A 57,671-nucleotide genomic window follows, 5' to 3' on the forward strand; every position below is an offset into this window, starting at 1 on the left:
GCCATCCGATCAGGATGACCGAGGTAGCGTCCAGCGACCGGCAATCAGGCGGCGTGTCGGACCAACGGGGCAAACAAACCCAGGTGCGGCACTAGCAGCCGCTGGGCTCGAAGACGCCCAGGAAATCGGCCGCGGTGGCTTCGGCGTTGTCTACCGGTGTGTCCAGACTGAGCTGGACCGAACGGTCGCGGTGAAGGTCCTCACCGCCGACCTGGAAGCGGAGAACCGGGCACGGTTCTTCCGGGAACAGCAGGCGATGGGCAGGTTGACCGGTCACCCGAACATCGTCCCTGTCCTGCAAGTCGGTGCCACCGCCTCCGGCCGCCCCTACATCGTGATGCCCTATCACCTGCAGGACTCCTTGCAGGTGCGGATCCGTGACCACGGTCCCCTGCCGTTGGGTGAAGTACTGCGGCTCGGAGTGAAGCTGGCTGGCGCGGTGGAGACGGCGCACCGGCTCGGGATCCTGCACCGTGACGTGAAGCCGGCGAACATCCTGCTCACCGACTACGGCGAACCCGCGCTCACCGACTTCGGTATCGCGCACATCTCCGGAGGATTCGAGACGGCCTCCGGGACTGTGACGGGCTCGCCGGCATTCACCGCGCCCGAGGTGCTAGCGGGCGATCCGCCGACCTCCAGTTCGGATATCTACGGCCTCGGGGCGACGCTGTTCTGTGCGCTCACTGGGCACGCCGCGTTCGAACGGCGCAGCGGTGAGCAACTGATTGCCCAGTTCCTGAGGATCACAACACAGCCGGTGCCGGATCTGCGTGAGCAGGGAATCTCCGACGACGTGGCGCGCACGATTGAGCGGGCGATGTCGACGAATCCGCACGAGCGTCCGTCCGCCGTCCAGCTCGGCGACGAACTCCGTGAGATCCAGCTCCACCGGGGATTTGCGGTCGACGGAATGGCCCTGCAGGGCGTTACGGGGTCCGCGCCGCGGAAACTGCCGGACTCTGTCGTGCGGCGCCTGACGATGGCGCGCACCGTCGGGGACGTCAAGACGAATATTCGCCTGGAACTCACCAGTTTCGTCGGCCGACGGAACGAGGTGACAGAACTCAAGAACCTGTTGTCGGTGTCCCGTTTGGTGACGCTTACCGGGATCGGTGGTGTGGGGAAGACGCGTCTGGCGTTGCGGGTCGCGACCATCACGCGCCGCGATTACGCCGACGGGGTGTGGCTCGTGGAGCTGGGCGAGCTGCGTGACGAGTCGTTGCTCGTCGATATGGTCGCCGCCTCTCTGGGATTGGGTGATCACTCGGCCAGGCCGTTGATCGAGGTGCTGGTGGAGTTTCTGGTGCCGCGTGAGCTGCTGCTGGTATTCGACAACTGCGAGCAAGTCGTGGATGGGGTCGCGGGGCTGGCCGAGACGTTGCTGCGGACGTGTCCGGGATTGCGGATCCTCGCCACCAGCCGCGAGCCCCTCGGTATCGGCGGGGAATCAATGTTGCGGGTGCCTCCGCTCACTGTCCCCGACCCCGACCGACCGCCCTCCCTGCAGGGGCTGCCCCGCTACGATGCGGTGACCTTGTTCGCCGAGCGTGCAGCCGCTGCAGTGCCCGGATTCGAGGTCACCGAGGACAACGTTGTCGCGGTGGCCGGGATCTGCCATCGACTGGACGGATTGCCGTTGCCGATCGAGCTGGCGGCGACGCGGTTGCGGGCGATGTCGCCTGAGCAGATCCTTGTGCGGCTGACCGACCGTTACACGCTGCTGACCCGCGGCAGCCGAGGCGCACCCTCTCGTCAGCAGACTCTTCGGCTGTGTATCGATTGGAGCTACGAGCTGTGCACCCCGCAGGAGCAACTGGTGTGGTCTCGGCTGTCGGTGTTCGCCGGTAGCTTCGAACTCGATGCGGTGGAACAGGTCTGCGGTATGGGCCTGGCATCGTCGGATTTGCTCGATGTCGTGGCCTCCCTGGTGGACAAATCGGTCGTGATCCGGGCGGAATCCGGCTCGGCCGTGTGCTTTCGTCTGCTCGAGACGCTGCGCGAGTACGGTCGTGAGAAGCTCCAGGCCACCGGGGAGTATGTCGAACTGCGTCGGCGGCACCGGGACTGGTATCAGCGACTGACCGCCGAGGCTGAGGCCGAGTGGATCAGCTTCCGGCAACTGGACTGGATCGCACGACTCGAGCGTGAACAAGCGAATTTACGGGAGGCGATGGAGTTCTGCGTGTCCGACAGTCCCGACGTCGGACTGTGCATCGCCACGAGCTTGCTTCCCTTCTGGCTCTCCCGGAGCTTGCTCAGCGAGGGGCGGTACTGGCTGGGCCGCGTCCTTGCACACCTGCCAGCGGAGCCGACCCTGGAGCGAATCAAGGCGGTGTATGCCGGCAGCGTCCTGGCCGAATTGCAGGGCGACCTCTCCGCGGGGGCGGCACTGGTGGAGGAGGGCCGCAGGCTGGCCGAGCAGACAACCGACCCGGTGAGCCACGCATACATCGAGTACGCGGACGGCCTTCTCGCCCTTTTCAGGGGTGATCCGACTCGCGCCTGTGCGCGACTGGAAAGCGCCGGCACCGTTTTCGGCACGCGGGAGGACGCTTCACACGTCGGGGTCCTGCACCGGCTGGGGATGGCCTACGAACAACTCGGCGAATCCCAGCGGGCGATTCACTGTTACGAACAGATCGTCGCGATCACACAGGCGCACGGTGAATCGATGTACCAGTCGTTCGCGCTCTGGGCCATGGGTGACGCGGTGTGGCGCCACGGTGATACCGATCGGGCAGTTCGGCTACTCGAACAGTCACTGCAGTTGACCCGGCGGGTGAACACCCCGCGCACCGCCATCGCGTGCCTCGAGACACTGGGCTCGCTCGCCGCCGAAGCGCGCGACGCGCGACGCGCGGTCATCCTGATGGCGGCCGCCGACGAACTCGGGCGCACGGTGGGCAGCCCCACGGTGGGGTTCCCCCATCTGCTCGTCTCCCGTGAGGAGTCCGAGCAGAGGGCCTATCGGGCGCTCGGCAAGAGCTCCGTGGAGACGGCGCGCCGAGAGGGGCGGCGCTTGGGCTTTGACGCCGCCATCGCCTATGCCCTCGGCGAACGGCTTCCGGACGCGTCGCCTAATACGTCGGTGAAACTGACCAAACGTGAACGGCAGGTCGCCGAACTGATCGCCGCCGAGGGCCTGACCAACAGGGCGATCGCCGCCCGACTGGTGATATCGCCCCGCACCGCGCAAGGTCACGTGGAGCACCTACTCACCAAACTCGGCTTCACCTCCCGCGCGCAGATCGCAGCCTGGGTGGTCGAGCAGGCCCAGCAACGATGACACACGGCCTCGTGATCGATAGCGCAGGGACGGCAATCCTCAATTTCACTGCATCGGGTAGATATTGGAGCGGACGGTCCGTTGTCCGGGCCTAGAGAGGAAGGGAGGTCCAGGTCCGCTTCTCTTCACCCCGAACACCGACGACGCCGTGGAGCACGCCTATCGCGTTCGGATGATCTCCGGAATGTGCACCACCCGCCTGTGTTCTCCTCCTCGATGGTGCTGTCACCGTCATTGATCAGCCCATCGAGGGGATGAGCGCTGCTGGGCGACCGGTGATCGGGTCGCCCTGCAGGCGATCAGGTGTCAGGCCGGGCGGTCGCCTCTGAGGGTGACGCGGTGCATGCGCCTGTAGTGCGGGTGGTAGTCGCCGACCGCGTAGTGTTGCGTCGACCGGTTGTCCCAGATCACCAGGGAGTTCGGTTCCCAACGGAATCGGACCTGATACTCCGGGGTCTTGGCGAGGCCCGTGAGCATGTTTCGTAGCGAGTCACTCAGCTGCGGAGGAACCCCCGAGATGCGTGAGGTGAACAACTCGTTGACGTAGACAAGTCTACGACCGGTTTCCGGATGCTTGCGCACGACGGGGTGGGTCATCGGAGGATACTTTCGGCGTGTTTCCTCGTACCGTGCTTCCCCGTCATCTCCCTGGCGGACAACGCCGGTCAGTTCCTTTTCCCAATCGTGCACGGCCTCGAGCCCGTCGATGAGGTTCTTCATCGTCTCCGGCAGCGCGTCATACGCGGCCGTCATGCTCGACCACAGTGTGTCACCGCCGCAGGGCGGGATGTCCTGAGCGTGGAGGCAGGTCGCGGAATTCGGAGTCGCCTGCCAGGTCAGATCGGAGTGCCAGACGTCGGTTCCGGCTGCGCGACCGCGTGATTCGAGCACCTCGATGAACGGGTTCCCCGGAAGGGAGGGAAAGAATGCACTTACTTCCTGGGGGTCGCCGAACACCTTCGCGAATCGGAGCTGATCTTCTGGATCGAGGTGCTGATCGCGGAGAAACAGGACCTCGTGTTCCAGGAAGGCTGTGCGCAGTTCGGTCTGGCACTGCGGTGTGATCTCGTCACGAAGATCCAGGCCGTGGATGAACGCCCCGATGGTTGGTGTTGCGCGTTCCAGGGTGAATGTTTCGTAGCGTGATTCATTGCTGCTCATAGGGTTTCCTTCCGTCAGCGTGTTATCTGTTACTAGATGGGGCGAATTCTGTGCCGCGGCGGGCGGGGCCTGAACCCCTAGAACACAGGACGGTGAGCACCCCTTCTCCGAGAGGTTGTTCTTTCAGGAGCCGTGGGACCCGATCAGAGTTCGCTGTCATTGTGAGTGCTTCCGTGCCCGAGAGGCGACGTCCATGAGGGGTATCACTCCGAGTAGGTGGGAGTGCGGAGCCCGCTCACGTTATCGGTGCCGATTCCGCTGTCGGCTTGCGTGTCTTTTTTCCGGTTCGTCCGTCCGAGCACCAGTACGCAGACGAACGACAGTGCTGCGGTGACGAAGACATACAGGGAAATGGAGATGGACGCATGAGTTGCGCTGAGTAGTGTGCCGGCAATGAGAGGCGCGATAGCGCTGCCCAAGAGGTTGCCGAGGGTGGTGGCCAACGACAGCCCGCTGTAGCGGACTCGTGCGTCGAACGCCTCGGAGAAATATGCCGGCTGCAGCGCCCACGGGATGTATACGGCGATGGTCGCGGCGACGTAGCAGACAGCGATGAAGCCGTACGAGCCCGAGTCGAGCGCCCAGTAGAGGGGGAAGGCGAGAGAACCAATGAGGGCAAGGCCCAGCAGGAAGAGCCGTTGCCGGCCGAACCTGTCGGAGAGCGCACCTGCGATTGGGGTGACCACGAATCCGACCGCCGAGGTGACGATCACCAGAATCAGCATCGAACTTTGACTCAGGCCTCCCGACTCTTGCGTGTAGACGAAGTTGTACACGGTCAGGAGGTAGAAGAAGATGCCCGGCGACAGGCTGGCGCCGGCGACCAGGAGGACCTGCTTCGGATGTGTGCGAAGAACTTCGATGATGGGCAGGCGCACGACCGCGTGCACACCCTTGACCCGGTCGAACTCCGGGCTCTCCGCGACCTGTACCCGGATGATCAGTCCGGTGATCACCAGTACCGCACTGAGCAGGAACGGAACACGCCACCCCCAGGCCATGAAGTGATTATCGGCCATTGCATCGAGGGGTAGGTACACGGTCATCGCCAGGATCAGTCCGACCGCCACACCCGCCTGCGGCCAGCTGCCGAAGAAGCCGCGACGGCTATCGGGAGAATGCTCCGTCGCCATGAGCGCAGCACCGCCCCATTCGCCGCCGAGCGCGAAGCCTTGCGTCAGTCGCAGCAGCACCAGCAGCACCGGAGCGAAGGCGCCAATGGTGGCATAGGTCGGCAACAGGCCGATCAGTACGGTGGCGACGCCCATGATCAAGATGGTGACGACCATCATCGATTTTCGGCCCACCCTGTCCCCGAAGTGACCGAACACGATGGCACCGATCGGGCGGGCGACGAAGCCGGCGGCGAAGGTCGAGAAGGCCAGCAGTGTTCCGATGGCCGGGTCGAAGCTGGGGAAGAAGTGATGGTTGAACACGAGCACCGCTGCGGTGCTGTAGATGAAGAAGTCGTACCACTCGATGGTTGTGCCGATCAGGCTCGCTAGCGCGACCTTCTTCGGCGAGCCTGCGCCCGCTGGTCGTGCGACTGCACCACCCATATTGTGCCTCCCGGCTATTTGACGAACATGCGATCACGCGGCGCGTGAACCGCGTGGCGAATCAGAGCGTTCTAAGGAGCCTCTGTTTCTGAATAACGTGCACAGTTGAAAACCTGCAAATTACTTAAGTGGTCAATATCTTAACGCTGAGGCTAGTTGTGCGCAAGCTCTCATTTCTTAAAGTTTGAGCCCTCAACCTGCTGTTATGCCGAACCGCGAGACCGCAAGATTCGGGCACTGAGTGACAGATGAAATAGAGCGGAAAATGGATTCTCCGGCCCGAAACGCCGCTACACACCTCGGCCGAATCAGCCACGCATGGCTCGCACGAAGAAATAGACCGTGTGCACAGTTAACGATTTCCACTCGTGGGCGGAAAGCAAGAGAAATCCACGTGGGATCAATGTGCGAAACATGGTCAGCGGCAAGATGGCACACCACGAACAGAAATGTCCGCAGAGATGCGGATCCTGACGGGGTTGCCGGCACTCACCCAAGCCGCGCGGGGTGCGATCGTGTGGGACGTCAGCGTGCTCACCAGCATGCGGCGGGCGTGCGCTGGGCTCCCGAGGCGCAGTCCGTGCCGCCCGGGCGAGGTCGAGATCGAGCCCGCCGACCACGCGTTGCGGCGCTCCCGAGATGGGTGGACCACCAGGACGTATCTGGCCTACCTGGCCGCAGCGGTCCCTGATCACCTCGGCCGCGGCGTCAGCGTAGTCGTCCAGGTCGAACCGACGTCCGGGATCCCCGCTGTGCCCGTAACCGGGGGCGTCCCACGCGAGCAGCCTCAGGGAACTGTTGAGCTCACCGAATTGTGGTGCGAAACTGTCGGCGCTACCACCGATTCCGCGCAGCAGGAGAGCGGGACCGGTGCCAGCCCCGACTACGTGCGCCACAACGCCCGCCCGCTGTCTACCCGCCCGTTGGACGGCACCTTCCTCACCCCTGACGGATTGTGTCCACATGCATCGACCTCGACTTCGTGGGCCGGGAGTCCCGGTTGCGCAACTCGCGCTCAACCACTCTGAGTGGCGCACCTCACGAGACCTAGGTTTTGGCCGATTTCCATAATTTTTACGGCCATAATGTCCAATATGACCTCTCAGGCTGCAGCAGAACTGGACCTTGCAATTATCGGCGCGCTGCAGCTCAACCCCCGCGCTGACTGGGCGGACTTGGCGGAGGCACTTCAGTACTCGCCGAAGACACTCGCCCGAAGATGGAAGCTGTTGTCCGAGAGCGGCTCGGCATGGATCGCGGTGGCTCCGGGCCCGACCTTCCTGCAATTCGGATGTGCCGCATGGCTTGCGATCACCTGCAGACCCCAGAGCAAGCATGACGTTGTAGAAGCCCTGATTGCCGAACCAGCAGTCGACACGGTATCGAGCACATCCGGGACGTCGGACTTCCATGTGATCGTGTTCGTGTCCAGCATTGCCGACCTCACCCGTCTGCTCACCGACCGCATCGAGGTGATCGAAGGAATCAGGTCGGTGGCAACGACGGTCGTGCTCACCAACTACACAGAAGGCGCGCGGTGGCGCGTCCAGGCGTTAGACCTGGAACAGGCTCATCTTCTCCAATTACCCCAGGCAGCGCCCACACGAAGGAAAACGATTCCATTCCTGGACGATCTCGATCGTTCTCTGCTCGGAGCTCTGGCGAAAGATGGGCGTCAAGCATGGACCACACTCGGCGAGCAATGCGATGTGACCGGACCGACCGCGCGACGCCGCGTCGAAAGGCTGATCGACGGGGGCCGCGTGGCCCTGCGCTGCGAGGGAGCGAACACACTTGTCGGTCCAGTCGTTGAGACGACGTTCATGATCACGACCGCACCGAGCGAGGTGAACACGGTCGGCAACCTATTGAGCCGAATTCCAAAATGCCGAATTGCAAACGCCACTACCGGAACCTCGACAATCGTCGCCACGATGTGGTTTCAGACGATTAGCGAGATCGCGCCATTCGCGGCTGCACTCACGCGAGAACTTCCGTCCATCACCATTTCGGACCGGTTCATCAGCCTCCACACATTCAAGAGGGCAGGACATGTCCTTGGTCAGGATGGACGAACCACCCGATTGATCCCGCGGGCCATCTTCTAGCGGGAACGAACAACCCGTAACCAGCCGACACCCGGAGCTCTTGGGCGGTGACCGATCATCGATCCGCTTTCGGAAGGGCAGGTCATTGACATCGACAACCCTGTTGGCGCCCTCCTGCTCGGCGCCAACGACGCCAGCCCGAACGCCACCGCCAGCACCAGCCAGTCGCTGAAGATCTCGGGTCGGCGGCGACCCGGCTCTCCACATTGGCAGGCATGACAGGCCGCGACGACCTGCGAGATGCGGGCGTCGCAATGACGAGGTTGGACATTCGGACACTCCCTGTCGAGACGCCGAGAGCTACCTTGCTGCCGGTGCGGGCTGGGAGTGGGTGGACTGGAAGGAGCATCGGGACGAGATGCTTGCCGGTGCCTCTCCGGCGGCCCGTGAGTTGCTGCTCACGCTGCTCGGTGATCCGCCCGGCGGGATCTATGTCGAGGGCCGCGACGATCGGCCCTGGTTGGACCCGATGATGATTTCGGCGGCAATGGAGATGGCGGTCTCGGCTGGTCCGCGGTTGCCGATATCGAGGCCGATCGGGCTCGATAGTGCGGTGAGGTGTTCGGGGCGGAGACCGGCGGCGGTGAGTGCGTGTCGTCGGTTGGCGTCGGCGGTGAGGGACCCCATGGCACCGATATAGGCGAGGGGGTGTGCCCATTTGGCCTCGTCGAGGCATTCGAGGAGGACCGGGATATCGATCTTGGGGTCGTGGGTGAGAACGATGATGACTGTGCGGGAATCGAATCGGCCTTCGTTGCGTTCGCGTGCAATCCAGTCCGACGGCCATTGGCACACGACTTCGTCGGCGTCGGGAAATCGCCCTGGTGTCGTGAACACGGGGCGGGCATCGCAGATGGTGACGCGGTAGCCCATTCGGGTGCCGAGTAGCCCGGTCTCCGCGGCGAAGTCGGTGGAACCCACGATCACCATCCGTGGCCGGGATTCGAAGCGTCGTATCAGTGTTCCGGAGGGGGTCAGGCCGGTGGGGGCGTCGAGTTCGTGTGCGATGCGGTGGGTACCTGCGTCCGGTCCGGTGAGGACGGTCTCGAGGATGACGGTGTCGTCGCGCAGTGTCCGTTCGATGAGGTCGGCGAGTTGCGGCATGGTGTCGCGGTCTACTCGTTCTACGAGCACGGTGAGCGATCCGCCGCAGGTCAGTCCGGGTTCGAGGATGTCGCCGGTCGGGCCGTAGTGCTCGATTCGGGGGTGGCCGGTGGTGAGGACGTCGAGGGCGGTCTCGTAGAGGGCGCCTTCGACGCAGCCGCCGGAGATGCTGCCGACCACGGTTCCGTCCTGGTGGACGGCGAGCATGGCGCCGGGGTCTCGCGGGGATGACCCGTGGGTGGCGATGACGGTGGCGACCGCGACAGCGCGGTGCGCTTCCCATTCGGTGTGGATGTCGCGCAGGACGGTGTTCACGGGTGCCTCGCATTCTGTTCGCGTCACGGTTCCGGCGACCGGGGCTGGGGAGCCGTCGCGGTGGTGGCGAGGATCGTACAATAGTTTTGCGCAAAGATAATTACCTGAAATTGTTGTGAGCCGGTCGCCGGCAGGCGCGACTGATTCGCGGCACCGTGCCCTTGTCGAATCTGGAGTGTGAAGTGGCCGAATCGGATCGGGTGGATGGGGTCGGTGAGATCATCCGGCAGTGGGCCCGGACGCGCCCGGAACTGGACGTGTCGGCGCTCGAGGTTTTCGGACGGCTGCATCGTAGTTTCCTGCTGTACCGGGCTCAGATCAACGAGCTGTTCGAACGGTTCGGAACGAACGAGGCGGGGTTCGATGTTCTCGCCTGCCTTCGGCGTGCGGAGCCGACGTTCCGGCGCACCGCCGGGGAACTGGCGAAGCAGACCTTGATCACCACGGGTGGCCTGACGATGCGGGTGAACCGGCTCGAGGATGCCGGCCTGGTGCTGCGTGAGCGCGATGACATCGACTCACGCGTGGTGTATGTGACGCTCACCGACGCGGGCCGGACACTTGTCGACGCTGTCTCGGATGCGCACTTCGCGGAGCTGGGGCGGATGCAGGGGGGACTCGAGGGTGGTCAGCGCGAGCAGCTCGCCGATCTTCTGTCCGTTCTCGAGGGATCCTTACAGGCTGCCGCATCGGAGAATGCCGCAAAGTCGCTCGGTGCAGCGTCTGCATAGGGCTCGGATCCAATATGGACGTCCTCGGGCGGGCGTTCCGGGTCGCCTGACGTGGCCGCGGGCGTTCTTGGGGTAGTGCAGCGACGCGTCGGTGGCGGCGTTTCGGTACAGCTACGGCTGTGACGTGCATCTCTTCGGTGGGCGGTGCGCCTCGGCTCGGTAAGCCTCGCCTGATCGGTGTGGCGACCGTGGCCGAGCTATTGACCTCGTGAAGCCGACAACGTTAAATTGTCTTATAGCAAAGATACTTTGCGCTGAGTCTTCTTGGACCGGCATCGGTTGTCCTTTCGAATGGAACGAGGCACATGAACAAGAGCGGCCTTGCCACGGTGGCTGCGAAGGGCGGCGGCGGCACAGTGATCGCCCTACCCTCGCGCGGCGCTGCGACCCCCGAGCAGAACCCAGCAGACGGCAGGATCGGCGCGCGTGGCTCCCTTGCCACCGTGCTGTTCCTCCCCGACAGGGCCGCCTACGACTGCGTTGGTAGTGAGGATCCGATCGTCGTTCGCGACCATCTTCGGGGCCGGAATCGGCGTAAGTTCGTCTACACCGGATTCTGTTCGGTAGCCGTCCGCGCCGCACTCGACGTCGCCTTCGCGGCCGTCGAGCGGCGCGCCCTACAAGGGGTGAATCACCACATGCATACCGGCTATGGCAGACCGCGCCGCACACTCGTGCGGGGAGCCCGCTGATGCGCACCCAGGCCCTCGGCGCCGGGTTGGTGGCGCAGACCCAATTCGCGATGGCCCCTTTCCGGCTCCATCGCCCCACCACCATCGAGGACGCCCTCGCGATCGTGTCCGAACATCCGGACGCCGTCATCGCCGCCGGCTGCTCGGATCTGGTCGCCCAGATCCGCGAGGGGTGCGCCCCAAACACGTTGGTGTCGCTGCAGAAGGTCGATGCGCTCCGCGCCACCAGACACGAGGCCGGCGTACTTCATATCGGCCCGATGGTGACCCACCACATGGGTGCGACGGACGAGATCGTCGCCGCCGCGATCCCGAACCTCGCGGCGGCATGGGCGTCGATCGCCACGGTTCGGATCCGCTACACCGCGACCGTCGGCGGAAACCTGATGGCGCGGCGGTACCGCTACGAGATGCCGCTGCTTCTCGGGGCGCTCGACGCGGACCTGGTCTTCGACGCCGGCGCGCTCTCCCGCCCGGTCGCGTCGTTGTGGGCGCACAGCGGAACCGATCAGCGAGGCCTGTTGACCGACATCACCGTACGAACGGACGACCTCGTCTGGTTCGGATATGAGCGTTCGATGCGTCCGACGGCGACAGTGGCCCTCGCGGTGCGCCGCAACCCCCACGGCACCCTGCAGGTGCGCGCGCAATCGGGATCGGAGTACCGCCACGGATTCGCTCTGACGGCCGATACCGGCGCCCGCGAACTCGATCCGCTCGAGGTGAGTGCGCAGCTTGCCCAGCAGCTACCGGACGATTGTGCCGATTACACCGGCTCGGCGGAGTACCGCCGGCACCTGGTGCGTGTGTTGACGCGCCGCCTGCTCACCGCGGCGTGTGCGCAGCTGAAGGGAACGACAACGAGATGACCGAGTACTCCGATCGCGAGACCGACCGATCCGCTGCCCCCGACGGTGAACTCGACACCTGCATCGAGTTCGCCCTGAACGGCGTCAAGCAGACCGTGCGCGTCGCCGCCAACGCCATCCTGCTCGACGTCCTGCGCAACAACCACGGCTGTAACGGCGTTCGCGGTTCCTGCGAGCGCGGGGTCTGTGGAGCGTGCACCGTGCTCGTGGACGACCTGCCCGTCGCCTCCTGTTCGACCTTCGCGTTCAGCATCGACGGCGCCTCGGTCGAGACAGTGGAAGGGTTGGCCGCGCCCGACGGCACGCTGTCCCCGCAGCAACGTGCATTCTCCGAGTGCGGGGGTTTCCAGTGCGGCTTCTGCACGTCCGGGATGTTGATGCTCACCACCGGGCTGCTGCGTCAGGACCCACAACCTGATCGCGGCACGATCCGCGAATGGATCAGTTCCAACACCTGTCGCTGTACCGGATACGAGATGATCCTCGAATCGGTCGAGCGCGCTGCCGAACTGACCGGTGAGACGCACGGGGAATCCGCGTGACGACGACAGCCGAGTCCTTCACTCACGACGTCCACTCCGACGCCGCGAGCGGCGGATACACCGTGTATTCGCTGCCGACCGCCTCTCCGGACAAGCGGGTCACCGGACGCGATCTGCCGCGCGCGGACGCCGCGGTCAAGGTGACCGGCAAAGCGGTCTACAACACCGACATCGTGCGACCGGGCATGCTGCACGCGAAGGTGCTGCGTAGTCCGCACGCGCACGCTCGTATCGTGTCCATCGACGCGAGCGCCGCCGAGGCACTGGACGGCGTCACCGCGGTACTGACCCGCAACGAAACCGACGGCCTGGCGTGTTACGGCACCATGGTCAAGGACCAGCCGGTCGTCGCGACGGACGCGGTCCGCTATGTCGGCGACATCGTCGCCGCCGTCGCTGCGGTAGATGAGCGCACGGCCCTGGCGGCACTGGACCTCATTCAGGTCGAATACGAGATCCTGCCCGCGGTATTCGACGTTAACGAGGCCCTCGATCCGTCGACGCCGACCATCCATCCGCTCGAGCCGCGCGGCGGGTTGCCCCCGTACCGGAACGGCGCGTCGGCGTCGCTGCGCAGCGACCACAATGTCAGCTACGAATTCCGGTACAGCACTGGATCACCGGACGTGTGGGAGGAGTGCGACCACATCTTCGAGGACACCTTCCTTTTCTCCCGGATGAACCACATGCATCTCGAACCGTTCGTCACGGTCGCGGAGGCAACCGACGAACAGATCGAGGTCTGGACGGCGACACAGAGCCCGTTCAACCTCCGCCAGGAACTCGGGCACGTATTCAACCTCCCCGAAAACCGGATCCGGGTGCACGTCGCCCTGCTCGGCGGCGCGTTCGGCGCGAAGAACGGCCCGAAGGCCGACCCGGTCGCCATCCGCCTGTCCCAGCTCAGCGGCGGCCGGCCGGTGCGGTTCTGCATGAGCACGGAAGAGGGCTTCCTCACCGTGTCGCAGCACGCGGCGAAGCTGATCGTCAAGGCCGGCGTCAAGGCGGACGGCACCTTTGTCGCCCGCAAATCGACGGTGCTCCTCGACAGCGGGGCCTACGCCGAGCACAGTCCGGCGGTGGCGGAGAAGGCCGGTTATCGGATGCCGGGCGCGTACCGCTGGCAGCACATCGACACCGTCTGCAAGGCGGTCACCACGAACACTGTGCCCGCCGGCGCCATGCGCGGCTTCGGGGCCACCCAGACCACGTGGGCCGGCGAACGTCAGATCGACCTCATCGCGCAGCGACTCGGCATCGATCCCTACGCACTGCGGCTGAAGAACCTCAAGAAACTCGGCGAAGAATTCGTGCCGGGGGATGCGGGGATCGACTCCGACCTCGCCGAGGGGATGCGTCTGGTCGCGGACGCTATCGGCTACCACTCCAGGGATCGCCGGCGGAACCGCGGCATGGGGGTGTGCGTCGGCCTCAAGGACAGTGGCGGCGGCAACAAGCCCGCGATGGCGCGGGTCAAGGTGACCGCCAACGGCGACGTCTTCCTGAACTGCGCGCTCACCGAAATGGGCCAGGGCGGGCACTCCGCGATGTCCCAGATCGTCGCCGACGTCCTGCGCACCAGCCGCGACCGCGTCGTGTACACGCGCATCGACACCGACCACACCCCCTTCGATCAGGGCACCAACGCCTCGTCCGGCGTGGTGGTGATGGGACAGGCCGTCCGGAACGCGGCGGAGAACCTGCGTAGACAAGTGCTCGAGTGGGCCGGTGAACAATTCGCCATCGACCCGGCCACCGCGGTGCTCGACGACTGGACGGTGCGCACCCCCACAGGCGAGGTATATCCGCTTTTCGAGCGGATCATGGAGTTCTTCGGCCACACCGGGTTCGAGTTCTCGGCCGACGGCTATTACAAGGTGCGCAATGATGCCAATGCGCCCTTGGCCGCCCGGTGCGTCTTCTACGAGATCGGGTGGGCGGCAGCCGAGGTCGAAGTCGACCCGGAGACCGGCAGGGTCACGGTCCTTCAGCTCGTGGTCAGTGGTGACGCGGGCAAGGTGATCAACAAGATCGGCTGCCGCGGACAGGACGAAGGCGCCGCCATACTGGGACTCGCGCAGGCACTGTTCGAGGAAATGCGCTACGAGAACGGTGAACTTCTCAACGCCGAGGCACTGCTGTACCGCGTCCCACTCGCGGAGGACCTCCCCGAGCGGTTCGTCTCGATCACCCAGGAGCAGGGACACGGCGCCGGTCCCTTCCGCGCCAAAGGCATGGGGGAGGGCGGCATGCTCCCCATCGCCCCGGCAATTGCCCAGGCCATCGCCGACGCGGTCGGTGCCCAGCTTACCGAGTTGCCGATGACACCAGAACGCGTCTTTCGTGCACTCCCACCCGGCGGCGTACCCGGTCTCCCGCCGTTGTCGCACGCCTGAATGCAACCGGATGCCACCGGTCCCAATACCCGACCGGCGGCGGATCCGGCCAAACGAAGTGAACGAGCCATGCGGATACACCCGAGGTCGCGGAACAACGAAAAAGTGCTGCCACAAGATCACCGACGGCACATAGCAAAAGAACCCCACGAGCAGACCCGCACACACCCCCAGCGAAATCCCCGTACCAGTCGCACCGACCGTCCGCCCGCGTTCATGGCTGCGACACCGGCGCTCTCATCTTCGGTGAGCCTGGCTTCGAAGAGACAGGCAAGGGTTCGTCCACTGAACGTCCGTCGGATTGAGAGAACCCGGCAACCCGGAGTCGGTGGGTCACGCCCAAGAGCCGACACCACTCGGTTCAGCCGCCCACAGCCGGCAACTTTGCCGCAGCGTCATGGAAGGCACGCACGATTGCGGCCGAAATCCGACCGCGGAAGGACACTTCACGGCTCTCCCCGATCGCCCACTCTCGAATCTCCTTGGCCGTCTTCTCCGCCGGAGCCGTGCCCGCCGCCGCTCCCTTCACCGGAGTCTCCTTCTCGACAACCTTCTCCACGGCCGTCGACTTCGCCCCAGCCGTCTTCGCCGGAGACTTCCTCGCGGCTGCCTTCTTCGCGGCCGTCTTCGCGGCCGTCTTCGCGGCCGCCTGCTTCACCGGCACCGCTTTTGCCTGAGCCTTCGTCGCCTGAGCGTCATGGAAAGCTTGCTCGATCTCGGCCGAAATCCGGCCGCGGGGAGACACTTCGCGACCCTCTCCGATCGCCCACTCTCGAATATCCTTGGTCGTCGTCTTCGCCGGAGCCTTACTCACCGCCGATACCTTCGTGGCAACAATCTTCTCCGCGGCCGTCGACTTCGCCCCAGCCGTCTTCGCCGGCAACTTCTTCGCAGACGCCTTCTTCGCAGCCGTCTTCTTCGGCCCAGCCGTCTTCTTCGCCGGAGCCTTCTTCGCGACCGTTTTCTTCGCGGGAGCCTTCGCCGCGACTATCTTCTTCGCGGCCGCCTTCTTCGCCGGCACCGCTTTTGCCTGAGCCTTCGATGCCTGAGCGTCATGGAAAGCTTGCTCGATCTCGGCCGAAATCCGGCCGCGGGGAGACATTTCGCGACCCTCTCCGATCGCCCACTCTCGAATATCCTTGGTCGTCGTCTTCGCCGGAGCCGTGCTCACCGCCGGTACCTTCGTGGCGACAATCTTCTCCGCGGCCGTCGACTTCGCCCCTGCCGTCTTCGCCGGAGACTTCCCCGCAGACGCCTTCTTCACAGCCGTCTTCTTCGGCCCTGTCGTCTTCGCCGGAGACTTCTTCGCGGCCGCCTTCTTCGCCGGCACCGCTTTTGCCTGAGCCTTCGTCGCCTGAGCGTCATGAAAAGCTTGCACGATCTCGGCCGAAATCCGACCGCGGGGAGACACTTCGCGACCCTCTCCGATCGCCCACTCTCGGATCTCCTTGGTCGTCGTCTTCGCCGAACCTTCGGAAATCCTCGGTGATACCGCCATCGTGCTCTCCTTCTACGTCAGGCCAATCGTCGAACGCACACAGTAACGGCAGGCTCGCCCCGGAAATGAGGAAGCTCACCGAACCAACAATTCAACGTCTGTAAGACATTGTCCATGTGGGCAGACCACACACGATCCTCTTCGAGCTCAACATCACATCGCACCGAGCTTCATCCAGGACGAGCACGACCCACCCCGACCGGGACAGTTCTCCACCGAAATCCCGAAATAGCCTCGGCAGCTGCGGCATTGAACTGGATCGACAGTGCCGAAATCGGTGTTCACGGTGCCGAGCAGGGTGTGCGCCTGACGGCCCACCACCTCCTCACCGAAGACTGTGCCGCAATTCCGGCGGTGCAGCCCTCCCGGACTCGGGTCACAGCGGCACCGAACCTTACGTCGCGAAGGCCGCGCGCCGGCCGCATCCCCAGCAGCCCGGAGAACACCGTCGTGGCCGTGGCACCGCATTCGGGGGGTGGTCACCCACAGCCGGCATCATTCTCTTCCGCACCGCACTCACACACGGTTCACCCGAAACCGACTGCGGCACCGTGCACACGAGAGTGGAGACAACTCGACACAACACCGCGATGATCAACAGGCACCGGGACGGCTTGCCCTCGCGACAACAGTGGGGCGCGCGCCGGCCGAGAAACCGCGGGTGCTCACTCCGATCAGCTGGCGTCACCCCGTACGTCGCCGCGTTATCCCAATGTCAGATCGAAAATCGTGAAGGAGCGAGGCGAGCACCATCTCTCGGGCCCACCCGCCGGCATCGAGCGAAGCCGACCGCACCACCGTCAGCGTCGGTGGTTTTTCGTCCGTCGACCAGCATGAGCGCGAGTTCATTGCGTCCGTGCCGGCACTCGTCATGCAGCCCCCGCGCGGCGATCGTGTGGGCCGAGATGTCGGCCCATGGTTCGGCGGGTCTGCGCGTAGTCCCACCCACGTGCACGCCGTCAGCTCGGCGTCCTGGCCGAGCCTGATGATGTTCCGCTGGCCACCGCAGGACCGCCACCTCGACATCCTCGTCGAGCACCAGTTCCGTCAACGACTTGGCGGCCAACGGCCCGCGTGCGGATGATCCGGTCCGGCGGGATGTCCTGGCCGCGCAGTATTGCCTCGGCAACCACGGCGCCGACGGACAGACCGACATACACCGCGGCCAGCTCCCCCATCGCACCTGTTCCCGTCAGCGCCGACAAGGTCTCGGCGCACATCGTCACGGCTCGGCATCCGGCCCCGGAGCCCCCGCGTCGGGGGCGGAAGATCTCCCGGTTCAGGCGCAGCGGCGGCCGGTGTCGGTCGCTGCGTGCGCAATGAATGCCCTCTACCAGCACAGATTCGGTGAGATGCGGTTCACGTACGGTGTGGAGATGGGATCGCCCATCACCAGTCTGTACTCGCGCGTGGCGCAGGACTTCACCGATCGTCTCCGGGGCTGCCCGCAGGACCGCTGGAACTCGGCCTCCCCCTGCCCAGGCTGGACCGCCTGGGACGTCGCCGCCCATGTGGTGGGTAACCACCGACGGGCCTGCGCAGGGCTCCGGGGAAATGACTACCGGGCGCCTACCGCCGGGGAGGACGTGGTGGCCGCATGGCTGGATGCGACGGCCCGGGTACAGGCTGCCCTGGAGTCGGAGGCGACCGCCCAGCAGGTATTGGGTGCCGAGTTCGGCAACCTGCCTTTCGAGCAATTCGTCCGGCGGATGGCGTGCGCCGACACGCTGATTCATACCTGGGATTTCGCGCGCGCCACCGGGCAGGACGAACACCTCGACCCCGAGGCAGTCGAGCTGGCCCGAACCTTTCTGGTCGCAGAAGACGACCGGATCCGGCTCCCCCACACCTTCGGGGCCAAGGTGGCGCCCACAGACAACGCCGACGCCCAGACCCAGCTGTTGAACTTCTTGGGCCGCGCCACCTAACCGAATGAACTGCGTGGCGCACAGAGTCCGCCGCACGGCTCTATCGACGATGTGCCGATCGACTGGGCTGATCGCGCGACGACGCCATTCTTCATCGTCGCGGTCGCGTTCGGCGGTCTGGTCGCGATCGCCGTGTGGCTCGATCTGCTCTTCAGGGTGACGTTGCTGCCCTGAACTGAGGAACCGCATCGAAGACGCTGAGTGCGGAGATCTTCTCCGCCATCCCGCCTGTTCCCGGATCGACCGCGACCGGAGATGCAACGCGCCGTCGCCGGCCCCGTCATGCCTCCCGCACCGGATTCAGATGCGTTCGCTCGGCGCCCAGAACCTCACTGCCCACCGAATGTAGGGTCGGGAGCCGGCTCGGTGGCAGATCCAGACCGAAAGTCGCGCAGCCACTATGAGCAGAGCGGACTCCCGCTCAGCTGTTCTTCTTCGCGACCGTGGCCATGGTGCCCCGTTTCCAGCTCCCGCACTCAAACACTCGCTCAGTGTGCGGCTCGGGCAGGGACGACGAATAGAACAGTATGCTCGCACAGCACGGTTCCAGGTCGCGAGCCGACCACCTCGGCTCCCCGACTCCGCTGAGTCGATTCGATCAGGTCCCTATTCAGCACAATGGCAACATTATTCGGTCTGTTTGGGGTGCCCTGTGCCCGCATACTTCAGCCACAACGTGCGGTGCTCGATGTCCAGCACATACCAGACCCGGCCACCGGCGGTGACCTCGTACTGCCACTGCTCCATCTCCACCCCGTTGTGCACCCCGGTCGCGAGCTTGCCCTTCAACCGGTGATGGCGCGTCGTCGACTCCCCGACGACCGTGCGGCGTCGCAACTCCTCGTACGCCACCAATGTGTTCGCCGGCGCCTGCCGGCACAGCTCATCCCACCCCTTCGCCGCGTCACTGGTCGCGAACCGCAGCTCCCACAACTCGCCCGATGCCGGCGGCGCGACCCGCTCGCCCCGCTTCGGACTCACAGCTCCGGCACCGGCACGGCCCCGAAGTCACCCTCGGACGGCGTCGACAGGATCCGGGCCAGCTCCGGATCGGCATACACCTCCGCCGTATGCCGCCACGTCTCGATCGTGCGGGCCGGTGGAGCCGGATTATCCAGCGACGAACCCGCCCGCAGCGACGCGATCAGCTCGTCGACGAAGTCGGCGACCTCCTCAGCCGACAGGTAGCTCACCCACGGGAACGCCGCCGCCACCACCTTGCGGACCAGAACACCGTCATCGGAGTGCAACAGGGCATCGACCATCGCCGTCGCCGCCGCGAGCACCTCCCGCTCCTGATCCGCCCGCACCGCCGTCATCAACACCAAATCCTCATCGTCGCGCCGCGTCACCCGCAGCGGCCGCGCACCCGACCGCTGCCACTCCGACAGCGTCGCCTTCCCCTTGTTCTGGATATCCGAGAACGGCACCTCACCCACAGACATACTTTCAATGTACTTTTAAAGTACCCGGGGAGGCAAGCTGCGCATCCCAGAGGCCTGTGAGGTCAGCGCAGTGCCCCCGAGAGGGTGATGCCCCGTCACCGGCGAATAATGGTCCCGCCGATGTCGTGAGACTGTGCGGCCCCGCCGGGATGAGTGTCTGCTGCTGACAAGGGAGCGGTGGCAGGATAGGAGGAGTCCTCTAGGTCCGAACAACCTGCGCTTGCGGTTGGCAGCGACGCCCGGAGGACACGCTCGAAGCGAGGTGCGCGGTGCAACATCGTCAACATTGTCGCGGCCCGGACGAAGCGGCGTAGCCGATGGACGATGTCGATCCGTTCGAAACTCAGCGCGACGCCGTTGGTCCGGTCACGTCGGAACTGGAATCGGCCGGATTCGATGACGCCCACGAGATTGGTCGCGGTGGTTTCGGCGCGGTCTATCGGTGCCGTCAAGCGGATCTTGACCGTACGGTGGCGGTCAAGGTCCTCACCGCCGAGCTCGACGAGGAGAACCGAGAGCGGTTCCTCCGCGAGCAGCGGGCGATGGGTCGCCTGACGGGGCACCCGAACATTGTCAACATCCTGCAAGTCGGCGCGACAAGCAGCGGCCGGCCCTACATCGTGATGCCGTTCCACTCGCAGGATTCGCTGGATGCCGAGATCCGCCGGCATGGTCCGCTGTCGGTGGAGGACATGTTGAAACTTGGGGTGAAGATGACGGCCGCGCTGGAGAGCGTGCATCGGCACGGCATCCTCCATCGCGACGTCAAGCCAGCGAATATTCTGCTCACCGATTACGGGGAGCCGGCATTAACCGACTTCGGTATCGCACACGTCTCTGGAGGATTCGAAACTGCCGCCGGTATCGTCACCGGCTCCCCGGCGTTCACCGCCCCTGAGGTCCTCGCAGGGCGGTCCCCGAGTCCCGCGGCAGACGTCTACGGCCTTGGGGCGACCCTGTTCTGTGCCGTGACCGGTCATGCCGCATTCGAGCGTCGTAGTGGCGAGCAACTGGTGGCTCAATTCGTGCGCATCACCACTGAGTCGGCCCCTGACCTGCGGGGTCATGGGATCGCCGATGACATCAGCGCTGTAATCGAACAAGCGATGTCTACCGATCCGCTGGCTCGCCCGTCCGCTGTGGAACTCGGCGAACACCTCAGAGATGCTCAACTTCGCCATGGATTTGTCCCGGACGAGATGGCGCTGGTCTCTGAGGATAAGCCGCGGCATGGTCTGCACCTGGGTTCGCACAGGCGCCAGCCATCGGCAGCCGATCCCGTTCATCAGTTCAAGGCCGATCTCCCAATCGAGATGACGAGTTTCGTCGGTCGTCGACGCGAGGTTTCGGAGGCGAAGAAGCTGTTGGAGGCGTCCCGCCTGGTTACCCTCACCGGTACCGGGGGCGTCGGGAAAACCCGACTCGCCTTGCGAGTGGCAGCGCAGGCGCAGCGCGCTTTTCCCGGCGGGGTGCGGTTGGTCGGGCTCGGTGAGCTGCGAGACGAGTCGTTGTTGGTGGATGTGGTGTCCGGCGCTTTGGGGTTGCGAGACCAGTCGGCGCGGCCGATCCACGACGTGCTCGTGGAGTTCCTCGGTTCGAAGCGGATGCTGCTGGTACTGGACAACTGCGAGCAGCTGGTGGACGCGGTAGCCAGGCTGGTCGAGGACCTGCTCCGGGCGTGCAGCGAGCTGCGCATACTCGCAACGAGCCGCGAGTCTCTCGCGATTAGCGGAGAAGCTGTCCTGCGGGTTCCACCGCTCACTGTCCCCGGTTCCGAGCGGCAACCCTTGGTGCAGGGCTTGGCTGGATACGATGCGGTGAGGTTGTTTGTCGAGCGGGCTGCGACGGCGGTTTCCGGGTTCGAGCTGACCGAGGACAATCAGGATGCGGTCGCGGGAATCTGCCAGCGGCTCGACGGGCTGCCGCTGGCGATCGAGTTGGCCGCGGCGCGGCTACGAGCCATGTCGCCCGACCAGATTCTGCAGCGGATCACCGATCGCCTTGTTTTGCTGACCGGTGGCGCGAGAAACGCCCCCACGCGGCAGCAAGCCCTGCGGCTCTGCATCGACTGGAGCTACGAGTTATGCACTTCGAGAGAGCAATTGGTGTGGACGCAGCTGTCGGTATTTGCCGGCAGTTTCGAGTTGGATTCGGCGGAGGCCATCTGCGGCCACGATCTGGATCCGACGGGTGTGTTGGACACTGTGACTGCTCTACTCGACAAGTCGATCCTCCTGCGTGAAGAGTCGGGACAAGTGGTTCGATTCCGCATGCTCGAGACTCTTCGAGGTTACGGCCGCGAGAAGTCTCAACAGGCCGGTGAGCATCTGGAACTGTCAGTGCGTCACCGGGACTGGTATCGACAGTTGGCAGTCGACGCGGAGGCCGAATGGATTAGCTCCCGCCAGCTCGAGTGGATCAGGCGGCTCGAGCGGGAGCAGTCGAACCTGCGTGAGGCTATGGAGTTCTGTGTACTCGAGAACCCGCGAGCTGGGCTACGGATCGCAACTGCTCTCTTTCAGTTCTGGCATGCTCGGTCCCTGTTCAGCGAGGGGCGGTATTGGTTTGATCGTCTCCTCGAGCACGACGACGGGCAACCGACGGTCGAACGGGTCAAGGCGTTGTACGGCGACAGCGTGTTTGCGGAAAAGCAAGGTGCACTCACGGTGACAAATGCGCTGGTCGAGGAGGCGCGTGCATTGGCCGAACAGGCGGCCGACACGACAATGGATGCTCTTGTGGCGTATGCGGAAGGGCTCAGTGCGCTGTTCAGCGGTGACCTCCCTCGTGCGTGTGCACTGCTGGAGGGGTCGGTCGCAGTGTTTACCGCGCCGAGGGATCTCACTCTGCGTGTTGAGGCTTTATGGATGCTAGGGCTCGCGTATGGGTGGCAAGGCGACACCGGACGGTCCATTTCTTGCCTCGACGAGATTCTCACGATCACCCGCGCGCGGGGTGAATCGGTGTTTCAGGGGTGTTCGCTCTGGGCTAAGGGTGTCGCATTGTGGCGACAGGGCGATCATCAGAGGGCGGCAGTACAGCTGAAGGAAGGGCTCCGTTTGGCGCAGGTAACCAACGACCAGGTCGGGGCCAGCGCCTGTCTGGAGACACTCGCGTGGATCGCCCGAAATGATGACGACGCCCACCGCGCAGTGGTGCTGATGGGGGCCGCCGAATCACTCAGTGGCGCGGTAGGTAGCTCTTCGGTATACCTTCCGAACCTTCTCGAGTACCACAATGACTGCGAACGGACAGCGCGAGGGACTCTCCGTTCCAATGCATTCGATGCAGCACGGAAGGAGGGCAACATGATGTCCTTCACTGATGCCATCGCCTACGCTCTCGACGAGCGACCGTCCGACGGAACAAGCCAGGTGCACAACGTCCCAGTACTCACGAAACGTGAACAGGAGGTCGCCAGACTCGTCGTCCAGGGCCTGACGAACAGAGCGATCGCCGACCAACTGGTGATTTCCCCTCGGACAGCTCAAGGTCACGTCGAGCATATTCTCACCAAGCTCGGGTTCACCTCGCGGGCGCAGATCGCAGCTTGGGTCGTGGAACGGGACGCGCAGGGATCGTGACACTGCGGTCCGGAGTGAAGTTCACCGCCCCACGCTGATGCCCGAGTACATCGCGGGCATATGCGGACCCCGCGCACCGAGCGCTCTGGCGGCCGACCCTGCGGAGATATGCGGCAGTCCTGGCGGCGTGATCCGCCAGCCGACGCAGCCGCAGGGCGAGTTCGGGAACGAATGCCACATCGACACCGGCGGTAGCTGTGACGTCGTAGGACTCGGTCGGGCACGGCACCCATGGCGAATCCGGAGTCGGCGGTGACCGAGTTCGATTGTGTGCGTGCAGGTCTGACGTAGCAATCCTTGCCAAGCACCCCTCCTCGAAGGCCTTCAACGCCACCGCTTGCTCGGCCGATCCCAACACCTGGGGGTGATCGCCCATGGAGGGCGACGCGGAGCAGATCGGTGACGAGGCGCTCTAATCGAACCCCTTTCGACCGGAATTATCAGGAGCAGTCCAACCAGACAATTAGCAATGAGTCTGCTAACTTGCTAACGTCCCAAAAGAGAAGGAGCCCCTCATGACCACTCCGACGTCCAGCATCAAAGCGACTGACACGAAGACCGCCGGTACAACTGCCTCCCGCGCAACAGATGCCGGGAAGGGCAAGTATCAGAACGCGTTCGTCGGTCTCGGCTTGAAGGTCGTTGACACGACCAAGAAGGCCGGGAACCGGTCGCTCGACGCCTACGAAAAGGCTCTCGACAGTAGCTTCGAATACCACACTGCAATCGCGGCGGCCAGCAACGTCGAGTGGGTCTCGACGATTGCGGATGCGCAGGCGAAGCTCGCCCGTGAGATCAGCGCGGCGACAACCGCAGCGGCTCGAGAATTGCTGAAGTAGCTGGGGGGGCCCACGGCAAACCAGTCGCCGTGGGCCCTGACCGCTCCGCTCCGGAATGCGTTGCTCCCTCCCCTGTCTGTAGAAGACGCAGAGGTCTGCGCCTACCCGCGCTTACGCTCGGCCCTTGTGACCTTGCGGAACGTCTCGTACATCTCCACGAGCGCCTTGCGCTGGGCGTTGGTGAGGTCGCCGTCCTGCCCTATCGCCCGAACGACGTCCGAAGCCTCCTCCGGGCGCGTTCGGACCTGCCCGAGCAAGATATCGGCCGAGGTCTGCAGGTGCTCCGCGATGGCGTCGAGCACTCTCTCGCTGGGCTCCCGGAGATTGCGTTCGATCTGCGAAAGGTAGGGGTTCGAGATCCCTACCATCGCGGCGAACTGCCGCATCGGCAGCTCGGCAAGTTCCCGCTGTTGCCTGATCAACTCACCTAACGTCGGTGACGGCTTCTTGTCGTCGGCCATCCTGTCAGGATAGACATCGGGGAACACCGCTCTTCGTCCAGCACGTCCGAGTGCTTCGGCCCGCGCTTTCGTCACGTCGGCGGGGGATGTGGGAGTGTCAGCCCAGCGTGGCGGCGGATTGTTGCCGGCGATGGAGCGCCTTTCCCGTTTTCTTCAGGATGGTCAGGAGCTCACTCGCCAGGGCGACGTGGCCGGCGCTGGCCGGCAGGGCCACGAAGACGTCCCGCGCGAGCGCCGGCTTCAACCGGCGGGCGCGAGTTCCCCGGCCGGGAACCAGGGCGAGCTCGGGAACGAATGCGACGGCGACACCGGAGGCGGCGAGCGCCTGTGCGACGTCGTAGGACTCGGTCTGGAATGGAGCCCACGGCACGAATCCGGAGTCGGCGGCGGCCGAGTTCAATTGTGTACGTGCGGGTCTGCCGGTGATGCTGCACGCCCAGGCGTCCTTCTCGAACGCCTTCAATTCCACCGCCTGCGTGGCCGGCCCTTGCGCCTGAGGGTGATCGTCGGGGAGGACGACCCGGAGCGGGTCGGTGAGCAGGTGCTCGAATCGAACTCCTTCGACCGCGCTTGGGGCGCCGCTGTAGGAGGCGGTGATCGCCATATCCAGCTCTCCGCTGGTGATCAGTTCGATGCCTCCGTCGGTGGGCACGTCGACGACCGACAATTGAGCTTCGGGGTGTCGGTAACGCAGCGCCGTCAGTCCGTCCGGAAGCAACGCAACCGCCGCCGAGGGAAACGCTCCGAGACGGAGCCTGTTGGCGTGAGCGCCGAGGTAGTCCGCGACGGTTTCCTCTGCTCGGGACAGTTCGGCAGAGACGCGTTCGCTGTGTTCGGACAGCAGGTTCCCGAGAGGAGTCAACTTGGCACCTCGCGCGCCCCGTTCGACCAGCAACGCGCCGAGGTCGCGCTCGAGCTTGGCGAGCTGCTGTGACACTGCGGGGGAAGTGATTCCGAGCGTCTCTGCTGCGCGCGCGAGGCTGCCTCCCTGCTTGACGGCCAGCAAGAGGGCCAACTGCGACGAGGTGAGGTTCATTAAGCAAACCTTAGCGCTGCAGCAGCCAGATCGCCATTCTACTTATTCGATTTCGGCGAGACGATGGACGGTATCGAAACCCGCAGAAGGAGTATGCCCTGATGGTCAGTTCACTTCGCGCAACCCGCGCCGTCGACTCCCTTGCCCGGAAGTCAGGTGTCCTCCGGTGACGACCTCCGTTCGATTCGACGTCCGTAGCAACGTCGCCTGGATCACCCTCGATGGTGTGGATACCCGCAACTCCCTCGATCGGAACAGCGCGCAGGCCCTGGTCGATGCCTGTGATGCCGTCGACGATGACCCATCGGTGGGTGCTGTGGTGATCACCGGAGCCGGAAGTGCCTTCTGCTCGGGAGCCGACCGATCCGCACTCCGGAATCTTGCAAGTGCACAGCCGCACGAGGCGTACGAGGCGCTCGATTCCCTCTATCGTGCGTTCCGCCGATTCGGTGAGGTGACTGTTCCCTCGATTGCCGCGATCAATGGTGCCGCGGTGGGAGCCGGACTCAATTTGGCGTTGTCGGCGGATGTGCGTCTTGCCGCCGAGGACGCACTGCTGGTGCCCGGCTTCGCCGAGAACGGAATTCACCCCGGCGGTGGGCACTTCCATCTTCTCGAGCGGGCAGCCGGCCGCCAGGCCGCCGCCGCGCTAGGGGTGTTCGGGCGCCGGCTGACCGGGGCAGGCGCCGCTGACACCGGGCTGGTGTGGGACGCAGTTCCGGTGGCCGATCTCGAAGATGCGGCCCAGCGCCTCGCCGAACCGGTTGCCCGAGATCCTGAACTCGCTCGGTCCTTGGCGAACAGTCTGCGGTTGACGACCACACCACCGCGCGCATGGCAGGCGGCAATCGAGGTCGAACGCGCCCGGCAAATGTGGTCGCTGTCCCGCCCCCGCCCGGTCGATGCCGCTGGTCGGTAGGGGCCCGCAGTACCACGGACTGACGGTCGACCCGGCACCGTTCGCTGATGGAACCAAAGACACAGGAAGGATCGTGATGATCGACAATCTCCCGCATCTTCTCCTCGATCGCGCGTCCGTCCGCCCCGACCTGAAGGTCGGCGTCCTCGACGATCAGATCTCGTTGCAGCTCGCTCTCGAACTTGCCGCGGGTGGGGCCGCCGACTTGCAGGCCCGGAATCTCTCCGCGGAGGACCGTGTCGCAATCGTGGCAGAGAACTCGACGGACTACGTTCTGGCCTGGCTGAGTTGCCTGTTGGCCGGCGTGCCTGTCGCGCTGGTGGATCCGACCTATCCTCGGGAGCTCCTGGCGTGCATGCTCGACGTCCTCGACCCGACGGTGGTGATCAGTGACCGCCCCGCGGCCCCGTCGTTCGCTGGCGCTCGCCGGGCGATCACCATCAGCACCTTCCGTAATGCCCGCCGGCTCGATCCCAGCCATGCCCCCGGCACCAGCTCCGGTCGGTACTCGACGGCGTCGTTCATGCACCCGGCCCGGCCCACGCCGGGTATTCCGAAGTTTTGCGCCCAATCGCATGAGTACTTTCTCCGACTGGGACGGGCGGTGGCGGAGGCGATGACACTCACCGACCGCGATCGATCACTCACTCCCTTGCCTCTCTCGCAGATCAACTCCCTCGGGCACGGGCTCGTCGGCGCACTGACCGCGGGCGCGGACGCCTTGCTCGCGCGCACCTTTGCAGTCGACACCTTCTGGTCCGAGGCCATCGACCACGGGATCACCGCGCTGACACTGGATGCACCGCTGGTGAACAATCTCGCGCGCACCGCCACCCCGAAGGACTCGGCCGGCCACCGCGTACGAACCATGTTCCCGGCCGACGGTGCGTTTATGCGGCGGTTCGGGGTTGTCCGGGCCGTGTCCGGATACGGTTCGACCGAGGCCGCCGGAGCGAGTCACCTGCGCTCGTGGTCCATCGACGACGATGTCCCCACCGACGCCCATCGCCACGGCGGGACCGGGCGAGAGGACATCGAATGGAAGCTGACGGACTCGGGTGAGATCCTGATCCGCGAATCCGCCCGTGGCGCGTTGTTCACCGGATACTTCACCTTTCCCGGCGTGAGCTCGACGCTCGACCAGAATGGCTGGTTCCACACCGGGGATCACGGGCGGCTCGATGAGGACGGCGGTTTGGTCACCGTCGAGCGCGGTCTCGACCGTTCACGTGGATGACGATGTCGCTCCGTTTCGTCCCAACGGGGAGCAGTTCGGACGTACCAATGAACTCGACCGAACCCCGCCCAGATCGGACGCGTCCCCGCGATGCAGCCGGAAGGGCCACCGGCGACCCCTGCCGCAACCCTCTCGGTCTTGCATGGGCCCTCCGCGAGGAGTCGTGATGCGGGAAGCCACTTCCCGGCCGTCCCCCGTCAGTACTACATCGAGTATCCAGTATCCCCCAACCTGAAGGAACCGAGATGTCCACCTCCCTGCACAGTCTCACCGACCACGAACTCGACGCCGAGCTCACCCGGAGCCGCGCCGAGTACGACACGTTGAAGGCGCGCGGGCTGGCACTCGACATCACCCGGGGCAAGCCCGCACCGGAACAGCTCGACCTCTCAGCCGCGATGCTTTCCCTGCCCGGTGACAACGACTATGTGATCGATGGAATCGACTGCCGTAACTACGGTGAACTCCCCGGCCTCCCGTCGCTGCGCGCCCTGTTCGGCGAGGTCCTCAATATCGACCCGGAAGGTTTGATTGCCGGCGGCACGTCGAGTTTGGAAACGATGTACGACGTGCTCTCGTTTGCGTGGATCCACGGGACAGGTGACGACGCTCCCTGGTCCTCCGCCCCGGTGAAGTTTCTGTGCCCCGTACCCGGATACGATCGGCATTTCGCTATCACCGAGTCGTTCGGTATCGAGTTGATTGCGGTCCCCCTGCTCTCTGACGGCCCTGATGTCGATGCGATCCGGGAGTTGGTTGCCAATGACCCGCAGATCAAGGGCATGTGGTGTGTCCCCATGTTTTCCAACCCCAGTGGGGTGACCTATTCCGCGCAGGTCGCACGCGACCTGCTGAGCATGCAGACCGCCGCACCGGACTTCCGTATCTTCTGGGACAACGCCTATGCGGTGCACGCCCTCATCGGCGACGCCCCGGAGGTGCTCGACGTCCTAGCCCTCGCTGCCCAGGTGGGCAATCCGGAGCGGCCGTTCGTCTTCGCGTCGACGTCGAAGATGACCATCGCCGGCGGCGGTGTGAGTTTCTTCGCCGGGTCCGGCGAGAACATCGCGTGGTATCTGGGCCACCTCTCGCAGAAGCGGGTCGGACAGGACAAGGTCAACCAACTCCGGCATCTACGGTTCTTCGGCGACATGACCGGTGTGCGTACGCACATGCGCAAGCACCAACAGATTCTCGCCCCGAAGTTCGAACTCGTCACCACCATTCTTCGCCGCGAGGTCGGCGATTCGGGCATCGCGTCGTGGACGGATCCGTCCGGAGGCTACTTCGTCAACCTCGAGGTGCTACCGGGCACGGCCAAGCGGGTGGTGGCGCTGGCGCAGGAGGCGGGGATCGCGCTGACACCGGCCGGTTCGGCGTTCCCGGCCGGCAATGATCCCCGGGACAGCCACATCCGGTTGGCACCGAGTTTGCCGTCCGAGGACGAGTTGCAGCTGGCGATCGGCGGGCTGTGCACCTGCATCCGGTTGGCGGCTATCGAACTCGTCCACCGCGACCGCGCCGCCGGTGTCCGCCGCTCTTCGGTATCGGTGTAGCCGATACCGGCTCGTGCGGAAAGGATCCCAGATGCATCGAGTCTCGTGGAGGATGCGGCGGGCCGTCCTCGCCATGGGGCTGTTGGTGGTCTTGATCGTCACCGGAGACCTCATGCACCAGGGCATGCAGCTCATGCGCACCTGGTTGACAAATTCATGACCGGATCCGCTTCCGGTCCATGACCTTCTAGGGGAAGGTCTGGCACCGGCCGTGCAGACGCGTGAGACAGGTTCCTCGGCCGGTGCCTGTTCGCGTGCGCCTCGGGGGGCCAGCACGCCCCCCACCTGCGCCGGGCGGCTCGGTCTCGAATCGAATATCGCCTGAATATTGTTGTACTGGAGGGTTTTCCGAACCCGCGTGACGGCTCGGCCATCCGGTCGCTGCCGCACGCGCACCCGCTCGCATCGAGAAATACCGCCCGTGGCGGCCCTTCCGGTGACGACGGACAACGAACCCGTAGCATTAAGCAAAGTTAATGCTCTGCAATCGAGAACGTCGTTCCGTTGACGGGATGTTGACCGGATCATGGTGCATACGAGCCAGGACGAATCAGTGCCGGGCGGCCCCACCATCAAGTGCCACAGGAGATGTCAGGTGAATCTCGAAGGACTCGAACACGACCGTCAGCCCAGAGTCTGCGCTGAACTCGGTGCCCTGGCGTCCGCACCGGGCGGCTACCAGGATTACGTCGATGCACTCTTCCGTCACGAGCCCCGCGAAGATCTCGCCGAATGGACCGACACCGCCCTCGCCGGCCGCGCCTATGAGTACCTGAACTTCGCTCGGCTCCGGGCCGAGGGGGTCGCACTGGTGCAGTGCGACATCGCGGCGGGAACCAACCACGCGCACATTTTGGTGGTCAGCACCGATCTTCCCTTCCTGGTCGACTCGGTCGCGATGGCTGTTCGACGGCACGGCAGCGTTTCCGCTCTTCGGCACGTCACGCTGGCAGTGCGCCGCGATACCGAGGGAGTGCTCGCCCCGGACGGTATAACCCGGCCCCGCCAGGACGATCAGTACGACAACGATCCCCTGGTCGAGTCCTGGATGGAGATCACGTTCCAGCCGTCCGGGGGAAGCGAAACCGCTTCCGGTGAGTTCACCGCGATGATCGAGAACGCGATTCGCAGCACCCTCGCCGACGTCACGGTCGCAGTGACCGACCAAACCGACATGGAAGCCGTCGCCCGTCAGGCTGCACTGTCCCTGAAATCCGATGCGACCGAGAACCAGCTCGACAGCGCCTACGAAGCCAGCGAGCTCCTCCACTGGATGTGCGCCGAGAACTTCACCTTCCTCGGCTACTGTTCCTACCGCCTGGTGAAGGCAACGGCGTCGGGAACGGCCACCCTCGAACCGCTTCCGGAGACCGGCCTGGGTATCCTTCGGCCCCATCACCACGAGCACCGCCACCACACCCTCGACCCGCTGACCACGACTCGCGCGTTCGGGCCGGATGTGTTGATGGTGTCGGCGGCCGGCACCCGCAGCACGGTGTGCCGCGACGCCCCGTTGGACTACGTGGGAATCAAGATCGTCGATTCCGACGGGGTCACGGTCGGCGAGCACCGCTTCCTCGGTCTGTTCGAGAACACCCTCGACACGTCGGATATGCGGACGATCCCGGTCGTCAACCGAACCGCCGGACGCACTCTGGCGATGCTCGAGCGTGATCCGCGCTCCCGAGAAGGCCTCGAACTGCTCGACATTCTCCAGGACTACCCGCGGCGGGAGATTCTGCAGAGCACCGCCGAGGAGCTTGCACCAACGGTCCTCGCGGTGCTGCATCTGCAACGGCACCCACGTGTGCGGGCATTCATCCGCCAGGACACCTACGGCCGGGCCATCTCGATTCTGCTGTATGTCCCCCAGGACCGGTTCTCACCCGCCATTCGACGGGCAGTGGTGGCGGCGGTCTCCCAGTTCCTCGGCGGCGCCGCGGTCGATCACAACACCCGAATCGGGGAAACCGCGCTGGTGCGTGTGCACGTCACCGCCTGGCCGAACACCGCGGACGAGCGCATCGATGTCGCGGAGTTGTCGCGAGTCGTGGTGGAAGCGGCCCGGTCGTGGACCGAGAAGCTCGACGATCTGCTCTCCACGGCGTCGACGTCGGTGCACGACGACTTCATCCCCGTGTCAGTGCCTTTGAGTTATCAGGAGCGGTTCTCCCCCACCGAAGCAGCCGCCCACTTGTCGGCCTTCTCCGAACTGACGCAGGATCCGTACCGACGGCTGCAGCTGACGATCACCCCACCCGAGAACGCAACCTCGGACCTGATCTCGGCCATCGCCGTCACCACCGAGCCTTTGGTCCTTGCTTCCGCGCTGCCGATCTTCGGGCACCTGGGATATGAACTCGCAGCAGAACATCCACACACCCTGACCAGTGCCGACGGGCAACTCGCCTACGTGTACGAGTTCATCCTCCGCTGGCGCTATCGCCAGCACCGGCTGGACGCGCCCACAGCGGTGCGGACCGCCGAGGCGTTCGAGGCGAGCTACAGCGGGCACACCGATGCGGACGCGCTGCAGGCGCTGGTCACTACCGCGGCCATGGAGTGGCGCCAGGTCCTGGTCCTGCGCGCCTACGCCGCGTATCTGCGGCAGAGCGGTTGGACCTTCTCCTCGGAGTTCGTCAATTCCGTGATCGCCGGCCATCCGAAGATCGCCGCTGCCCTGTGGGCCCTGTTTCGCGCGCGGTTCGATCCGGCGCTTGCTGACGGCGAACGCGACCACAGCGAACTGGTCGCGGAGATCGAAGGCGCGATCGACGAGGTTCAGGGAATCGAACCCGACCTGATCCTTCGGACCTTGCTCGATACCGTGCTCGCCACCTTGCGAACGAACGCGTTCCGGCGACTGTTCGCGCACACCGACGGACCGGTCGACACGATCTCGAGCTTCAAGCTCGATCCCCGCACGATTCGTGGCCTTCCGGCTCCGGTGCCGCAGCTAGAGACGTGGGTGTTCGCCCGCAATGTCATGGGCACCCATCTGCGATTCGGGCACATTGCGCGCGGCGGCATCCGGTGGACCGACCGGGTCGAGGATTTCCGCACCGAGGTGCTCGGTCTGGTGCGTGCGCAGATGGTGAAGAACGCGGTCATCGTCCCCACCGGAGCCAAGGGGGCATTCCTTCCGCGGCTGCTGCACACCGGCGCCGACCGAGCCCAGAAGCTCGAGATCGCGCGGACCGCATACAGCACGTTCGTCGAGGGACTCCTCGATCTGATCGACAACTTCACCAAGGACGAGTCCGGCACCTACCGCCTCGACCCGGCACCGCATACGGTGCGACACGACGGTGACGACACCTACCTGGTCCTCGCCGCCGACAAGGGCACCGCGCAGTTCTCCGACGTCGCCAACGCAATCGCCACCGGCCGCGGGTACTGGCTCGGGGACGCCTTCGCCTCGGGTGGGTCCAACGGATACGACCACAAGCAGATGGGTATCACCGCGCGCGGTGCCTGGGAATCGGTGCGCCAGCACCTTTTCGAGGTCGGCATCGACTCCGACACCGACCCGGTCACCGCGGTCGGGATCGGGGACATGAGCGGGGATGTCTTCGGGAACGGACTGCTGCGGTCCCGCTCGGTGCGCTTGGTCGCCGCCTTCGACCACCGGCACATCTTCCTCGATCCCCAGCCCGAGTCGGGCACGGCGTTCGAGGAACGGCAGCGGCTCTACGATCTGCCCGGCTCCTCCTGGGCCGACTACTCTCCCGACCTCATCAGCTCCGGAGGCGGCGTCTTCCCCCGCTCGGCGAAGCGTGTCACCCTCGCCCCGCAGGCCCGAGTCGCACTGGGACTGGACGAAGCACGGGCACACTACACACCGAATGAGCTGGTGCGGGCGATCCTGGCGGCACCGGTCGATCTGCTGTTCAACGGTGGGATCGGCACCTACGTGCGAGCCAGTTCGGAAACCGACTCCGAGGTCGGCGACAGCGCGAACGACGCCGTCCGCATCACCGGGTGTGAGGTACGTGCCCGCGTGGTCGGTGAAGGCGGCAACCTCGGGCTCACCCCGCTCGGACGGCGCGAGGCGGCGCTGCACGGTGTCCGGTTGAACACCGATGCGATCGACAACGTCGCCGGCGTCGATACCTCCGACCACGAGGTCAACATCAAGATCGCGCTCGACGACGCCGTCGCCGCCGGCGTCCTGGGCCAGGACAAACGCAACGTTCTGCTGCAATCGCTGACCGACGACATCGCCGACCGCGTTCTCGACCACAACCGCGCACAGAACACCATGCTGTCGGTGGCCCGTGCCGAGGCCGCCGAGATGGCGCCGGTGCATCGCCGGATGCTGACGGGACTCGAACGGAAGGGTTTGCTCTCCCGGGAGGTGGAGTCGCTGCCCAGTGACGCCGAGCTCGAACAGCGCATCACCCAGGGCGGGGCGTTGACCTCACCCGAACTCGGCACCCTGCTTGCCTACGTGAAGTTGGAGATGAAATCGGCTGTCCTGGCATCCGGGATCACCTCGGAGTCGTGGGCCGAGCACTTCCGCACCGAGTACTTCCCCGCCGGGGTTGTCGCCGCGTGCGGTGATCGTCTGGGGACGCACCCGTTGGCGAACGAAATCACCGCGACCGCTATCACCAACCGCCTTGTCGACGACAACGGCATCACCTTCATCTTCCGGATGCAGGAGGAAACCGGGGCGTCGGTAAGCGCGATCATCCGGGCGTGGGAGGTCGTCCGCCGCGCTATCGGTCAGCGCGACTACCTGTCCAGCATTGCCGAGCCGGACCCGTCGGTCACGGCGGACACACGCGTCCGAATGCAACTGAGCCACCGACGGCTCGTCGAGCGCTCGGTGCGCTGGCTCCTGGCGAGCCGGAGGCAGACCATCGATGTGTCCGGTGAAACTGCCCGCCTCACCCCCCTCGTCGAGTCGCTGCGCAGTTCCCTCCCGGACTTCCTCGTCGGCGCCGACCGGGCCGCAGTCGATGCCAAGCATCAGCGGTACCTCGACGACCGGAACGTCCCCGACCCCCTGGCCCGCAGATCGGCGAGCCTGTTCCAGGAGTTCTCGCTGTTTCCGATCAGCGAAACCGCACTGCGCACCGGCACGGATCCGGAACGAACGGCGCGCACCTACTTCCAGGTCGCCGAGCGGTTCCGGCTCGATCGGCTTCTGCGCCGAGTGGCGGCCCTTCGCCGAGTCGACAACTGGGACGCGATGTCCCGGGCGGCGCTGCGCGATGATCTCTACTTCGCGGTCAGCGACGCCACGCGGCGCCTGATCAATGACTCGGACCCGAAGCAGTCGCAGCCTTGCCAGGTCGGGGACCTTGTCTCCGACTGGCTTGACAACGTGCTGGACTCGGCCCTCGACCCGGCACGCGAACCCGAGCTGGCGGTCCTGCTCGTTGCCAGCAACGCCCTGCGTTCGTTCGCGGAGAACCTCGCCTAGCGGCATCGGTGAACCGCGGCGCCGCCACCAAAGCACGTCCCGGCGCGCGGTTCACCGGCCGAGTCGAGTCTGCGAACCCGACACACATTCGCCACACCCGAATCGGAGCCAGATCCTCAATGCCCGCTACAACAGTGTCCGTCCACCACCTGCCCGAGCTCGCCGGTGCGGACCTCGGCGTCAGCCCATGGCACGAAGTGTCCCAATCCGACATCGCAGGGTTCGCCGCGCTGACCGGTGACGAACAGTGGATTCACACCGACCCTTTACGCGCGAAGGTGGGCCCGTTCGGAACCACCATCGCGCACGGGTATCTGACTCTGTCCCTTGTTGTTCCACTACTCGCCGAACTCCTCGACCTCACCGACGTGAGGATGGTCGTCAATTACGGGCTCAACCGGGTGCGTTTCCCGGCGGCGGTCCCGGCCGGTGCACGCATCCGCCTGGCCGCGACCGTCACCGAGGTGACTCGGATCGGCGACGACTGCTATGAGCTCGTCATCCTCAGCACGCTCGAATGCGACCGCGCCACCAAACCCGCAGCTGTCATCGAACTGATTTACCGCGCATACGAGTAACAACTTCACCAGAGGGGGAATACGTCCGTTGTCGATCCTGAAAGCCATCCCGTCGTGGACACCGCCGCTTGATCTCGGGGCGCTGAGAAACACCACCTCCGATGCCGACCCCGCCGCGTTCCTGCGCTCACTCGGCGCAGCAGGCATCGGCGCGCTGAAGCACCCCGGCGGCACCGCCGCCGCACATGGTCGGCTCCTACTCGGCTCGGGCAGTGCGCTGCGCACTGCCGCCGGCCGCGCAATCGGCCGAGACAACCCGGGACCGATAGTGCCCAAGCCCGGCGACAAGCGGTTCTCCGACAATGCTTATCAGGAGAACGCCGCCTACTTTTACCTGGCACAGCAGTACCTGCTTCTCGAACACCTGGTCAACGAGCTGATCGACGGCGCCGAATTGAATGAGGACACCGCGGTCAAAGCGCGGTTTGCCGCCCGGTTCATCCTGGATGCCCTCAGCCCCACCAACACCCTCCCCGGTAACCCGGCAGCGATCCGTAAGGCTTTCGACACCGGTGGGCTCAGTCTCGTGCGTGGTCTCCGGAACTTTCTGCACGATCTCCGGCACAACGGAGGGTGGCCGTCGCAGGTCGATCGGTCACAGTTCGCGGTGGGCGTCGACCTCGGCGCCACACCCGGATCCGTTGTCTACCGCAGCGATCTGATCGAGCTCATCCAGTACTCGCCGCAAACCCCCGATGTGTACGCGACCCCGCTGCTGTTCTGCCCGCCGTGGATCAACAAGTTCTACATCATGGACTTGGCGCCGGGGAAAAGCCTGATCGAGTGGGCGGTTCAGCACGGCCACACCTGTTTCGCCATCAGCTACCGCAACCCGGATGCATCGATGAGTGGCCTCGGGTTCCGCGACTATCTCTTCGACGGCCCGCTCGACGCGGTCCGGGTCGTCCGCGAGATCACCGGCGCGGAGACGGTCAACACCGTATCCATCTGCCTGGGTGGCACCCTGACGGCGTTGGGTCTGGCGTACAACGCAGCCCAGGATGATCCGTCCATCGGATCCGCGACCTTCATCAATACTCACACCGACTTCACCGAGCCGGGAGTGCTCGGCGCGTTCACCGATGAGGACACGATTGCGGCGTTGGAGAAGCAGATGGCCCGGAAGGGGTATCTCGATTCGTCGCAGATGGCACGCACCTTCAGCACTTTGCGCGCCAATGACCTGATCTTCCAGTTCGTGATCAACAACTGGTTGCTCGGCAACAAGCCTCCGGCGTTCGACCTGCTCGCCTGGAATGCCGATTCCACCCGCATGCCCGCACGCATGCACGGGGAGTATCTACGCTCGTGCTACCTGCGTAACGAGTTCTCGCGGGGCGAGTTCGAGATCAACGGGGAGCTCCTCGATCCCTCGCGGGTGGACATCGACAGCTACATCGTGGCGGCGGTCGACGACCATGTCGTGCCGTGGACGTCGAGCTACAAGACCACCCACTTGCTCGGCGGGGACAGCCGGTTCGTTCTGAGCACGTCCGGGCACATCGCCGGAATTGTCAACCCGCCGAGCCCGAAGGCGAAGCATTGGGTGAATGAGGTCCTCAGCGCCGATCCCCACGAGTGGAAGGCGGCCGCCGAGCTGCGGGACGGTACGTGGTGGCTGGACTGGGCGACGTGGCTCGCTGACCGGGCCGGCGCGAAGCGTCCGGCACCTCCGAGCCTGGGCAGCGCCACGTATCCGCCGCTCGACGACGCGCCCGGGATCTATGTGAAGGACGAGGCATGACAGTGGCGAACACGGCGCCGACGTCCACCGCATTCGAGGTGTCGACTCGGCACGGGCAGCAGGTTGCGGTGTGTGTGAGCGGATCCGGGAAACCGGTGGTGTTGCTCAACGGTCTCTCGCGCCCGATGGCGAGCTGGTCGGCCTTCACCCCCGTCCTGGGTGGGCGGATGGTCGTTTGCTTCGACGCCCCCGGCGTCGGCGCGTCGACAACTCCGAAGCTGCCGTTGTCGATGCAGGCACTGTCGGACATCGTTGCCGACGTCCTCGACGCAGTGGACGTCGAACGGAGCGATATCGTCGGCTTCTCGCACGGCGGCGCGATCGCCCAGCAGTTCGCCTACAGCTCGCCCGAGCGAGTCCGCAGACTGGCCCTGCTGTCCACCTCCTGCGGGAGCGGAGCAACACCGGGATCAGGGAAAAAGTTGTGGTCCAACGCAATCGAGCTGCGCAATCCTCGTCGCTGGGGGCCGGCACGTACGGTCGGCGCGCTCTGGCAGGTCGCTGCTGTAGCGAGCTGGTCGAGTATCCCGTTTCTCGGATCAATCTCGGCGCCGACGCTGGTGGTCTCCGGTGGGCACGACCGGATTGTGCCGCCGCCGAACAGTCACTTGCTTGCAGCGCGGATCCCGAGAGCGGTGCTGTCCGTCGTAGCGGCGGGACACGACCTGCAACGTCCGGATGTCGCGAATACTGTCGCCGGGCGGGTGTTGCGATTTCTCGATGGGCCCGTCCCGGAGAACGTGGCGGCGGAAGACGGCCCCGACCTCAGCCCGTGTTTGTGAGCCCGACAGAGTGCACGAAACTACCGAAGGAGACTAGTTGTCCTCGCTACATTTCGATGAACGCGTTGCCATCGTGACCGGAGCCGGCAACGGTCTGGGCCGATCGCACGCTCTCGAACTCGCGCGCCGCGGTGCGCGGGTGGTGGTCAATGACCTGGGTGGCTCGCTGCATGGTGACGGACAGTCGACGGACGCGGCGCAGGCCGTCGTCGACGAGATCGCCGCGCTCGGCGGTACGGCTGTCGCCAACCGTGACAGCGTCGCCACGGAAGCGGGTGGCCGTGCGATCGTCCAGACGGCACTCGATGAGTTCGGCCGATTGGATGTTCTGGTCAACAACGCAGGCATTTTGCGGGACAGAGCATTTCACAAGATGGACGGTCCGATGATCGATGCGGTCATCGACGTTCACCTCAAGGGAACACTGTTCGTCACTCAACCCGCCTTCCGTGCCATGCGGGAGGCGGGTTACGGCCGCATCGTCAACACCAGTTCGGCGTCCGGCCTGTTCGGCAATTTCGGGCAGGCGAACTACGGGGCGGCGAAGGCGGGGATCGCGGGCCTCACCCGCGTTCTCGCGCTCGAAGGGGCGGCCTACGGAATCGCCGCGAACGCGATCGCGCCGATTGCCGCCACCCGCATGACGGCGGGGCTGCTGGGCGATCTGACAGCACGCGTGACACCGGAAGGCGTCAGCCCGGTCGTCGCCTTCCTCGCACACGAGGACTGCCCCGTCTCCGGTGCCGTGTACTCCGTCGCCGGCGGCCGGGTGGCAAAGATCTTCGTCGGCGAAACCTCGGGGGCGGTCCTGGAGGAGCTGACAGCGGAAGCGGTCCGTGACCAGCTCTCCGAAATCGAAGATCAGAGCACGTATCACGAGCCCACGTCATTGGACATGGCCACAGCGATCATCGCCCGCGCGCTCAGCTGACACCGACATGTGAGCGCGGGCAGCGACCACCTGCGATGGTCACCGGTGGTGTTTCCGATGGCCATCGACACGTGATCGCTGCCCGCATATGCTCCCGCCGATCTCGGCTGCCGCCGGCGAGAGTCGACGACGGAGTTCGAGCTCACTGCTGCTGGTTCCGCCTGCGGCGTTCGATCATCTGATGCGCGACGAAGCGCTTGAGCTCCTGGAGCGTTTCCGGATGGAGCGTGCGCCGGACCGGCCCCTCGAGCGCCTCAGCGAGACGATCCACATACCTGCTGGGGGTCATCCCGAACTCGACCCAGAGGTGTTCGTTCGCGATGGTGCCGAAAGGTAGCCACGTCAACGCGAACTCAACGAGGGCGCGCTCCTCGCGGCAGACGGTAGCAATGCCTCGACGACGGCCGGGATGGTTGATTGGCCGCCGAGTCATTGCCGGCCGTTGATCGTTTCTCATGTCAGATCCTTCGGAAGAGGGCGGCGAGGGCCTGGCCGCCGCCGATGCACATGGTGACGATGCCGAGTTCGAGGTCGCGGCGCACCAGATCCTTCGCCAGGCGCAGGCTCAGGATCGCACCGGTCGCCCCGACCGGATGACCCAACGCGATCGCACCACCGTACGGGTTGGTCTTCTCCGGGCTGAGCTTCGCGTCCCGGATCACCGCGACCGCCTGCGACGCGAACGCCTCGTTCAACTCGATCACATCGATATCGCCCGGGGTGGTCCCGGTCTGCTCGAACAAACTCTGCAACGCCAGCACCGGGGCGTACCCCATCAGGCCCGGGTCCATCGCCGCCGTCGCGACCGCCTCGAGCGTGACCAGCCCGGTCAGGCCCCTCTCCCGGGCGGCGGACTGCGTGGCCAGCACCAGGGCCGCGGCGCCGTCGTTGATACCGGACGCGTTGCCCGCGGTCACCGACCCGCCCTCCTCGAACGCCGGCCGCAGCTTCGCCAGGGTCTCGAGGGTGGTGTCGGGCTTGGGGTGCTCGTCGACCTCGATCGTCTTCGGGCGGCGGCCCCCGATCTGCACCGGGGTGATCTCCTCGGCGAACGCGGCCTTCGCGGCCTCGGAGGCGGCGCGGCGCTGGGATTCGACGGCGAACTCGTCCTGCTGCCGGCGGCTGACGTCGTACGTGCGGGCGACGGCCTCGGCGGTGCGGCCCATGTGCACCCCACCGAACGGGTCGGTCAGAATCGCGACCGTGCCGTCCACGAGCGTGCGGTCGCCGAGCTTGTAGCCGGAGCGGGCGGAGAAGTCGTAGAACGGCATCCGCGACATGCTCTCGTCGCCGCCGGCGAGGGCGAAGTTCACCCCACTCCAGCGCATCTGCTGCGCCGCCGACCACACCGCCTGCAGACCGGACCCGCACAGCCGGTTGACGGTGTACGCCGGGGTCTTCTCCGGAAGTCCGGCGGCGAGGGCGACGCGGCGGGCGTTGTAGGCGTCCGGTCCGACCTGACCGATGCAGCCCATCACCACCTCGTCGATGTCGCCGCCCGGCACCCCGGCACGGTCCAGCGCGGCCTTCGCGGCGGTGGCACCCAGTTCGTGGGCGGGCACGTCCTTGAACGCACCACCGAAGCTGCCGATCGGGGTCCTCGCGCCGTCGACTACCACGATCGGTTCAGGAGAATTCATGACATGCCTTTCAGGTTGCACTGCCGGGCGGATGCGGCGGTACGCGAGTTCTCGATGTGGTCCCTACGATGTTTGTTTCGATTCGACATCGACCGGGTCTGCGTCGACGTCGAAGGGGGCGGCACCGGGTGGTGCCGCCCCCTTCGAAGGGATCACACTGGAACGACCTCGTCTTCGAGGTGGTTTTCCCGCACTTCGTCGGTCTGGAAGCCGGAGGCGACCGACCAGTAGTAGCCGGCGAGGCCTGCGACCGCCACCGGGATGAGGTCCCAGCCTTCACCGAACAAGGGGTGGTCGAGCGGCCCGTAGCTGCCATAGAAGGACAGGAAGAGCACGGCCATCAGCAACGTGACGAACCAGGTCGATCGGGAAACATGCACGCGGCCAACGGTGTTACTCATCAGGTACAGGACAATCCCGCCGACGGCGAGCACCGCCGTGCAGGCCACCAGGTACGCGGGGGTATCCCAGGCTCCCTCTCGCTGGCCGCCGCTGACCGTCATGAACCATCCACCCTGCCAGCTCACGACGCCCCACACCGCGAGGAAGACTGCGGACCAGCTGTACGCGCGAATGCGGGTGATCCAGTTCTGTCGTACGGCGATGTATGCGACATATGCCGGGGTGCCTGCGAAGACCACGATGGCCAGGTTGAGGACGGTCGAGAAGCCGGCGACGTACACCAGGATCAGGGTTGCTACGAAGCTGGCGGGCGCCCAGAATCCGGCATTTCGTAGCCGGAAGGGGCGCGGCAGGTCCGGGGCGGTGCGGCGGAGAACCATCATGCTGGAGCTGCCGACGAGGTAGCTCAGCAGCAGTGCGACCGACACGATGGAGACGAGTCGGTACCAGCTCGGCAGCGGGAGCAGGAACAGGCAGGACACGGCGAAGGAGACGATCAGCGATATCCACGGCACCGCGAATCGGTTCAGTCGCTGCAACAGCGACGGGGCCATGTCGTGCTCGGACAGTGCGTAGGTCGACCGGGTGGCGCTGCCGAGGAACACCCACCCGGTTGCGGCCGGGGAGACGATCGCGTCGATCAGGAGCAGTGTGCCGAACCCGCCGAATCCTGCGGCGATGAGGGCCTGGAACAGTGGTGCCGATGCCCAGTCACTCGACAGCAGCGATCCCCATTGGCCCGGGGCGAGGCCGGCGGCGGTCCAGTTGAGTGCGCCGATGAACGCCACCTGGAGCAGCACGTAGACGACCATTGGGATGAGGATGGATGCGGTGATGGCAATCGGGATGTTGCGCTGTGGGTTCTTGCATTCGCCGCCGAAGTCGAGGACCTGACGGAATCCGAGGTAGGCGAAGGCGATTCCGGTGGCGGGGATGGCGTGGAGGACGCCGTCGAAGCCCATGGCGAAGAAGCCGGTCTCGGTGAAGTTGGAGCTGCGGAACGCGGTGAACAGCAGGATGAAGGTGAGTGTCGGGATCGCGATCTTCCACAGTGTGATCCAACGGTTCGCTTCACTGAGCATCTTGATGCCGAAGATGTTGAGGACGGTGAAGACTGCGAGGATGGCGACACCGGCGAGGGTGCCTCTCGGCCAGGTCAGGATCTCGAGTCCGTTGACCTCGTGCATCAACCCGAGTTCGGGCCAGTTGCTGCTGACATAGGTCAGCACTGCTTGTGCCTCGAGGGTGGTGACTGCGACGGTGGCGATCCAATACGCGCCGCCGACCAGCCAGCCGGTCATCATGCCGTGTGACAAGCTCGGGTACCGGACCGGTCCGCCCGAACGAGGCAGCATGGCGCCCAGTTCCATCCAGGGCATCGCGATGACACCGAAAAGTAGAGCCGCGAGTACCCAGGACAAGATTGCGGCCGGTCCTGCGGCCCCTGCGGCGGACAGAACGGCGAACAACCACCCGGAGCCGATCTGTGCGCTCACACCGAGGAAGATCAGGTTGGTCAGGGACATCGAGCGCGTCAATTTCTCCGACGACGCTCCCGGGGCGGCAGCGCCGCCCGATGGTGCGGATGAAAGTGCCATGAGTTTCCTGTTTCGTGATCAGCGGCGCCGGCGATTGGATCGGCACATGAGCGCTGAGGGGAGGGGAGGGCGGGTGCCCTGAATCCGGATGTCTTCGAAATCCACAGCGCCGGAGGAGGACAGCTCGAAGATTACAGGGCATTGGTGACGGAGAACACAGTCACCGGAGAGCGTTCACCGCGGGTGATGGCAGCGCGTGCATTCGCTTATCACCGGAGCCGGAATTGTCTTCGGCCAGGAAAGATGCCGGGACGAAAGTGCACGGGCAGTACGGGATCTGGTCGGCCTGCCACTTGGGCGGACGGGCCACTCTGGGAGCGGCGGAGATTGCTTCTCGGCCAGAGGAAGGCAGCAAGTGCGTCATTGAACTTGTCGCCCTCCCCTGGCTTTTCGGAGCTGGGCGCGGCGATGGTGGATGCATCGTTGAACACACCATTCACCCTGTCCGATTTTCGGCGCGGTCGTCGGCAGGGCTGAGCCCTGGCCGGCGACCTCGCCTGGGTACTGCGGTGCAGCCGTACCCGCGCTGGTCAGAAGACGAGCGACACCGAATTCTCGATTGCACCGGTCTGGAATCGGGCCAGGGACAGCTCGGACAGGTCGATGCTGGTGATCGCCCCGGTGGTGACCTGCTCGGCGACGAGCCGACCGATCTCCGGTGCCTGGATCAGGCCGTGCCCGGAGAAGCCACATGCGTTGACCCACTGCGGTTCTCGCGGGTCCGCGCCGACGATGCCGTCGTGGTCGGGGGTGTTCTCGTAGGTGCCCGCCCAGCAGGCACGACGATCGAGTGGCAGCTCCACCAGCCAGGGGAAGCGGTCGGCGGCCAGCGCCAGCAACTCCTCCATCCAAGGCCAGTCGATCGCGGTGTTGTATCCGTCGACCTCGGTGGGCTTGGCGCCGGCGAAGAGCAGCCGGCCCCCTTCGCTGCGCATGTACACACCCGTCGCCAGGTCCACCGTCATGGGCACGTACGAATCGAGGGCGCCCTCGGCGGTGGCGTAGACGTTGCGGCGCGAGTGCACCACGGGTACGTCGAGCCCGGCGAGACCAGCGACTTCGCCCGCCCAGCCGCCCGCGGCATTGACCACGTGGCGGGCGGTCACCGTGCGGTCGCCCGTCGAGACGGTCCACAGTTCGCCGACCTTGTCGATCCCGTCCACCGATGCCTTGAAGAAGACGTCGGCGCCCTTGCCGCGAGCGAGGGCGAGAAATGCGTTCGTCGCACCGTGCGGGTCGATCTGCCCATCGGCCGTACCCCAGGTGGCCCCGCCGATTCCGGCCGGGTCGAAGGGGGTGATCTTCTGGGCCCGGTCGACGTCGAGGACCTCGACCGGAACACCGTGGGCGCGTTGGAGCTCGACAGCTTGGAGCTGACGTTCCCAGATCGCTTCCGGCACCAGGAACAGGTACCCGTTGGGCTGGTACCCGATGTCGATGCCGTACCGGTCCTGGAAGTCCCGGTAGAAGCGGATGCTGCGCCAGGACAGCTCGGTGTTGAGGTCGTCAGCCCACTGCGCGCGGACCGAGGCGAACGACAGCCCGGTGCTTCCCTCGGCGGCACCGGCCTTGGCCTCGAGCACGGCGACCTTGAGCCCCTGCTGGGCCAGGTGGTGTGCACAGCTGGCACCGATGATGCCGGCTCCGACGACCACGACGTCGTACACGGTTGGATTGGTCATGACGTTTCCTGTCGTGGTTCGGACGTTACTTCTCGAGGTGGGGGTAGCGGTAGTCCGTCACCCTCAGGTGGTTTTCCTTCGTGGTGCGCGGGCTCGCGAAGCGAATCGAGTTCCATACCGTGCCGGCCTTGTCGTTGGTGCCCGACGCGCGCGCACCGCCGAACGGCTGCTGGCCGACGACGGAGCCGGTGGGCTTGTCGTTGACGTAGAAGTTGCCCGCCGTGTACCGCAGGGCGGCGTCGGCTTCTTCGACCGCGCGGCGATCTTCGGCGAACACGGCGCCGGTGAGGCCGTACGGCGTCGAGGTGTCGACCAAGCGCAGCACCTCGTTCCAGTCGGAGTCCTCGTACACGTAGGTCGTCAGAACCGGGGCGAAGATTTCCTCGGTGATCAACGGCGAGTGCGGGTCGGTGACCTCGAGAATGGTGGGGTCGACGAACCAGCCGACGCTGTCGTCGGTGTTACCGCCGACGACCACGGCCTTGTCGGCGCGGGCCCGGGCGAGGATCTCGGTGTGCTTGGCGTGCTGGCGGCCGTTGATGACGGCGCCGACGTAGACCTCGGGGTCGGTGGGGTCGCCGACCTTGATCTGTTCGGTCAGCGCAACGAGCCGATCTTTCAGGCGCGGCCAAAGGCTGCGCGGCACGTAGACGCGGGAGGCAGCCGAACACTTCTGACCCTGGAACTCGTAGGCGCCCCGGATACAAGCGACAGCGAGTGCCTCGAGATCGGCGCTCGGGTGGGCCAGGATGAAGTCCTTACCGCCGGTCTCACCCACGACGCGCGGGTAGTTCCGGTATGTTCCGACGTTCTTGCCGACCTCTTGCCACATGTGCTGGAAGGTCCCGGTGGAACCGGTGAAGTGGACGGCGGCAAGGTGTTCGTTGCCGAGGGCGGTGGGGCCCACATCGCTGCCGGTGCCGTAGACGACGTTGATGACGCCGTCCGGGAGACCGGCTTCACGCAGCAACTGCAGGGACAGGTGGGCGACGAGCGAGGCGCTCTCGGCCGGCTTCCACACCACGGTGTTGCCCAACACTGCGGGCCCGAACGCGAGGTTGTTCATGCAGGTGAAGTTGAACGGGGTGACCGCGAAGACGAAGCCCTCCAGCGGCCGGTACTCGATCCGGTTCCACGCTCCGGCCTGCGAGCCGGGTTGCGTCTCGTACATGTCGAGCATGTTCTTGACATTCGCGCGGATGAAATCGACTGTCTCACAAGCAGCGTCGATGTCAGCCTGGTAGGTGGTCTTGGACAGTTCGAGCATCGTCGCGGCGTTGAGCTTGGCCCGCCACGGGCCGTGCTCGAGCATGTCGGCTGCCTTGAGGAAGGGGGCGACCCGCTCCTCCCAGGGCAGGGTGCCCCACCACCGGGCCGCCTCGAGCGAGGCGTCGATCGCGGCCTGGGTCTCGGACGGGCCGGCCAGGTCGAGCTCACCGAGCCTCTGCGAGTGGTTGTGCGGCGCCTGGATGGCCATGGTGCGGCCGGTGCGGACCTCCTTGCCGGCGATGTTGCTCGTGACCTGGAAGTCGGTGTTGCGGATCTCGTCGAGCGCGGCGGCGATCTCTGCGCGCTCGGTCGAGTCGGCAGCGAAGGCGTAGGGATCGGTGGGGCCGATGGGAAAGAGGCCGGTACGGCCGGCGGAAATGTTCATCAATCGTCTCCAAAGCGGGGTGGTCGATGGTCTGACCAACGGTCCCACAGTGGTGCGAGTGAGTCAATGCACAGCAGTTAACGGTTTGTTACGGCGGCCACTAAGTTTGTTAACGGCATCAGGAGCGCCAGCGCCGTAGATGCCCGGCCATGGCCGCGCGGGCGGCGTCACCATCGCGCGCAATAACCTTGGTGAGGAGCTCGATCACTTCGTCCCGCAACAGCTCCGGGCTCGACGCGCTCGGTTCGACCTGAGCGAAGCTGCGGGCGAGAGCGTCATGAATCCCCGCCGAGATCGCGACCCGGACGGCGTTGTGCGAGAGCGCCGGCAGCAGTTCGTGGACGGTGAGGTCGAGGGCGCGCACCCGGTCCCAGTCGATCGAACCGGAGGAGCCGAGTTCGCGCACCTCGTCGAGGATCTTCTGTAGGCCCGCCAGTTCCTCGTCGGTCGCCCGCCGGGCCGCCAGCTCGGCGTTCTCCTGCTCGAAGTCGATGCGGTAGTCGGTGAGGTCCTCCTCGGACACGGACTCGAACGCGAGGAGCATCGCCAATGCCGAGCCCATCAGGCCCGGGTCCGGGGGGTTGAAGAATGCGCCACCGCTCCCACCGAGTCGGATGGTGATCAGCCCGTGCGCCTCGAGTGTGCGCAGGGACTCACGGACCGTGGTCCGGCTGACCTGCAGCAACCTGGCCAGCTCTCGTTCGCTCGGAAGCTTCTCCCCCGGGGCCACCCCGCCGGTCAGCAGGATCTCACGGAGCTTGGCGACCACGTCGTCCACTGACGTCGTGCGGACCGCGGGTGAGAGCAGCGACTCGAAGTCGGCGCCGAAGGGAGAGGCTGTGGACATGGCGTATGTGTATCACAGCGACGCCCGAGGTCATCAGCCCCGACGGGGCATGTCGACCGACACGAGACATAAGTTTTACTTACCACTGACGCTAGCTGAAGACCGTTCCCTTATCTGATTCCGTCGGCAACCATCGACTGTGCAACCAGCTCCACGGGAGCGAAATTCAACCGCCTGCGGCGGGCTCGGCGCGCGTGCCGCGGCAGCCGTTCGCCGTTGACGACGCCCTGCCCTCCATCCCGGAAGAGACGACATGAGCACCACGAACCTCGCCCAACTCCTCCTGCAGCGGTCATCGGATCGACCCGATCTCCGGGTGGGCACCGTCGACGACCAGATCCTCCTGCCCGACGCGGTCCGCGTCGCCGCCGCGGGTGCGCAGGCACTGCAGGAACTGGGCATTCGGCGTGATCAGCGACTGGCCATCGTCGCGAACAACTCCACCGAGTACATGCTGGTGTGGATGGCGTGTCTGCTCTCGGGGACCCCGGTGGCCCTGGTGAACCCCACGTATCCGCCGGAACTGCTCGCACAGATGCTCGAGCGCCTGGATCCGACCGCCGTGTTCACCGACCTCGACACTCTCCCCGCGACGTTGCGCACCCTCCCGCTGTCGACGGCGCGGGCGTGGTCACCGGTCGACCCGCAGTCCAGCCCCGGTCTCGACGCTGCACCGTCAGACCTCGCCTCGTTCATGCACACCTCCGGAACCACCGGGCTGCCGAAGTTCTGCGCCCAGACCCACGAGTACTTCCTGCGGTTGGGTTCGGCGATGGCCGACGCCCTCGACCTGCAGGCAGGCGACCGGATGCTCGCTCCCCTGCCACTGTTCCACATCAATCCGATGGGATACGGCATCATCGGTGCCCTGTGCGCCGGCGCCGATGCACTGACGGTCCGGAAGTTCTCGGCCAGCGGCTTCTGGCCGGCTGTCCGCGAACACGGGGTGACCGCGCTGGCGCTGCACGCACCGCCCGTCGAGATCCTCAAGCGAGCCACCACCACCGCCGAATCCGGTGAGCACAGCGTCCGCACCATGTTCTACGCCGACCGGGAATTCATGTCCCGCTTCGGCATTCCTGTCGCCGTGTCGGGTTACGGCTCCACCGAGGCGGCTGGAGTGAGCCACCTGCACCGTTGGTCCCTCGCCGACGAGTCGGAGATCCCCTCCAACGCCAGTCGATTCGGCGGGCAGACCCGCGCCGACGTCGAGGACCGCCTCGACGACGAGGGTCAGATCTACGTGCGCGAGAGCGCGCCGAACACCCTGTTCGCCGGGTACTTCCGGGACGGCGCCGTCGACCCGAGCCGCGACGAGGACGGGTGGTTCGCCACCGGCGACCTCGGTCGACGCGACGAGCAGGGTGGCCTGGTGTTCCTCGAGCGGGCGGCCGAAAGCATCCGCGTCAAGGGCGAGTTCGTGCCCATCCCGTACGTCGAGGAACGACTCGGCACGATCGACGCCCTCACCGACCTCGCGCTGTGGAAGAAGCCCGGTGAGCTGGTCGACGACGACGTCGTCCTCTACGTGGTCACCGACAGCGTGCCGCTCGAGTCCATCCGTGACGCCGTCGCCGATCTGCCGGTGTTCATGCGTCCCGCCCACATCGCGCGCGTGGCGACGATTCCCCGCGACGCGGCCGCCGGCAAGGTTCAGCGTCGGCTTCTTCACGAACAGCAGGTCCTGTCCTGGACCGCGATGTCCTGACGACCGCCCCGGATTGACTCCGGCCGGCGATCCTCCCCTCCACGAAAAGACGCACCCCATGACTGTCATCGCAGTACTGCCCGGCGACGGGATCGGCAGCGAGATCCTCGACGGACCGCTCGAGTTTCTCCGCCGGCTCGCCGCCGCCGGAGCTCCGCTCACGCTGACCGAGCCGCTGCCCTACGGCACCGCCGGTTGGCAGGCGACCGGTTCGATCCTTCCCGAGGAGACCATCGAGGTGTGCCGCACCGCCGATGTCGTGCTCAGTGGGGCGGTCGGAACGCATCCCGGGGTCACCGCCGCGCAGTGCCCCAATCCGGAGGCGGCGCTGATTTCCCTCCGCAACCTGTTCGACCTGCGGGTCAGTGTCCGCACCGTCTGGGTCCCGCAGCTGAGCGAGGACGTCACCATCGTCCGCAACATCACCGGCGGCGCCTACGCCGATCCCGGCCAGCGGCAGGAGAGCGACGGTGTCAGCGCCGCAGTCGACCAGCTCCGGCTCCTGCCCGCCCGGGTCGACGAGGTACTGGAGATGGCGGCCGACTTCACCGTAGATGCTCCGGGACGCCGGTACATCAGTGTCGACAAGGCCAGCGTCTTCGCGACCTCGCGGCTGTGGCGTGCCACCGCCGAACAGGTCGCCGACCGGACCGGGGTGGCGTTCGATCACGTCAACGTCGATCGCGCCGCCTACGAACTGGTCAGTTATCCGCAGCTGCCCGCTGTGATCGCCACGGAGGGCATTTTCGGCGACATTCTCTCCGATATCGTCTGCGCCCGGGCCGGCTCCCCCGCCCTGTGCGGATCCGCCACCATCAACCCCGACCGGAACTTCGGGGCGGGCATCACCGCACTGTTCGAGCCGGCACACGGATCCTCACCACACCGGACCGGCACCCGCCGTTCCAACCCGACGGGCGCCTGGCTCGCGCTGGCCGCACTGCTCGACTGGTGCCCCGACCTGCGGCCCCTGGGCCAGGCAACCCGGATCCGTTCCGCGCTCGAGTTGGTGCACCGGTCGGGTGTGCGCACCTACGACCTCGCCACACCCGAACAGGAACTCGTCGACATGGACGGCTACAACGCCCGGATTCTCGACCAACTACAAGCCCTCCAGCCTGCCTGAGGGGCGGGCGCGGGGGGCCGCCCCCGATGAACCGTCCCGGCCACCCATCCGACACCAACCCTGCCTCACCACCGATACCGAGATCACGAGCAAAGGCCGAACCATGAGTTTCTGGAGATACCTGGTCGACGAGAAGATCGCCGCCCCCGCACGCCAATTCAGCGACGACGTGGTCAAACCCGTCGCCGACGAGATCGACCACCAGGACGTGTATCCGGCGGACCTGGTCGAGCAGACCGCGAAGCTGGGGTGGAACGCGATGACCCTGCCGACCCGGTACGGCGGCCAGGGCGAGTCGATGGAGAACGCCCTCGGGGTCTTCGAGGAACTCGGAGCCGGGTCGGCGAGCCTGGGCGTCTCACTGATCACCATCCTGCAGAGCAGCAAGATCATCGAACTCTACGGCCGCGACAGCCTCAAGGAACGCGTCCTGCCACGGTACGCGCACGGCCTGCGCGCCTCCTACGCGCTGACCGAGCGCGGGCACGGCAGCGACATCCGCACCCTCGACACCAAAGCCCGCGGCAACGAACGCGACGGGTGGGTCCTGACCGGGGAGAAGGCATTCATCACCTCCGGATCGCGGGCGGAGTTCTTCGTCGTGCTGGCCGAAACCCCGGTCGGAGTCTCCACCTTCGCGGTCGATCGCGACGCCCCCGGTGTCAGCACCCGGCAGACCCGGGAAGCGCAGACCTTCGGGCTGCGCAACGGACCGCACGTCAACCTCGTCCTCGACGACGTCGAGATCCCCGGCGACGCCCTGATCGGTGTGGAAGGCAACGGGCTGCGGCAGGCTCTGGTCACCTTGTCGAACAGTCGCACCCTCGCGGCGGGCATTTCCCTGGGCATCGCCCGCGCCGCGTTCGACGACGCGTTCGCATACGTGCGCACCCGGCCCGCGTTCGACGGCAACGTGATCGACTTCCAGGGCATCCAATGGTATTTCGCCCAGGCTGCCGCGGAGATCGATGCCGCCCGGCTGGTGACGTATCAGGCCGCCCGTGACCTCGACTCCGGCGGGGACTACCAGCGGTCCTCGTCCGCGGCGAAACTGCTTGCCGCCGAACTGGCCACGAAGGTCGCGAGCATGGCCGTGCAGGTCTGCGGGGCGACCGGCACCCAGGAGACGTCGCCGTTCGGGCGCTACTTCCGCGATGCCAAGGCCTACGAGGTGGCCGGGGGCTCGTCCGAGGTCCTGAAGAACACCATCGCCAAGACCCTGATCAAGTCGGCCCGCTGACCAGACGCCGAGAGCGAGGAGAACACCCGTGGATTTCGGAACGGACAAAGTCGACCAGGTGTGCCCGGCCCCGGACCCGGCCCCGCACCCGCCGCGGCGGTTCACCCTGCCCGCGGGGGCGGTCGATACCCACGCGCACGTCGTCGGGCACTCCTTCGTCCCCGAGCGCAGCTACACCCCGCCCCCGGCGTCGGCCGGGCAGTACCTGTCCATGCTCGACGCCGTGGGCACCACCTACGGGGTGCTAGTGCAGATCAGTGTGCACGGCACCGACAACACGGTCATGCTCGACGTCGTCGAGGGTGCGCGTGACCGGCTGCGTGCGGTCGCCGTGGTCGCCCCCGACGTCGACGACCGCACGCTCGCCCACCTGCAGGACTCGGGTGTCGTGGGGTTGCGGCTCAACACCCTGTCGGGCGGCGGCATCGGACTCGATCAGCTCGCCCGGTACGACGCCATCTGCGCGGAGATGGGCTGGCACCTGCAGTTCCTCACCAACACCCGGCATCTCGCCGCCGCGGCCGCGGACCTGCGCACGCTGACCGTGCCCTACGTGGTCGATCACATGGGCGACTTCGACGTCACCGCCGGTGTCGACGCGCCCGCGTGGACGTTGTTCCTGAAACTGATGGCGGACGGCGCGTGGACCAAGCTCTCCGGGGCGTTCCGGATGGCGCGAACGGCCGACTACTCCGACACGATTCCGTTCGCGCAGAGCCTGATCGAGGCCGCACCCGACCGCTGCGTGTGGGGTTCGGACTGGCCGCACGTCGGGTTCTGGGGACAGATGCCCAACGTCGGCGCCCTTCTGGATCTGCTCCCTGACTGGGCACCGGACCCGGTGACCCGCGAGGCGATCCTCACCACCAACGCACACCGGCTGTACGGATTCACCTGCTCCTGAGCACAGTTCACTGTTCATCGGAAAGGACACCCGCCATGACCCCACCGTTCGACGCGGTGCACCACGTCTGCATCGTGGTGCCCGACGTCGCTGCCGCGGTGACGTTCTACGAGAAGATCGGCATTGGCTGATGGCAGGATTTTCCCGCCGCTCAGCGCGTTCACCGATCTCGACGTCCCGGATCGGGACGCCTTCCTGGACCTGACCTACAAGTACACCGATGCCCCCGGACTGCAACTGCAACTGTGTGAACCCGGTCCCGGCGGCTCACCGCAGCGGCAGTTCCTCGATCGCACGGGCGGCGGCGTCTTCCACCTCGGGTTCGTCGTCGACGACGTCGACGCGGGAACCGAGGCCGCCCGCTCCGTGGGCTTGGAACCGTGGATGTACGGGCGGCGCCCCGATTCGACCGGGTTCACCTATCTGCAGACCCCGCCGTCAGCGGGCGTGACCCTCGGGATCCGGCAGAGTCCGAACTTCTGACGACCCGGCCCGGCGTTCGAGCGCTGGGCCGGTTCGCTTGACCTCGTTCCGACACCATGAGACCGTTGGTCGGACCATCGACCACCCTTCCCTGTCGAGAGAGGCAACCGATGAACATTCTTGTGGTCTTCGCGCACCCCGAGCGCCGCTCGTTCTGCGGTGCCCTCACGGACACCGCGGTCCGGACCCTGACCGACCTCGGACACGAGGTGACCGTTTCCGATCTCTACGCGATGAAGTGGAACGCCGAGCTGGACGGCCAGGACTTCACCGGTGACCGAGTCGACGACGACTACCTGGATCTTTCCCGCGAACAGGAGCACGCTTTCGCCACACGGACGCAGGCATTCGACATCGAGCAGGAACAGCGGAAGGTGGCCGAGGCCGATCTGATCCTTTTCCATTTCCCGGTGTGGTGGTTTTCGATGCCCGCCATCCTCAAGGGATGGGTGGACCGGGTGTTCGCCCGTGGCTTCGCCTACTCGGCGGGCCGCAAGTACGGGACCGGCCACTTCCGCGGCAAGAAGGCGATGGTGTGTCTGACCACCGGCACCGCCTCGACGCTGTACGAGCCGAACGGCATCGACGGCGACCTGCTCCACGTGCTGTGGCCCATCCACAACGGGACCCTCGCCTACACCGGATTCACCGTGCTGCCGCCGTTCGCGGCCTGGATGCCCGGCAAGGTCACCGCCGACGAGCGTCAGGGCTACCTGGACGCGTACGCCCGCCGCTTGACGACCATCGAGGACACCGAACCCTTGTTCTTCCACCCGCGGGAGGACTACGACGAGACCCAGCGGCTCAAGCCCGGTGTCAAGGCCCGCTCCGGTGTCCAGTGGAATCCCCGCGCCGGCCAGACGTACGAGCAGGCCGCACACGAACACGACCAGCGTGCCGCGACGGAGAGGTGACCGACACCGTGACCAGTGACTTCCACACCCTGCACCACGTCTGCGTCGTCGTGACGAACATGGACCGGGCCGTGGCCTACTACGAATCCCTCGGAATCGGCCCCTGGCACCCGTTTCCGTCGCTCGAAGCATTCCGCCCGGATTTGCAGGCCCCCGACGCCGACGACTTCATGAAGCTCGAGTACCGATACGCCGATCTCGGCAACATGCAACTGCAACTGTGCTGCCCGCCCGAGGGGAACACCCTGCAGCGCCGGTTCCTCGACGAACACGGTGAAGGGGTGTTCCACCTCGGATTCTCCGTCCCCGACGTCGACGAGGCCGAAGCCCGGGTCATCGCCGCCGGACCGTCCCCGAAACTGCGGGGCCGGTTGCCCAGCGGCGCCGGCTTCACCTACTTCGATACCGACACCGCCGGCGCGGGCGTCACCTTGCAAGTCCGTGCTGCTCGCTAACCGCCCAGCTCGCACCCGGCGGCAGCTGCCGCCGACTCTCCAACTCGGCCTCGGGGCGGCGGCCCTGGGGGCCTCGGGAATCTTCATCGCCCTCGCCGCGGCGTCGACCGCCACGACGATTCTGGTCCGTTACCTGATCGCGGTCCCGATTCTTGCGGTCCTCGCCTGGCGCGACTACCGCAAGCACGGCCCGCTATCGCGGCGGGTGCTGGCCGTGCAGTTGGTCGCCGGTGTCCTGTTGGGCGTCGACATGGCGACGTGGGCACAGTCGGTCATCCTCGTCGGAGCCGGCGTCTCCAGCGTCCTGGTTAACATCCAGGTCGTGGTCGCTCCCCTACTGGGACTGTGTATCACGGGCACACGGCCGTCGAAGGCCTACGTCGCCGCGGTCCCGTTCCTGCTGGCAGGGGTGGCGCTCACCAGTGGTATCGCACAGCCCACGGCCGACCTCCACACGATTCTGTACGGATCCGTGCTGGCCCTGGTCGCCGGGGTTTGTTACGGGGCCTACGTCTTCGCGGTCGGCGCCTGGTGCCCACCGAATCGCGCTTCCTCGCAGGTATTTTGCTCGTCCGTCGTCGCGTGGGCCACCGGCACAGTGCTCGCCCTCGTATGGGACCCGGTCGATCTGTCTCCCGGATGGGCCGCAGTGGGCTGGCTCGCCGCACTCGCGATCGTCGGACAGGTCGCCGGCTGGATCCTCGTCGGCGTCTCCCTGCCGCGCCTCACCCCGGGGGTGGGAGCAAGCATCCTGATGCTCCAACCGGTTCTCGCCGTCGTCTTGGGCGTCGTGGTCCTCGGCGAGCGCCTCTCCCCCACCCAGGTCGTCGGTGTCGTCATGGTCACCCTCGCCATTCGGGTGGTTGCGATGCCGCCACGGAGGGTGAAACGTCCGGACCGCGGCGCCGGCCCCGAAGTGATCCCACACGGCGACTCGGCCCGCGGTGCGTCGGATCCCGAGGTCCGCACCCACTCGTAGCGGGCGTGCCGCCCCGGGCAGGCGGCACGCCCGCTCAGGGCCGGTCGGCGGATGCCGGGGTCAGGGGCGGGCGCACCGTGCCGGACAATTCCAGGGAACGGTCGCGTGCCGCGGCCAATGCTCCTCGGAACGTTCGCCGAATGTCGGATTGTTCGAAGACCTCCAACGCCGACGCCGTTGTTCCCGCGGGCGAGGTCACAGCCGCGCGCAGCTGGACCGGGTCGACGTCACCGAGCATCGCCGACGCGCCGGCGAGGGTGCCGGTCACCAACCGGTCCGCCGTCGCCCGGTCCAGTCCCAGCGTCATCGCCGCGTCGAGCATCATCTCCGCGACGAGGAACACGTACGCAGGGCCCGAACCGGATACTGCGGTGACGGCGTCGAGCTGGTCCTCGGGCACGCGCAGTACCTCACCGACCGATTCCAGCACGGACTCGACGAGCCGCAGATCGTGTTCGGTTGCCGCGGCGCCACCGGCGATCGCAGTGACCGCCGCGCCCACCGTCATCGGGGTGTTCGGCATCGCGCGTACCACCGGCACCGCGGAGGGAAGAAATTGCTCGATCCTCTTGGTGGCCACCCCGGCTGCCACCGACAACACGACCGGGCGGAGAGCCGATCCGTGCAGTGCCACCCCGAGGTCGGTCAACACATCCTCGATCTGCTGCGGCTTCACCGCCACGACCAGGACGTCACAGTCGTCGGGAAGATTTCGCAGGTCGGCTACTCGTACCCCGTGCCGGTGCGCGACATCGAATGTCCGTTCCATACTGCGGCCGACGACGGTGATCGATTCAGCGGACGTTCCCGCTCGACACAGCCCTGCTACAAGTGCCTCGCCGATCCGGCCGACACCAATGACGGTTACTCTCACGCACAAAGTTTCCCACGACATGTTCTGTCCCACTAGGCGTCTCGGGTACTGCCTGCAGAGAAGTCCTCTTAACTGTGAGGTGACCACCCTAGGGGTTCGGCAACCGGACGAATACTCGCCACCCATCCGATCACGCCCAGCCGGGTTCGACCGAAAGACATTCCGCTCCATGGACTCGACCGAAGCTGTACGAAGTGTTGCAGGAGGTAGACAGCCCGATGAAATCCCGTAGGCCAGAGACGATGTAGGAGCCCACACCTGACAGGGATCATCAAGCAGATGCCAGCGAGCACAACCTCGCGCATGTCGACGTGACGATTCCCCGCGACCGCATCGCCGCGTTCACCGGAGTATCCAGGTCCGGCAGGGTGCCGCCGACATTCGGTACCATCCTCGCCCGAGCCGCCGCGCCGGTACTTCGAATCGGTCTCCCCCTATGCTCGGCGTCTGCTCGAGCAGACCAGCGCCCCTCGGGTCGGGGAAATTCTCGGTGCCGGCAGTCCAGCGACGATACGGTCGGCCGGGTACCGGCCACCGGCTCATCCTCCGGTGGAGTCTGTCAGACAGTCTCCGATGCCCGAGCCGAGTTCAACAGCCATGCGATGGTCGAAGCAACGTCACCGGCGGCGAGATCCCCAGGTCCATTGTCCTTCAATGCCGCTGAGGTGAGCGCGAAGCGCGCCTCGGTACCGGCCAGAACCACCGACGGGCAACCCATCTCCGCAAGTTGGGCACGGGCTCGCTCTACCTCGTGCATCCGACGCTCGGCGTGCTGAACATGGCTGGTGATCAACATCTCCAAGAAGGGAACGAACCCAATGGTGTCGACATCGGTCAATACGTCGTAGAGATTGCTGCGAAGGCCCTGCTGCTCGGCAGCCATGAAACACTCGACTACAAGTGATTCGAGCCCCTTGGTCAGGATCGTACGCAGTAGCTTGATTGCGGCGGCGTCACCCGCCCGGCCGCCGGTCATCGTCTGCACTGGCGCCTCGAACACCGCGAACTCGGCGAGCACTTCGCTAGCCTTCGGGCCCGCGGCCAGCAACGCGGTGCGCGACCCGGTCAGTGTCACTGACCCCATAATCACGGCATCGACATACTCGATACCGTGTGCTGCAAGCGTGGCCGAGCACTCGCGCTTATCGTCTGGTGAAGCAGTCGTCAGATCGACCACCACGGCGTGACTGGGCAGCTTTCCGATCAGAGACGCGGTAATGGACTTCACCAGGTCTCCGGACACGCAGATCCACACCCGGTCTACGTCACCGACGGCCTCGTCCAGCGAGAGATGGAGCACCGCCCGGGTCTGATCGGCGACGGCGGTCGTCGCCGCCGACGGACGAGGGTCCACGAGCACGAGTTCGTAGCCGGCGGCCGCACAGGCCAGGGCATACGCACGCCCAACTTCCCCACACCCGACAATCGCAACCTTCACGACGCTTCCTACTTTCGTTAGCCTTCTGTTGCTTCGAGGATGGCACGATCAGTACGCCATTCGGCAGACGATTTATCTTTCGTCGGCGCACGACAATGCTTATCGGTCGGCCGATTCCAAGTTCGTCGAACAGGGCCGCGCCGGTTTTCAGGGTCCGCGTCGTCGGGACGTTGTAGCGTCACCGACGTTCCCGACCCGACACCGGCGCCGAACGAGGTCGTGGTCCGACCCCAGCTCACAGGCGTATGCGGGACGGACCTCCACATCCACTCCGGAGGCTTCTTCAGCACCTACCCCCTCACGCCCGGACACGCGATCGCCGGTGAAGTGATCTCGAGCGGCCGCGATGTCACGCACCTGTAGGTGGGAGACCGGGTGGTCGTCGACAACGCCTCGGTCTGCGGGCACTGCGCTCATTGCGGTCGCGGAGAACCCCTGTTCTGCGCGAACTTCTACTCGCTCGGCGTCAACGGCCCCGGCGGCGAACAAGTCCTCACCCGCGCCGACAAGGTCTTCCCCGTCAATGACCTGCCGATCGATGTGGCCGTGCTCGCCGAACCACTCGCGTGTGCGCTGCACGGCATGACCGTGTTAGATCTCCGTCCCGGAGCCGATGTGGTCATGATCGGTTCCGGAACCACCGGCCTGCTGCTCGCCCACCTTCTGCTGCACGGCGGCGCCACCCGCGTCACACTGGCCGGCCCAACCGAATTCAAGCTGGAACTGGCATGTTCCTACGGAATCGACCGCGTGGTAACCGTTTCCAACCGCGATACCGACACATCGATCGACACACCCCGGCGCCGGCACCCCCACATCACAAACCGGGGACATGTCATCACACCAGGTCACAGCACCATTACGCCCAAGGCTGCCGAGGTCGCGTCGATCCCACCCATAACCACCTGCACACCACCCAGAATGGGCAGCAGAGAATTCAGCAGTAGTTCGCGTCGCTCGCGGCGACGCCCGGGGAGGGAGCACGTCATGGT

49 protein-coding genes and 3 pseudogenes (1 of these 52 running past the window's edge) are annotated in these 57,671 nt (G+C 65.6%); 34 read left to right on the top strand and 18 right to left on the bottom strand.

Going from position 1 to position 57,671, the window contains the following annotated elements; all coding sequences use genetic code 11:
• The first annotated feature begins 43 nt into the window (after nt 1-43).
• Nucleotides 44-3,289: a protein kinase gene (locus ACFVJ3_RS21795; RefSeq protein ID WP_378454125.1), complete on the top strand. Its 3,246-nt coding sequence runs from the start codon at nt 44-46 to the stop codon at nt 3,287-3,289.
• Nucleotides 3,290-3,595: 306 nt separating this feature from the next.
• On the opposite strand, the gene ACFVJ3_RS21800 is transcribed toward ACFVJ3_RS21795, so the two are convergent.
• The gene (locus ACFVJ3_RS21800; protein WP_378454008.1) at nt 3,596-4,450 is read right to left on the bottom strand and encodes a TauD/TfdA dioxygenase family protein; all 855 of its coding nucleotides are present in this window, start codon (nt 4,448-4,450) and stop codon (nt 3,596-3,598) included.
• Nucleotides 4,451-4,653: 203 nt separating this feature from the next.
• Entirely contained in the window at nt 4,654-6,009 is a 1,356-nt protein-coding gene (locus ACFVJ3_RS21805; RefSeq protein WP_378454009.1) for an MFS transporter, read from the bottom strand.
• 449 nt (nt 6,010-6,458) lie between these two features.
• Here ACFVJ3_RS21805 and ACFVJ3_RS21810 point away from each other — a divergent pair, with 449 nt between their 5' ends.
• Together ACFVJ3_RS21810 and ACFVJ3_RS21815 are read left to right on the top strand one after the other, a co-directional pair.
• On the top strand, nt 6,459-7,037 hold the full coding sequence (locus tag ACFVJ3_RS21810; protein ID WP_378454010.1) for a transposase: 579 nt from the start codon (nt 6,459-6,461) through the stop codon (nt 7,035-7,037).
• A gap of 66 nt (nt 7,038-7,103) precedes the next feature.
• Nucleotides 7,104-8,117 carry an Lrp/AsnC family transcriptional regulator gene (locus ACFVJ3_RS21815; protein ID WP_378454011.1) on the top strand — a complete coding sequence of 338 codons (1,014 nt, stop codon included), beginning with the start codon at nt 7,104-7,106 and terminating at the stop codon, nt 8,115-8,117.
• 429 nt (nt 8,118-8,546) lie between these two features.
• On the opposite strand, the gene ACFVJ3_RS21820 is transcribed toward ACFVJ3_RS21815, so the two are convergent.
• Nucleotides 8,547-9,563: an XdhC family protein gene (locus ACFVJ3_RS21820; RefSeq protein ID WP_378454012.1), complete on the bottom strand. Its 1,017-nt coding sequence runs from the start codon at nt 9,561-9,563 to the stop codon at nt 8,547-8,549.
• Nucleotides 9,564-9,718: 155 nt separating this feature from the next.
• Between ACFVJ3_RS21820 and ACFVJ3_RS21825 the strand changes: the two genes are divergently transcribed.
• The 5 genes from ACFVJ3_RS21825 (at nt 9,719) to ACFVJ3_RS21845 (ending at nt 14,766) form a co-directional block, all read left to right on the top strand.
• A complete protein-coding gene (locus tag ACFVJ3_RS21825; protein WP_378454013.1) occupies nt 9,719-10,267 on the top strand; it encodes a MarR family winged helix-turn-helix transcriptional regulator in 549 nt (182 codons plus the stop codon).
• A gap of 305 nt (nt 10,268-10,572) precedes the next feature.
• The gene (locus ACFVJ3_RS21830) at nt 10,573-10,959 is read left to right on the top strand and encodes a hypothetical protein (RefSeq protein WP_378454014.1); all 387 of its coding nucleotides are present in this window, start codon (nt 10,573-10,575) and stop codon (nt 10,957-10,959) included.
• Nucleotides 10,959-11,828, top strand: coding sequence for an FAD binding domain-containing protein (locus tag ACFVJ3_RS21835; protein WP_378454015.1), 870 nt, complete (start codon nt 10,959-10,961; stop codon nt 11,826-11,828). Before ACFVJ3_RS21830 ends, ACFVJ3_RS21835 begins: the two co-directional genes overlap by 1 nt.
• Nucleotides 11,825-12,370, top strand: a complete 546-nt coding sequence (locus ACFVJ3_RS21840; protein WP_378454016.1) for a (2Fe-2S)-binding protein — start codon at nt 11,825-11,827, stop codon at nt 12,368-12,370. The genes ACFVJ3_RS21835 and ACFVJ3_RS21840 overlap by 4 nt, the downstream gene beginning before the upstream one ends.
• Nucleotides 12,367-14,766 (top strand): xanthine dehydrogenase family protein molybdopterin-binding subunit, encoded by a 2,400-nt coding sequence (locus tag ACFVJ3_RS21845; protein WP_378454017.1) that lies wholly within the window; start codon nt 12,367-12,369, stop codon nt 14,764-14,766. The genes ACFVJ3_RS21840 and ACFVJ3_RS21845 overlap by 4 nt, the downstream gene beginning before the upstream one ends.
• A 361-nt stretch (nt 14,767-15,127) precedes the next feature.
• Here the strand turns inward: ACFVJ3_RS21845 and ACFVJ3_RS21850 are convergent, their stop codons facing one another.
• Complete coding sequence (locus tag ACFVJ3_RS21850) at nt 15,128-15,649, bottom strand: histone-like nucleoid-structuring protein Lsr2 (RefSeq protein WP_378454126.1); 522 nt, start codon at nt 15,647-15,649, stop codon at nt 15,128-15,130.
• Between ACFVJ3_RS21850 and ACFVJ3_RS21855 the strand changes: the two genes are divergently transcribed.
• Nucleotides 15,549-15,800 carry a hypothetical protein gene (locus ACFVJ3_RS21855; RefSeq protein WP_378454018.1) on the top strand — a complete coding sequence of 84 codons (252 nt, stop codon included), beginning with the start codon at nt 15,549-15,551 and terminating at the stop codon, nt 15,798-15,800. The genes ACFVJ3_RS21850 and ACFVJ3_RS21855 overlap by 101 nt on opposite strands.
• Before the next feature lie 74 nt (nt 15,801-15,874).
• On the opposite strand, the pseudogene ACFVJ3_RS21860 reads toward ACFVJ3_RS21855, so the two are convergent.
• A pseudogene (locus tag ACFVJ3_RS21860) lies at nt 15,875-15,937 on the bottom strand (hypothetical protein); the annotation flags it as partial.
• Here ACFVJ3_RS21860 and ACFVJ3_RS21865 point away from each other — a divergent pair.
• Nucleotides 15,930-16,109, top strand: a complete 180-nt coding sequence (locus tag ACFVJ3_RS21865; protein ID WP_378454127.1) for a hypothetical protein — start codon at nt 15,930-15,932, stop codon at nt 16,107-16,109. The pseudogene ACFVJ3_RS21860 and the gene ACFVJ3_RS21865 overlap by 8 nt on opposite strands.
• A 71-nt stretch (nt 16,110-16,180) precedes the next feature.
• On the opposite strand, the pseudogene ACFVJ3_RS21870 reads toward ACFVJ3_RS21865, so the two are convergent.
• Nucleotides 16,181-16,264 (bottom strand): annotated as a pseudogene (locus ACFVJ3_RS21870) (hypothetical protein); the annotation flags it as partial.
• Nucleotides 16,265-17,120: 856 nt separating this feature from the next.
• Here ACFVJ3_RS21870 and ACFVJ3_RS21875 point away from each other — a divergent pair.
• The 3 genes from ACFVJ3_RS21875 to ACFVJ3_RS21885 all read left to right on the top strand — a co-directional run bounded on the left by ACFVJ3_RS21875 (nt 17,121) and on the right by ACFVJ3_RS21885 (nt 18,366).
• A complete protein-coding gene (locus ACFVJ3_RS21875) occupies nt 17,121-17,348 on the top strand; it encodes a hypothetical protein (RefSeq protein ID WP_378454019.1) in 228 nt (75 codons plus the stop codon).
• A gap of 292 nt (nt 17,349-17,640) precedes the next feature.
• Nucleotides 17,641-18,192: a TIGR03086 family metal-binding protein gene (locus ACFVJ3_RS21880; protein WP_378454020.1), complete on the top strand. Its 552-nt coding sequence runs from the start codon at nt 17,641-17,643 to the stop codon at nt 18,190-18,192.
• 51 nt (nt 18,193-18,243) lie between these two features.
• Complete coding sequence (locus ACFVJ3_RS21885; RefSeq protein WP_009760353.1) at nt 18,244-18,366, top strand: hypothetical protein; 123 nt, start codon at nt 18,244-18,246, stop codon at nt 18,364-18,366.
• A gap of 453 nt (nt 18,367-18,819) precedes the next feature.
• Here the strand turns inward: ACFVJ3_RS21885 and ACFVJ3_RS21890 are convergent, their stop codons facing one another.
• Both ACFVJ3_RS21890 and ACFVJ3_RS21895 read right to left on the bottom strand, forming a co-directional pair.
• Nucleotides 18,820-19,173, bottom strand: coding sequence for a hypothetical protein (locus ACFVJ3_RS21890; protein ID WP_378454021.1), 354 nt, complete (start codon nt 19,171-19,173; stop codon nt 18,820-18,822).
• A complete protein-coding gene (locus ACFVJ3_RS21895) occupies nt 19,170-19,631 on the bottom strand; it encodes a hypothetical protein (protein WP_378454128.1) in 462 nt (153 codons plus the stop codon). The genes ACFVJ3_RS21890 and ACFVJ3_RS21895 overlap by 4 nt, the downstream gene beginning before the upstream one ends.
• A 323-nt stretch (nt 19,632-19,954) precedes the next feature.
• Here ACFVJ3_RS21895 and ACFVJ3_RS21900 point away from each other — a divergent pair, with 323 nt between their 5' ends.
• Both ACFVJ3_RS21900 and ACFVJ3_RS21905 read left to right on the top strand, forming a co-directional pair.
• Nucleotides 19,955-23,221, top strand: a complete 3,267-nt coding sequence (locus tag ACFVJ3_RS21900; RefSeq protein ID WP_378454022.1) for a protein kinase — start codon at nt 19,955-19,957, stop codon at nt 23,219-23,221.
• Between the two features lie 515 nt (nt 23,222-23,736).
• Complete coding sequence (locus ACFVJ3_RS21905; RefSeq protein ID WP_378454023.1) at nt 23,737-24,060, top strand: hypothetical protein; 324 nt, start codon at nt 23,737-23,739, stop codon at nt 24,058-24,060.
• Nucleotides 24,061-24,161: 101 nt separating this feature from the next.
• Here ACFVJ3_RS21905 and ACFVJ3_RS21910 read toward each other — a convergent pair whose 3' ends face one another.
• Complete coding sequence (locus tag ACFVJ3_RS21910; RefSeq protein ID WP_378454024.1) at nt 24,162-24,521, bottom strand: helix-turn-helix domain-containing protein; 360 nt, start codon at nt 24,519-24,521, stop codon at nt 24,162-24,164.
• A 97-nt stretch (nt 24,522-24,618) separates the two neighbouring features.
• Complete coding sequence (locus ACFVJ3_RS21915; RefSeq protein WP_378454025.1) at nt 24,619-25,557, bottom strand: LysR family transcriptional regulator; 939 nt, start codon at nt 25,555-25,557, stop codon at nt 24,619-24,621.
• A gap of 166 nt (nt 25,558-25,723) precedes the next feature.
• Here ACFVJ3_RS21915 and ACFVJ3_RS21920 point away from each other — a divergent pair, with 166 nt between their 5' ends.
• The 9 genes from ACFVJ3_RS21920 to ACFVJ3_RS21960 all read left to right on the top strand — a co-directional run bounded on the left by ACFVJ3_RS21920 (nt 25,724) and on the right by ACFVJ3_RS21960 (nt 38,735).
• A complete protein-coding gene (locus tag ACFVJ3_RS21920; protein ID WP_378454026.1) occupies nt 25,724-26,476 on the top strand; it encodes an enoyl-CoA hydratase-related protein in 753 nt (250 codons plus the stop codon).
• A 76-nt stretch (nt 26,477-26,552) separates the two neighbouring features.
• On the top strand, nt 26,553-27,713 hold the full coding sequence (locus ACFVJ3_RS21925) for an AMP-binding protein (RefSeq protein ID WP_378454027.1): 1,161 nt from the start codon (nt 26,553-26,555) through the stop codon (nt 27,711-27,713).
• Between the two features lie 245 nt (nt 27,714-27,958).
• A complete protein-coding gene (locus tag ACFVJ3_RS21930) occupies nt 27,959-29,269 on the top strand; it encodes an aminotransferase (RefSeq protein WP_378454028.1) in 1,311 nt (436 codons plus the stop codon).
• Between the two features lie 31 nt (nt 29,270-29,300).
• The gene (locus ACFVJ3_RS21935) at nt 29,301-29,429 is read left to right on the top strand and encodes a hypothetical protein (RefSeq protein ID WP_378454029.1); all 129 of its coding nucleotides are present in this window, start codon (nt 29,301-29,303) and stop codon (nt 29,427-29,429) included.
• Nucleotides 29,430-29,864: 435 nt separating this feature from the next.
• Nucleotides 29,865-34,700, top strand: a complete 4,836-nt coding sequence (locus ACFVJ3_RS21940) for an NAD-glutamate dehydrogenase (protein WP_378454030.1) — start codon at nt 29,865-29,867, stop codon at nt 34,698-34,700.
• A gap of 119 nt (nt 34,701-34,819) precedes the next feature.
• Nucleotides 34,820-35,278 (top strand): MaoC family dehydratase, encoded by a 459-nt coding sequence (locus ACFVJ3_RS21945; protein ID WP_378454031.1) that lies wholly within the window; start codon nt 34,820-34,822, stop codon nt 35,276-35,278.
• Between the two features lie 28 nt (nt 35,279-35,306).
• Complete coding sequence (locus tag ACFVJ3_RS21950) at nt 35,307-37,022, top strand: PHA/PHB synthase family protein (protein ID WP_378454032.1); 1,716 nt, start codon at nt 35,307-35,309, stop codon at nt 37,020-37,022.
• Nucleotides 37,019-37,804: an alpha/beta fold hydrolase gene (locus tag ACFVJ3_RS21955; RefSeq protein WP_378454033.1), complete on the top strand. Its 786-nt coding sequence runs from the start codon at nt 37,019-37,021 to the stop codon at nt 37,802-37,804. Before ACFVJ3_RS21950 ends, ACFVJ3_RS21955 begins: the two co-directional genes overlap by 4 nt.
• Before the next feature lie 37 nt (nt 37,805-37,841).
• Nucleotides 37,842-38,735: an SDR family NAD(P)-dependent oxidoreductase gene (locus ACFVJ3_RS21960; RefSeq protein ID WP_378454034.1), complete on the top strand. Its 894-nt coding sequence runs from the start codon at nt 37,842-37,844 to the stop codon at nt 38,733-38,735.
• A 142-nt stretch (nt 38,736-38,877) separates the two neighbouring features.
• Here ACFVJ3_RS21960 and ACFVJ3_RS21965 read toward each other — a convergent pair whose 3' ends face one another.
• The 6 genes from ACFVJ3_RS21965 to ACFVJ3_RS21990 form a co-directional block, all read right to left on the bottom strand.
• Nucleotides 38,878-39,192: a hypothetical protein gene (locus ACFVJ3_RS21965; RefSeq protein WP_378454035.1), complete on the bottom strand. Its 315-nt coding sequence runs from the start codon at nt 39,190-39,192 to the stop codon at nt 38,878-38,880.
• A gap of 1 nt (nt 39,193) precedes the next feature.
• On the bottom strand, nt 39,194-40,375 hold the full coding sequence (locus tag ACFVJ3_RS21970) for a thiolase family protein (protein WP_378454036.1): 1,182 nt from the start codon (nt 40,373-40,375) through the stop codon (nt 39,194-39,196).
• 152 nt (nt 40,376-40,527) lie between these two features.
• Complete coding sequence (locus tag ACFVJ3_RS21975; protein WP_378454037.1) at nt 40,528-42,375, bottom strand: APC family permease; 1,848 nt, start codon at nt 42,373-42,375, stop codon at nt 40,528-40,530.
• Nucleotides 42,376-42,905: 530 nt separating this feature from the next.
• Nucleotides 42,906-44,057 carry an NAD(P)/FAD-dependent oxidoreductase gene (locus tag ACFVJ3_RS21980; RefSeq protein ID WP_378454038.1) on the bottom strand — a complete coding sequence of 384 codons (1,152 nt, stop codon included), beginning with the start codon at nt 44,055-44,057 and terminating at the stop codon, nt 42,906-42,908.
• Nucleotides 44,058-44,082: 25 nt separating this feature from the next.
• Nucleotides 44,083-45,711, bottom strand: a complete 1,629-nt coding sequence (gene pruA, locus ACFVJ3_RS21985) for an L-glutamate gamma-semialdehyde dehydrogenase (protein WP_378454039.1) — start codon at nt 45,709-45,711, stop codon at nt 44,083-44,085.
• Nucleotides 45,712-45,829: 118 nt separating this feature from the next.
• Nucleotides 45,830-46,558: a FadR/GntR family transcriptional regulator gene (locus tag ACFVJ3_RS21990; RefSeq protein WP_378454040.1), complete on the bottom strand. Its 729-nt coding sequence runs from the start codon at nt 46,556-46,558 to the stop codon at nt 45,830-45,832.
• Nucleotides 46,559-46,811: 253 nt separating this feature from the next.
• Between ACFVJ3_RS21990 and ACFVJ3_RS21995 the strand changes: the two genes are divergently transcribed.
• The 9 genes from ACFVJ3_RS21995 to ACFVJ3_RS22035 all read left to right on the top strand — a co-directional run bounded on the left by ACFVJ3_RS21995 (nt 46,812) and on the right by ACFVJ3_RS22035 (nt 54,367).
• Nucleotides 46,812-48,266, top strand: a complete 1,455-nt coding sequence (locus ACFVJ3_RS21995) for a class I adenylate-forming enzyme family protein (RefSeq protein WP_378454041.1) — start codon at nt 46,812-46,814, stop codon at nt 48,264-48,266.
• A 58-nt stretch (nt 48,267-48,324) separates the two neighbouring features.
• Complete coding sequence (locus tag ACFVJ3_RS22000; RefSeq protein WP_378454042.1) at nt 48,325-49,392, top strand: isocitrate/isopropylmalate family dehydrogenase; 1,068 nt, start codon at nt 48,325-48,327, stop codon at nt 49,390-49,392.
• Between the two features lie 103 nt (nt 49,393-49,495).
• Entirely contained in the window at nt 49,496-50,632 is a 1,137-nt protein-coding gene (locus ACFVJ3_RS22005; protein WP_378454043.1) for an acyl-CoA dehydrogenase family protein, read from the top strand.
• A gap of 28 nt (nt 50,633-50,660) precedes the next feature.
• Nucleotides 50,661-51,536, top strand: a complete 876-nt coding sequence (locus tag ACFVJ3_RS22010) for an amidohydrolase family protein (protein ID WP_378454044.1) — start codon at nt 50,661-50,663, stop codon at nt 51,534-51,536.
• Between the two features lie 35 nt (nt 51,537-51,571).
• Nucleotides 51,572-51,667, top strand: coding sequence for a VOC family protein (locus tag ACFVJ3_RS22015; protein ID WP_378454045.1), 96 nt, complete (start codon nt 51,572-51,574; stop codon nt 51,665-51,667).
• On the top strand, nt 51,660-52,019 hold the full coding sequence (locus tag ACFVJ3_RS22020; protein ID WP_378454046.1) for a hypothetical protein: 360 nt from the start codon (nt 51,660-51,662) through the stop codon (nt 52,017-52,019). The genes ACFVJ3_RS22015 and ACFVJ3_RS22020 overlap by 8 nt, the downstream gene beginning before the upstream one ends.
• A gap of 110 nt (nt 52,020-52,129) precedes the next feature.
• Nucleotides 52,130-52,933, top strand: coding sequence for an NAD(P)H-dependent oxidoreductase (locus ACFVJ3_RS22025; RefSeq protein ID WP_378454047.1), 804 nt, complete (start codon nt 52,130-52,132; stop codon nt 52,931-52,933).
• Nucleotides 52,930-53,388 carry a VOC family protein gene (locus ACFVJ3_RS22030; RefSeq protein ID WP_378454048.1) on the top strand — a complete coding sequence of 153 codons (459 nt, stop codon included), beginning with the start codon at nt 52,930-52,932 and terminating at the stop codon, nt 53,386-53,388. The genes ACFVJ3_RS22025 and ACFVJ3_RS22030 overlap by 4 nt, the downstream gene beginning before the upstream one ends.
• Nucleotides 53,375-54,367 carry a DMT family transporter gene (locus ACFVJ3_RS22035; RefSeq protein WP_378454049.1) on the top strand — a complete coding sequence of 331 codons (993 nt, stop codon included), beginning with the start codon at nt 53,375-53,377 and terminating at the stop codon, nt 54,365-54,367. Before ACFVJ3_RS22030 ends, ACFVJ3_RS22035 begins: the two co-directional genes overlap by 14 nt.
• A gap of 34 nt (nt 54,368-54,401) precedes the next feature.
• Here ACFVJ3_RS22035 and proC read toward each other — a convergent pair whose 3' ends face one another.
• A complete protein-coding gene (gene proC / locus ACFVJ3_RS22040) occupies nt 54,402-55,241 on the bottom strand; it encodes a pyrroline-5-carboxylate reductase (protein ID WP_378454050.1) in 840 nt (279 codons plus the stop codon).
• A 559-nt stretch (nt 55,242-55,800) separates the two neighbouring features.
• Complete coding sequence (locus ACFVJ3_RS22045; RefSeq protein WP_378454051.1) at nt 55,801-56,679, bottom strand: NAD(P)-binding domain-containing protein; 879 nt, start codon at nt 56,677-56,679, stop codon at nt 55,801-55,803.
• A gap of 39 nt (nt 56,680-56,718) precedes the next feature.
• Here ACFVJ3_RS22045 and ACFVJ3_RS22050 point away from each other — a divergent pair.
• Nucleotides 56,719-57,671 (top strand): annotated as a pseudogene (locus ACFVJ3_RS22050) (alcohol dehydrogenase catalytic domain-containing protein); its annotated part runs 103 nt beyond the window's last position; the annotation flags it as partial.

It is taken from the genome of Rhodococcus sp. NPDC127593, from assembly GCF_042671975.1.
Classification (GTDB): domain Bacteria; phylum Actinomycetota; class Actinomycetes; order Mycobacteriales; family Mycobacteriaceae; genus Rhodococcus_F.

Excerpts from the sequence above, each read along its gene's own strand:
- ACFVJ3_RS21900 (WP_378454022.1), top strand. The coding sequence starts at position 19,955 with ATGGACGATGTCGATCCGTTCGAAACTCAGCGCGACGCCGTTGGTCCG.
- ACFVJ3_RS21965 (WP_378454035.1), bottom strand. The coding sequence starts at position 39,192 with ATGAGAAACGATCAACGGCCGGCAATGACTCGGCGGCCAATCAACCAT.
- ACFVJ3_RS21905 (WP_378454023.1), top strand. The coding sequence starts at position 23,737 with ATGACCACTCCGACGTCCAGCATCAAAGCGACTGACACGAAGACCGCC.
- ACFVJ3_RS21915 (WP_378454025.1), bottom strand. The coding sequence starts at position 25,557 with ATGAACCTCACCTCGTCGCAGTTGGCCCTCTTGCTGGCCGTCAAGCAG.
- ACFVJ3_RS21830 (WP_378454014.1), top strand. The coding sequence starts at position 10,573 with ATGAACAAGAGCGGCCTTGCCACGGTGGCTGCGAAGGGCGGCGGCGGC.
- ACFVJ3_RS22005 (WP_378454043.1), top strand. The coding sequence starts at position 49,496 with ATGAGTTTCTGGAGATACCTGGTCGACGAGAAGATCGCCGCCCCCGCA.
- pruA (WP_378454039.1), bottom strand. The coding sequence starts at position 45,711 with ATGAACATTTCCGCCGGCCGTACCGGCCTCTTTCCCATCGGCCCCACC.
- ACFVJ3_RS21975 (WP_378454037.1), bottom strand. The coding sequence starts at position 42,375 with ATGGCACTTTCATCCGCACCATCGGGCGGCGCTGCCGCCCCGGGAGCG.
- ACFVJ3_RS21815 (WP_378454011.1), top strand. The coding sequence starts at position 7,104 with ATGACCTCTCAGGCTGCAGCAGAACTGGACCTTGCAATTATCGGCGCG.
- ACFVJ3_RS22015 (WP_378454045.1), top strand. The coding sequence starts at position 51,572 with ATGACCCCACCGTTCGACGCGGTGCACCACGTCTGCATCGTGGTGCCC.
- ACFVJ3_RS21935 (WP_378454029.1), top strand. The coding sequence starts at position 29,301 with ATGCATCGAGTCTCGTGGAGGATGCGGCGGGCCGTCCTCGCCATGGGG.
- ACFVJ3_RS21995 (WP_378454041.1), top strand. The coding sequence starts at position 46,812 with ATGAGCACCACGAACCTCGCCCAACTCCTCCTGCAGCGGTCATCGGAT.
- ACFVJ3_RS22000 (WP_378454042.1), top strand. The coding sequence starts at position 48,325 with ATGACTGTCATCGCAGTACTGCCCGGCGACGGGATCGGCAGCGAGATC.
- ACFVJ3_RS21800 (WP_378454008.1), bottom strand. The coding sequence starts at position 4,450 with ATGAGCAGCAATGAATCACGCTACGAAACATTCACCCTGGAACGCGCA.
- ACFVJ3_RS22025 (WP_378454047.1), top strand. The coding sequence starts at position 52,130 with ATGAACATTCTTGTGGTCTTCGCGCACCCCGAGCGCCGCTCGTTCTGC.
- ACFVJ3_RS21945 (WP_378454031.1), top strand. The coding sequence starts at position 34,820 with ATGCCCGCTACAACAGTGTCCGTCCACCACCTGCCCGAGCTCGCCGGT.
- ACFVJ3_RS21955 (WP_378454033.1), top strand. The coding sequence starts at position 37,019 with ATGACAGTGGCGAACACGGCGCCGACGTCCACCGCATTCGAGGTGTCG.
- ACFVJ3_RS21925 (WP_378454027.1), top strand. The coding sequence starts at position 26,553 with ATGATCGACAATCTCCCGCATCTTCTCCTCGATCGCGCGTCCGTCCGC.
- ACFVJ3_RS21970 (WP_378454036.1), bottom strand. The coding sequence starts at position 40,375 with ATGAATTCTCCTGAACCGATCGTGGTAGTCGACGGCGCGAGGACCCCG.
- ACFVJ3_RS21880 (WP_378454020.1), top strand. The coding sequence starts at position 17,641 with ATGGGATCGCCCATCACCAGTCTGTACTCGCGCGTGGCGCAGGACTTC.
- ACFVJ3_RS21910 (WP_378454024.1), bottom strand. The coding sequence starts at position 24,521 with ATGGCCGACGACAAGAAGCCGTCACCGACGTTAGGTGAGTTGATCAGG.
- ACFVJ3_RS21835 (WP_378454015.1), top strand. The coding sequence starts at position 10,959 with ATGCGCACCCAGGCCCTCGGCGCCGGGTTGGTGGCGCAGACCCAATTC.
- ACFVJ3_RS21840 (WP_378454016.1), top strand. The coding sequence starts at position 11,825 with ATGACCGAGTACTCCGATCGCGAGACCGACCGATCCGCTGCCCCCGAC.
- ACFVJ3_RS21810 (WP_378454010.1), top strand. The coding sequence starts at position 6,459 with ATGTCCGCAGAGATGCGGATCCTGACGGGGTTGCCGGCACTCACCCAA.
- ACFVJ3_RS21990 (WP_378454040.1), bottom strand. The coding sequence starts at position 46,558 with ATGTCCACAGCCTCTCCCTTCGGCGCCGACTTCGAGTCGCTGCTCTCA.
- ACFVJ3_RS21930 (WP_378454028.1), top strand. The coding sequence starts at position 27,959 with ATGTCCACCTCCCTGCACAGTCTCACCGACCACGAACTCGACGCCGAG.
- ACFVJ3_RS21980 (WP_378454038.1), bottom strand. The coding sequence starts at position 44,057 with ATGACCAATCCAACCGTGTACGACGTCGTGGTCGTCGGAGCCGGCATC.
- ACFVJ3_RS21805 (WP_378454009.1), bottom strand. The coding sequence starts at position 6,009 with ATGGGTGGTGCAGTCGCACGACCAGCGGGCGCAGGCTCGCCGAAGAAG.